The sequence below is a fragment of the Paenibacillus sp. E222 genome (assembly GCF_013401555.1).
Lineage (GTDB): Bacteria > Bacillota > Bacilli > Paenibacillales > Paenibacillaceae > Paenibacillus.
On the sequence record NZ_CP058552.1, the window covers coordinates 2595212 to 2652718 of the forward strand.

The following is a 57507-nucleotide window of genomic DNA, read 5'->3' on the forward strand; positions in this document are numbered from 1 at the left end:
GTTCCGGCGGCAAGCCGTGGCTGTTCTTTCCTTATATGCTTGTACTTGTACTTGCAGGCGCACTTCATACACGTCTGTGGAATCGAAATCGGCTGGATGACACGCTCCCGTTACATGCCAACCGTACATTTCTGCAAAAGCCATCATGGCACTCTGTAAGCTGGCGTGTTCGGTCTGTCATGAAACAGTTTCTCGTGCAGGCGATGCCTATTTTCATCGGTATTTGTGTGGTGGCCACACTGCTGGAGCAGACGGGGGTACTTTCTGCCCTGACTGGCGCGTTGACGCCGGCACTTGCGATCTTTCGTCTGCCGGGTGATACCGCGGGCGGTATGTTGTTTTCCATTTTGCGAAAAGACGGGTTGTTGGTGCTGAATCAGGATCAGGGCTCCTTCGTTGAAGACTTGAGCGGCGGACAGCTGTTTATTCTTGTGTACCTGGCTTCAACGTTAACGGCATGTCTGGTGACGATGTGGACCATTCGCAAGGAGTTGGGAACAGTCTTTGGCATGCAACTGGCAGGCAAACAGCTCGTAACATCACTGGGCAGTGCATTTATACTGGCATGGCTATGGAACTGGATTGCATAACGATGTTGATGAAAGGGTGTGATCTCCATGCTGGACTCGTTTACCATTCGGAGAATTCAATCGGTGATGAACGGTTATATCCATGAGAAGGTCCCGGCACCACTGCGCACCATGGTGAAATTAACGTATGAGATGAATGATAATGAACTGATTTTGACCGAGGAAAGACCCGCTGAAGAACGATATCAGTGGGACAAACTGCATATTGCCCGATTTTACTGGGAAGAGAATCAGTGGAAGGTATATGCCAAAGACGAACACAGCAGCTGGAATGTGGTAGACGTTATTGAGCCTTGTCCGGATTTTGAAGATCTGCTGGAGCAGGTTGAGCGGGACGAAGCGGGTCTGTTCTGGCGCTGAATGCGTGGTTTTTAACGCAAATATGTGCTGGAGGGAGGGTTTGCAATGCAAAAGGTACAACAGAATAGCAGGATTAGCCGAGTAGTGAACGATTCTTTTATCATGCCGGATAAAGCTGAGCGCTTGCGGTTATTCGGCTCCATTGATCCGATACAGGGAGATAAGCCTGTACGGAAAGAAGAGATGCAAGATTTGCAGAATAGCAAAAATGATTTTCTATTTGAGCTGCAGCAAGTCGGTATTGATCAGGTGAAGTATCCTTTGGATGTCATTTCGGCCAAAGATCCCGTTCGATTGTCCAGCATCGGAACGTTCCGGCTGACGACTTCGCTGGATCGCGAATCAAAAGGCATTAACATGAGCCGCTTGATGGAGCAGCTTCAGCACAGTCGCGGAGAAGGGTTAAGTGACCGGATTCCGGATCTGGTTGCGCTGACGCAGCGGATGGCCGAACAGATGAATCAGGCGAAGGCAGAGCTGAAAGTGACCTATCCCTGGTTCTACGAACGAACCGCGCCCGTAACCGGTTTGTCTGGACTCAATCATTCTTTGGCTACGGTTCATGTGATCTGGGAAACTGGAAAATCCCCTGTTCTGAGAACAGGTTTACATATACAGGTCACGACGTTATGCCCATGCTCGAAGGAGATCAGCGAATATAGCGCGCACAACCAGCGGGGGTTATTGCGTATCCAGGTGCAAGCCAACCCGGGAGAAGCGCTGCCGGGCTATTGGAAGGAAGAATTGCTGAATGTGGCCGAATCCAATGCAAGCAGCTGTCTTTACCCCATACTCAAAAGGCCTGATGAGAAACGGGTCACGGAACGTGCATATGAGAATCCGCGGTTTGTGGAAGACATCGTCCGGCTGGTGGCGGCAGATCTGTATGAGAAGCATTGGGTAAATAAATTTAAGGTAGATTGCAAAAATGAAGAGTCCATTCATCAGCATGATGCCGTAGCTCGTATCGTATATGACAAGTCGAGATAACGATAGTATGAGGGCTAAGGAATTCATTTCATTTTATATCACATTACAAAATGAAGAGTAAACAGAAGAACCACCGTCAGAGCTTCAGCGGCGGTTCTTCTGTTTTTTTGTGATTCTATGAGCGATTTAGGCACCATTGCGCTAGACTTCGTACAAAATTTCACCCGTTCGGGATACATCATACCCTTCAAATGATTGCAGTTCCTGCCTGAATTCCGGAGATTGCAGAATGCGCAGTACCGATTCGATCCACCCTTCGTTCCCTTGTTTCTTCAGCATTACCAGATCATAACGTTCCTGAACAAGTGGAATAAAATCAACCTGACCGACAAGTCGTGCAGCCTTCTCGCTGCCGATTCCTACATCGGCTTCACCGGAACTGACCTTGGCAGCTACACCCATATGACTGGTTTCTTCCACGTCATATCCAATCAGATGGGAAGCAGGGATACCATGCAGACGCAATTGTTCATCCAGCAATACACGTGCACCCGAACCTTTCTCCCGGTTAGCCAATCGCAGCTCAGGCTGCTTCAGATCTGTCCAGTTCTGCAAGCCGCGCGGATTACCACGTTGAACGTACAGCCCAGCAGGTCGTGTCAGCAGATTCACGACGACATACGACCAGCCAATCAGGATTTTGCGAATGTAGGGCAGATTATACTCCCCTGTATCTCCATCCAGCAGATGGGTGCTGACCAGATCGGACTCCCCACGGTACATGGAGATCAAGCCGTCGAGACTGCCCATGAACGAACGCAGCGGACGAATATCCCGAGTTTGCTTCTCCATATGTCGCATGAGAATATCGAGGCTGACATCTTGTCCCGTAATGACCAGATGACGTGCCGAATGCGCTGCCGAAGGGTTGCCCGCCATGGAGGTTGGAGCTGCGAATGTCTCTCTGGATAGAGGCGAAGTATTTGCAGCGGAATGAACGGCATGGGGAGTCGTCGGATCATTTTCCGTCCCGGAATAAGATTCAGCGGGGAGAACTGAATCCACAGCGGCCCGGTGCGCTGGCGATTGAAGCTGCTTGGAGCGCTGTTTATACGCTTCCAGATCGGTGGCGTCCACTCGCATTTGTTTACCGACGCGATACGCGACGAGGTCTCCCTTTTTGATTAGATCGTAGACCGTCAGTTTAGATATTTTGAGTAGCTTGGATATTTCTTCGGTGGTATAGGATTGCTCCTCCGTCATCAGTGAAGATCCTCCTTCAAGGTACAGATCATAACTATATAACCTCAACTAATGGATATTTACACTGGCACTCCAATGACAGAACAATCTTCCGATCGCTGTTATCCCCAGATTTCTTTGATCCCTTTATCAAAAGGGGAAATCCGGGGATAGCGTATGCTTCCGATGTAGCTTTCTTTCAGAAAGCTTGTAGGCGAAGTGTATGCTTTCGAAGTAGCTTTCTTTCAGAAAGCTTGTAGCTTCGCTTCTTCAGATTATTTCTGTCCTCTCCGTTATGGTGTAAATGTTAGTTGAACATATATATTCAGATTTTAAACTATATTCGTTCATCAACGCTCATCGTCCCAGATAAACGCTGGCGTCTCTTGTACTATACCATTAACAGCCAGAGGGGATAAACTCGACCAACATAATTCAGCTATAGATGGCTTGCCCTTCAACGAATGCTTCAAAGACTACCTTCCTATTTCAATGATCTTATGTATAATGAAATATAATTAATTATATCTAGTTATAACTAAACATAACATCGGGGGAGAAGTGGATGAAAAAGAGTATTGGATATGTGTTGGGGAGTATGTCACTTGGACTGGCTCTTGTATTAGCCGGTTGCGGTGCAAGTACGGACAGTAAAGATACATCCACAGCAATGGAACAAACCGGTTCAACACCAGCGACATCAGGTGAGAGTTCAACGTCCGGGGCAACAGATCCTCAGGAAAAGGTGGAGCTAACGATCTCAGCGGCAGCCAGTCTGACGGATGCCATGAAGGAAATTGAAACGAATTTTGAAGCTGCGAATCCCAATGTGGAGCTTAACTTCAACTTTGGTGCATCCGGTGCATTGCAACAGCAAATTGAACAAGGCGCGCCAGCAGATGTTTTTGTATCGGCTGCGACCAAAAATATGAACGCGCTCGTGGATGAGAAACTGATTGCCTCCGGTGATCAGAAGAATTTGCTGCAAAATTCATTGGTAGCCATAATTCCAGCGGACAGTTCAGATACCGTAACAAGCGAGAAGGATCTGACGGCGGATTCCATCCAAACCGTAGCGATTGGTATACCGGAAAGTGTGCCTGCGGGAACCTATGCTAAGGAAGCATTGACCAATGCCAAACTATGGGATCAGTTGGAAGGTAAGCTTGTACAAGGCAAGGATGTCAGACAGGTTCTGCAATATGTAGAAACAAGCAATGCGGATGCGGGATTTGTGTACAAAACGGATGCGCTCACTTCTGATCAGGTGAAAATTGCATTTGAAGTGGACAAGAAAAGCTATACACCTGCCAATTATCCAGTAGGGATTATTGAAGGTACGAAGTACCGGACAGAAGCAGAACAATTCTACACGTATTTGCAAACGCCTGAAGTGCTTGATGTATTTGCCAAGTACGGGTTCTCCATTCCGGAATGAATGTGAGCGCAATAGACTGGGCGGTATTCTGGCCACCGGTTCGTCTTTCCCTTCAAGTTGCGCTGTTGTCCAGTGTGATCGCAGCAGTGTTTGGCATCGCTGTGGCCTGGAAGATGTCGCGTACCTCGTTCCGTGGCAAAATTTTTCTGGAAACGGCATTTATGCTCCCACTGGTGCTTCCGCCGACTGTGGTCGGATTTATATTGCTCGTGTTACTGGGGCGTAAGAGCCTGCTCGGACGGTGGATTGAAGCCATCTTCTCCGCACCTGTCATTTTCTCTTGGTGGGCAGCTGTGATTGCCTCGGTGGTGGTTGCGTTCCCATTGGTATATCAGACGATGAAATCCGGTTTTAGCGGGATTGATAAGGATCTGGAAGATGCAGGCCGCTCCATCGGAGCGAATGAATGGCAGGTATTTCGTCATATCTCACTTCCGCTTGCAGGGAGAGCGTTGATGACGGCATTCATCCTGGGTTTCGCGCGTGCACTGGGGGAATTCGGGGCTACGCTCATGATCGCAGGTAATATTCCGGGCAAAACGCAAACCGTACCCACTGCAATCTATGTTGCTGTGGATTCGGGCAATCAGACGATGGCCTGGATGTGGACCGGCTCTATTATTATCATTTCGTTTATCATGCTGCTCTTAACCAGACAGCCCCGCGACGGAAAGGCATGATGTGGGCTATTTAAAGTGAAAGCGATAAGGATTAGCATTAGCATTAGCATTCAAAAAACCCGCTCAAGGAATCTTTCCTCGGAGCGGGTTTTCATTTGCGCAGGCCGCATATATGGGATATCATGTATGTTTACGTTCATCCAGCCGATTTTTGTTCAGCCTGTTTGAACAGAAGGTGTCTTATAACGGGCAGGGTCCAGCGTTTTGATCATAAATACAATCTCTTCCTGTCGTTCAGGTGTCTGTACCGTTTTATGATGAAAAGGTTCATATCCCCGCCGTTCATACATGGGAGCAAGCCAGGGATGGCGAGTCGCTGTTGCCAGAAATACGGCAGGAGCATCAAGCTTTTGCAGAATGATATGTTGCTCTACCCAATCCAGTAGTTTGGAGCCGTAACCCTGGCTTTTATGGGCCGGATTTACCGCGAACCAGCGGATGAAAGGATAGGGGCTGATGGCTTTCCGCTGTTCATCTTCGGCTCGATCAAGGGTAACCGTGGCAATGATTTCTCCCCCTTTTTCAAGAATATAGCATTCATGCTGTACAATATTATTCTGGATGACTTCCAGTGTAGCGTGTCCGGCTGGAAAAGGAATGTTCAGGGCTCGAATTGTCTCATAGGCATCAACGGTAACAGCCTGCAATTGTTCGGCATCTTCAAGTGTAGCCAATCGGTATTGTTCGGTCATGATCGATCAATCCCTTCTATGAAAATTAACTATTCCAACCTGTTAAGTTGGTTTAAATATTTTGGTGTTATTTTATCATGAAATTCAGGGTTGGAATATAATTCTCGAATCAGATCTGTCTATAAGTCCATCGAAAGCTTCTATATGTCAAAATGACAAAACTTTTTCCAATTTTACTCGTTTCAGGACTCGCCTAAACCATGCTCTATCCTGTAAAATAGAACTAACTGATTCCAGCCAAGAACTGAAATAAGGAGAGACGACTAATGAATACGAAATCTGATTTCGGTATATCGTTGCAAATCGACGACTATCTGGATCTTTTGCATTTTGCCATCCAAATCGAGGATCAGGAATGGCAGCAGTCCCTTATCCACCAGCTCAAAATATTTCAGCCGGAAGCGGAGCAGCGCACACCTGAAGAAGAATTATGGATGAGATTTGATTATATCAACAGCAAACTGACAGGTCTCTGCCACCAGATTCACGCGGCCCATTCAACGGATGAACGCAAGAAGTTTGAAGAACGAATCGGACTGTTGCAACTGCAGCGTATAGAAGTAGCTCGTAAAATTAAATGGGCTAGTCGCAGATAGATGCGTAATTGAATTTAATATGATCTATAATTGAAGAAGCGATCCCCAGCCCCGTCGGAGGATCGCTTCTTTTGGTTTACTTTTGGATCAGGGAACGGGTGAAGCATAGAGAAGTTCTATAACGTTATCAGGATGTCCTATTAGCATATATATTGCCTGGGCATGACATCCAGTGCTATTCTTTGTTCAACCTAATTCCGACTATACAAGTGTGAATGGTTAGTTAAATCAAAAATGAGGAATGGGAGTACACATCATATTGGCTGAAATGACAGCCTGTGGAGGAGATCGGGAATGGTTAATCACTGGGGGATTCAGAAATTTCGGACAGCATTGCTGTTCATTACTATGTTGGCGGTACTGGCGGGTTGCAGTTCAGGCAATGCATCGAATGAATCGAATTCCGCATCTGCGTCCGGTCAGGATAAAGTAAAGAAGATCATTGTGGGTACAGGCACTCAATTCCCTAATGTTTGCTTTATTGATGAGAATGGCAAGCTGACGGGCTACGATGTAGAGCTGATCCGCGAGATTGATAAACGATTGCCAGAATATGAATTTGAGTTCAGTACAATGGAATTCAAAAATCTGCTGCTCAGTCTTGAAACGAAGAAAATAGACCTGATCGCTCACCAGATGGAAGTGAATGAAGAGAGACAGGCCAAGTTCCTCTTTAATGACGAGGCATATAACATTTTTCCTAATAAAATCGTTGTAAGCGAGAAAAACCAGGATGTAAAATCCATCGAGGATCTGAAAGGTAAAAAACTGATTGTTGGCGCGACGAGTAATGCGGCTGTACTGGCTGAGAAATGGAATGCAGCGAACGGTAACGCCATTGACATTGTGTATTCCGGAGCAGGGGAAGATACGAATACCCAGATCAAAACAGGGCGGGTGGATGCAACCATCAGCACGCAGTTTGCCATCGATTATCAGAATAAAGTGGTGGATGCACAGTTGAAAACTGTCGGAGAAGCTCTCTCCAACTCCAAAGTGTATTTCATTCTGAACAAGGATGAGGAAGAGCTCAAAACTAAAGTGGATGAAGCGCTCAAATCAATCAAGGAAGATGGGACATTGAGCAAATTGAGCACAGAGTGGCTGGGAGCCGATTACACGGTTGAGGAATAGTTCGTTGAGAAAGGTGAGCGACAGTTATGGGTAAATCATTCGATCTGTCATTGGTTCTGGATTTCATCCCTGAACTGCTGCGATATTTGCATATTACACTGATTGTACTGGGTGGTTCCATTGTGCTCGGTCTGGTGGGCGGTGTGCTTCTGGCGGTTCCGAGGTTATACCGGATTCCGGTGCTGAGCCAGCTCGCTACCCTGTATGTCTCTTTCATGCGGGGCACACCGATTCTCATCAAGTTGTTTCTGGTCTATTACGGATTACCCGAACTGCTCAAGCCAATAGGAGTCGATCTATCCAGGACCGATCCGCTGGTATTCGTCATCGTGACTTATGCGCTAAGTGATGCAGCGTCCTTTGCCGAAATCTTTCGCGGAGCTGTGCGCAGTGTGGACAAGGGCCAGACGGAAGCAGCTTATGCTGCGGGCTTGACCACGTTTCAGTCTTTTCGGCGCATTGTGGTCCCGCAGGCACTCATTGTTGCTTTTCCGAATATGGCGAATACGTTGATTGGCTCGTTAAAGGATACGTCACTTGCTTTTTCGATTGGGGTCATGGACATGGTGGGCAGGGGCCAAACCCTGATCTCGGCTACATCGCATGCTCTTGAAGTGTATATCAGTCTGTCGGTTGTCTACTATGTTATCGTGCTTGTACTTGAAAAAGGGTTTGCTCTCGCAGAACGCAGACTCCAGCGTCACGAACGTAAGAAGGAAGTCCGCGGGCCAGCGGTAAGAGCTGAACGCCTGAAACGAATAGCGGGGTGAGCGCATGTCTATTGATTTCAACTTTATCTACACCTCTTTCTTCCAGATTCTAAAGGCATTGCCACTGACACTCGTCATTACGATTGTACCGTTGATCGCAGGCTTCGGCATTGGTCTGGCTACTGCTTTAATCCGAATCTATAAGGTTCCCTGGGTCTACCGGATCGCTGATTTCTATGTTTCGTTTTTTCGGGGGACACCGATGCTGATGCACTTGTTTCTAATCTATTACGGGATTCCGTTGATCATCGACAAGCTGGCTGCCAGGTACGGCTGGGCCTTTCAGTCTTCTTCCATCCCGATTCTGGTGTTCGTGCTCATTGCCTTCTCGTTGACTGCGGGATCTTATATGTCGGAGATTATTCGTTCCGGTATTCTTGCAGTGGATACCGGGCAGATGGAAGCTGCACATGCCGTGGGCATGAGTACCTCCCAGGCAATGAGACGCATTATTTTACCGCAGGCGGTGGGTGCGGTTCTGCCGAATCTGTGCAGCATGTTTGTTGGTTTCCTGCATGGATCAACACTTGCATTTACCGTATCACAGATGGATATTCTCGGGAAAGCGGACGTGGTGGCTTCGGTTAGTCTGAAATTTCTGGAGGCTTTCATTGCTGCCGCATTGATCTATTGGGGTCTGACGGTGATTGTCGAACGGATTACAGCTTTGCTGGAACGCAGAGTTGCCGTGTACAGCAAAGGAGGAGTGTCATGATATCACTGACGAATATACACAAATCTTTTGGTCAGCAGGAAGTGTTGAAAGGTATTGATCTGACTGTGGAGCAGGGGGATGTTGTTGCTATTCTTGGACCGAGCGGGTCCGGCAAAACGACATTGCTGCGCTGTGTGAATTTTCTTGAACGTGCCGATGAGGGCAAGGTACAGATCAGCGGATTAACCGTAGACTGTAAGTATGCCCGTAAACATGACATTGTGCAGTTGCGGCGAAAAACGGCGATGGTGTTCCAGCATTATAACCTGTTCAAACATAAAACAGTGCTGGATAACGTAACGGAAGGGTTAATCATCGCCCAGAAAATGTCCAAAGCCGATGCTCGTGAACGAGCCTTGCGTGTACTTGAACAAGTAGGTCTGTCCGCCAAAATCAATGAGTATCCCAGCATGCTGTCAGGTGGACAGCAGCAGCGGGTAGGCATTGCTCGGGCGCTGGCACTGAATCCAGAGGTCATTCTGTTCGATGAACCAACCTCGGCGCTTGATCCAGAACTTGTAGGTGAGGTGCTGTCGGTCATTCGATCGATTGCCCAGGAAGGCATCACCATGATTGTTGTCACCCATGAAATGGGTTTTGCCCGCGAGGTGGCGAATCGAGTTGTATTCATGGATGGGGGTTCCGTAGTGGAAGAAGGGACACCGGAGGACGTATTTGTGCGGCCCAAACAGGAACGTACTCGCCAATTCCTCAGCCGTTACTCATCCGATTGGAGTTACGTCATCTGACGATATAGGCGCAAGCTGGAGTAACTGACGATCCCGGCCCGGCATATGCTGTAGCAGGCAAATGCTGATAGGCCGGGTTTTTCTATGGGTGAAGCAGGCCGTGACGGTAAGGAGGAGGACCATGCAGAGCAAAATCGATGAAATACTCACACATATTGCACATTCTCACCAGCAGGTTGCGCGTGTACTGGATGCCAAACGTCAAGTCGCTGTGCGCATGTCTGAAATCATCAATCATTTGCCGGATATTGAACCGGAGCTGGATGGCGTTGACGGTCTGCTGGATAGCTCGGGACAAATCAACAAAAGCATCATCTCCTATTTGGGAGGCCTGGCAGACCTGGAAGAAGCCGTAGCCGAAACGCTGACCCAGGTGATGCGGGAGATGGCGAGTCAAGAGGAAGAATAAGCCCGGAAGGCGGGTGAATGGACATGAGCAGAGAACAAAGTCTCATACTGATGCTGGATGCAGCCGCCAAGATGCAGTGGAATATTGCCCTCATTTTGGAGGCCAAGGCGATTGAAGCCGAGAAGGTAAGGAACTGGGCGTTAAATCATTTGAATGGTGAGGCTTTTCTGACGCATAGCGATCAGGTGGCAGAGCCTCTCAAAATGCATGATCAGCTGGTGGAAATACTGGAAGGATTGACCCGAATGGAAACCGGATTATGCAACAACCTGAAGGCTATCATGGTGCAGAACGATGGTGAAGAAGGCGGCATGGATGGTGGCATGTTTGGCGGTATGGATATGGGGGATCTCGGAAAATGAGTCTGTTGCGGCGTGAGCAGGAAGCGAAACTGTCCCTCATTGAGTCCATTGCACACAGTCAGCAGGCGCTCGCCCGCATTCTGGACAGTGTGGCCAGCGTGTCTGCCCACTCGGAAGTATCCGCCCGCAGTCTGGCTGAGAACATTCGTTTGCTGAGCCGTTATCAAGAAGAGATGTCACGGATGGTTACGGGGATTCCATTGGCCCGAATCCAGCATGGGGAGCCTGGTGTGCCATGGCTCAAAGATCCTGGATATGCAATACGCATAGTCCGGAATATACAGGAGGAATGTTGACATGTTAAAGAAGAAAAAAATACGTCTGAGAACCAAAAGAGCGCTGCTTGCTCGCGGGGCCCGTCTGCGTAAACTCCGTAAACTGCGTGCGCTCAAAGGCAAACGTGTACTGCACAAACGTACCCTCAAAGGACGCAGTGCGTGGCTTAAAAAAAAGAAACGTGCGGTACGACGGCACCGGAGTCTGAAGCCTGCACAACCGTTCGTCCCGGCTACCCCTACCGATCCGAACCCGGACAGCGCCTACAGCCAGGGGTACAACGAGGCGTACAACGAGGGATTCAACGCGGGTTTCGCCAAGGGATTCGAGGACGGACATCAATTGGCTTACAAAGCGCAATAGCAGAATAGGTGTACATTTTCGGATGACTATAGATGCATGTCCAGTGTACAACGATAACCCGGGGGGAAAGATCCCTCCGGGTTATTTGTATCACCGCAAAAGCGGACATGCCCGTGCAGGCGGATGTGGAGGGCAGACGCCAATTTTGCGCCTTGCAGGACACCCGTCCATGATGCATCTGACCCCGGGGCATATCCTTTAGAGGGAACACCAATCACGGGGAGAATCTGAAAGTGATATCTCCTGAAGGAAGACAGGGTGAAGGATGTGGCAAAACGACGACACCGACCGCCTACAGAAGCGGAGACGGCTTACCGTGGCGGGTATGCAGAAGGCCGCAGATTTGGCGGCTGTCAGGCAATGATGGAGCGAGTGCAGCTGTTTGAGCCGACCGTGCGGAATATGAAGGTGCTGTACATTCCGCAGGGATTCGATGCCATCGATGAAGGCGTCATTGGAGCCTTGCAGCAATCTGTTCGTGAATGTGTTGTCGGATCGCCGGCAAACATGCTGCAGGAAGCCAGCCAGCATAGGCCCGATCTGGTGCTGGTTATGAATGGACTACACGTATTTCCTCCCGATCATCTGGAACAGGTGAATGGCATAAAAGGGCTGGGAATTCGAACAGCAGTATGGTTTGTGGATGACCCGTATTTTACCGAAGATACGACAAGCATTTGCCAGCATTATGATGTTGTGTTCACACATGAGGAAGCGGCCGTGCCGTTCTATACTGCACATGGTGCGGGTCGGGTGATCTATATGCCGCTGGCAGTGAACCCGGGGATGTTTCAACCAAGGCGTACGGCACCGCAGCATCAGTATGACATTTGTTTTATCGGCACCGGATTCTGGAACCGAATTGCACTGTTCGACGAGCTGGCTCCTTTTCTGGCGGACAAAAAGGTATTCATTGCTGGCAGCCAGTGGAACCGTCTGAAACGCTATGACATTCTGGGCCGATTCATCCACGATGGCTGGATTGATCCGGGAGCGACAGTCGATTATTACAATGGCGCCAAAATCGTGATTAACGTTCACCGGACTTGCGAGAACGGGGAAGACAATCGCAATACGCATCACCTCCAAGGTCATTCCATTAATCCGCGGACGTATGAGATCAGCGCCTGTGGCACGATGCAGATTACGGATGCACGGCATGATCTGCCACGCTACTACCGGCCTGGATATGACATCGAGACCTTTACAACCGCGGCTGAACTTCAGCACAAAATCAAATATTATCTGCAACATGAAGAGGAGCGGCGAGCCCTAGCCTGGCGCGGGCTGCTCACCACGTTGAACCAGCATACATTCACCCGTCGTATCGCTCAGCTGCTGGAGCACGTGTAAGTCTCTTTCTGCAGGACAGCACCGTTTAGGCAGAGTTAGAGAACCCTATCCCAAAAATAAAAGGAGTGGCGGTATGTCTCTCAAACACCGTAAAACGAGAAAGACTCATGTACCAGTGCTCAGTCTGGCTGACCAAGCACGCAAAAACGGGCAGCATGCCGGATATGATGCGGGCAAGGAAGAAGGGTATTTGCGCGGCCGTGCCAACTATATCGTCAATTGTGCACAGGAACCCTTGCCTTTCCGGCAGCTTCACGTACTTTATGTATCTTCGGGTAAAGGATTCCCATATTCCCCACTGGACGAAGCCGTCATGGCAACATTGCAGGGCATGGTTGCCCAGGTAACTCTTTCCGATCCGCGTCAGCCTGTATCCGAAATTGCACTGCAAACCCGCCCGGACCTGGTGCTTGTGCTGGATGGCATGGATATTCCGCTGGAACATCTGGATGCGATCCGCCAAGCAGGCATTCAGACGGCAATTTGGCTCACGGATGATCCGTACTATACGGATATGACACTGGAAAGAGTACACCATTTCGATCATGTATTTACATTGGAACTGAACTGTGTTGAATTGTATCGACAAAACGGCTGCCCTTCTGTTCACTACCTGCCCTTTGCTGCATTCACTAACCATTACTTCCCGATCACCACACCTTCTCCATTACACCGGGACGTCAGCTTTATCGGTTCGGCCTACTGGAACCGGGTGTACTTCTTCAATCCGATCATGGCACAGCTGATGTCACACAATACCGTATTTAATGGTATCTGGTGGGATCGCCTGCCCGACTATGCTGCTTACGGTGAGAAGATCGAATTGGGTCGCTGGATGAGTCCGCAGGAAACGAACGATGTCTATAACGGCACCAAAATTGTCATCAACCTGCACCGCTCCCACGAAGATGATTCCGTTAACAACAACCATGTCAAAATTCTACCAGCCTCCCCGAATCCAAGAACATTTGAAATTGCCGCTTCTACAACCCTTCAATTGACCGATGCACGGGATGACTTGGCACGTTTCTATAAACCAGGTGTAGAAATCGAGACCTACTCTTCCCCTCAGGAGCTGCTGGATAAGGTTGAATACTATCTCACTCATGAGAAAGAGCGCCGCGAGATTGCACTTCGAGGGCTGGAACGGACATTAAAGGATCACACGTATGGCAAAAGAATCAACGAAATGTTAAGCATTATATTCCCTTAATCCTGACCGGAAGGAGGTGTGCACAGAACCCTGCATATTCGTATTCAGGGTCCGTGCAGCCATGGCGACTAAACCCAAGCTCATGTTGTTTTCCCATGTGTGCAACACCCGCAGCATTACGGGAGCGGAGAAGCTGTTGCTTCATTTTATGAGAGAGATGGGTTCCATCTTCGATTGTGTACTCGTGGTTCCTCAGGAAGGAAAGCTTGCCGGACTTGCACGGAGGTTCGATATTCAGGTCAAAGTATGCTTCCTGCCGATGCTTCACGGTGTGTACACACCTTACCGGGGGATTGCAACAGATGCAGAACAGCTTCGCCATAATCCGGCATATCAGGACGTGGTCTCCCTCATCCGGGAGACTGCACCTGATCTGGTGTTGACGAATACCTGTGTTAATGTAATGCCTGCCGTAGCAGCGAAGTCATTGCAAATTCCGGTGATCTGGAAGATTACCGAAATTATTCAGTTGAATGAACATACCAACGAAGCTGTGCAGATGATTGGACGTTACTCCGACTGGATCATAGGCATATCCGAAAGTGCAGCAGCACCCTTCAAGCAAGCCGGCATGAGTGCCAAGTTGACCGTGATCTCCCCAACCTGGGACCCGGCCTTGCCGGACCCCGAACGATGGGTGCACTTGAGGGAACGCAAACGCAAAGAGATTGGTTTCAAGCCATCGCAGATCTGTATCGGTTACATCTCTTCCTTCATATATGATGCCAAAGGTCTAAAACCTTTTGTAGATATGGCTCTGCAATTGTGTGAAACCCATCCGCGCTGTCGCTTCTGGATTATTGGTACATCAGCGGACAAAAAGTACTATGACGAATGTGTATCCCGGGTGAAAAAATCCGGTTATTATCGAAGATTTACCTTTACGCCGTTTGAGGAAAACGTATCTCCGGCCTATACGGCCATGGATATGGTGATCATTCCGAGCATGGTCAAAGAAGGATTCGGCATGACTGCGCTGGAGGGGCTTTATTTCGCCAAACCGGTTATCGCTTTTGCCCAGGGCGGACTCGAGGAATTGCTGGAATCGGTAGGCAGTGGTGCTTTTTTGGCCCCGGCCGGGGATTCCCAGGCACTTGCTACTCTGGCAACAACCCTGCTGAATGATCCTGAACTGGCCTCAGACACCGGTTGGCGTAATCGGACAGAAGCGGAAAAGCTGTACGGCATTGAAACCTACAGGGCAAAGCTGCATACGATGGTGACACAGTGGTTGATGCGTTTTCCTGGATGGTTTCCGTACATTCAGCCTCCTAATGGTCCTGTGTACGCATGGGGTGAGGGCCGTTTGCGAACCGTGCTGATTCTGGAACCGGCTTCGGTTCGGGCACGATTGTTCCCATTGACTGTGATTCAGGCGCTGCCAATCTCGCCCTTGCCTCCGCTTGCCATAGGTCAGCCTGTTCATGAAGGAACAGAACATCGCTCAGGCCACAGAACGGGACGAAGTCGTTCCCCGCATTCAACCCACCGCAGCAGGGTTCGTAACCGAATGAAACAACGAGGAACGGGAATAGGCGGAAGGAAGCTGAAGGCAAGCAAAAAGAAGAAACAACGTGTGCGCGTGGGGCAACCAATTGTTCGCAAACGTACGCCTGGCAAAACCAAACGAAGCCGGGCACGCCGGAGATTATCCAATAGACGATGAAGGCAGGGATTACGATGAAGATCATGACGGTGCTGGGTACGCGACCTGAAATTATACGGCTCAGTCTGATCATTTCCAAGCTGGACCAGTACGCGTCCAAACATATTCTGGTACACACGGGACAGAACTTCACGGAAAGTCTCAGCGGTCTTTTCTTCAAGGAAATGGGCTTGCGGGCGCCGGACTACGTCCTTCAGGATGAAGCGGCCTCGTTAGGTCGACAGTTATCCTCGATGTTTACGCAAATGGAGGATTTATTAAATCAGGAGAAACCGGATAAAGTGCTGCTGCTCGGTGATACGAACAGTGCATTATGTGCTGTTCTGGCTGAACGGATGGGCATACCCGTCATTCATATGGAAGCAGGCAATCGATGCTTTGACCTGGATGTGCCCGAAGAGAAAAATCGCAGGGTTATCGACGCCATTTCCACGATTAACATGCCGTACACCGAACAGAGTAAGAAACATCTGGTTAATGAAGGGGTGCCCAGTCGCCGAATTGTGCTGACAGGCAACCCGATCTATGAAGTAATGCGTCACTACGACGCACAGGTGAATTCCAGCAAAATACTGAAGAAATTGAAGCTGAAGTCCGGGCAATATTTTTTGGTAACGGCCCATCGGGCGGAGAATGTGGATCATCCTCCTCATTTGCTGGAAATCATGAAAGGCTTGAACCAGGTTGCTGAAGAACATGCCATGCGAGTCATATGCAGCATTCACCCTCGAACGGCTATTCGAATCGCCGAGCATCTGCAACTGGAGATGCACCCGCTGGTGGAATTTCACGAACCATTCGGTTTTTTCGACTTCGTGATGCTGGAACGACATGCACGCTGTGCACTTACGGACAGTGGTACCGTACAGGAGGAGTGCTGCATCATGGGGGTGCCTACGGTAACCATGCGTCGCACGACAGAGCGACCGGAGACGGTGGATTGCGGCAGCAACGTGGTCTCAGGTTTGGATGCGGAGCGTATTGCGGGCTGTGTGAAAGTCATGATCGAAATGTCAAACGACTGGGATTGTCCACAAGGCTACAAAGCAACCGATGTATCCAGTAAAGTGGTCAAATTTCTGCTTGGAGGGAAATTGCATGTTTGAAAATAAGCGTATACTCGTGACTGGCGGTACGGGATCATGGGGTTATGAACTTGTGGCTCAACTGCTGCCCCAGCAGCCTAAGGAGATTATTGTTTACTCCCGGAATGAGTCCAGCCAGGTGGCAATGAGTCGTGAATTCGAGGACCCGCGTCTTCATTTTCGCATTGGTGATATTCGAGACAAGGATGCCTTAACCGTTGCATGTCAGCATGTGGATTATGTATTTCATCTCGCAGCGCTCAAGCATGTGCCGGTGTGTGAAGATCAACCGTATGAAGCTCTCAAAACCAATGTGATCGGCACACAGAATGTCATCGAGGCTGCGATTGAAAATCAGGTGGAAAAGGTCATATATATCTCAACCGACAAGGCTGCCAATCCATCCAACTTCTATGGCATGACGAAAGCGATTGGTGAGAAGTTGATCGTATATGCCAATTTGCTTCATAGCAATACGCGGTTTGTAACCGTACGTGGTGGGAATGTACTTGGAACAAACGGCAGTGTTGTACACTTATTCAAAAATCAGATTCGATCCAAAGGTCAAGTGTCCATCACGGATATGAAAATGACTCGATTCTTTCTCACGCTGAAAGATGCGATCACATTGCTGTTCAAAGCTTCGGTGGAAAGTGTCGGTGGTGAGATTTTTGTCATGACGATGCCAACGTGCAAAATCGTAGACCTGGCAGAAGTACTGATTGAGGATTCGGGTGTAGAGAATGTCTCCATTGTGGAGCGTGGCACTCGGCCTGGCGAGAAGATTCACGAGATTCTGATGAGTGAATTCGAGAGTATGACCACAGTGGTATACGATGAGCAATACTTGGTGATTTTGCCTACACTCGGCATACCGGGGTTGAAGGAGCATTATACGAACTGTCCTCCAGTATCCTTCAGCAGCTTCAGTTCCGAGCATCAGCTAATGAACAAACAGGAGATTCGTGACATTCTGAAACGTGGAGGATTTCTGTCATGAAGTTGATGATACTTGGGGGAAACGGAATGGCCGGCCATATTTTGGTCGACTATTTCCGCCGTCAAGGCGTTCACAGCGTCTTCTATACTACCCGGGATGTGTCTGATCCTAACGGTCTATTGCTGGATGTAAATGATTGCTTTATGGTCGACCGTCTGGTGGAGGCGGTGCACCCGGATGTCATCGTTAACGCGGTGGGTGTTTTGAACAGCTTTGCAGATGAAGACAAAATTACCGCTTATCATATTAATGGATTTCTGCCGCATCGTTTGCGGCGGGTCGCTGACACGATCGGTGCACGTTTGATTCACATCAGTACAGATTGTGTGTTTAGTGGGGACCGGGGGGCGTACCGGGAGGATGATGTTACCGATGGAACATCGGCCTATGCAATCACGAAAGCACTCGGTGAAGTCCATGATGCCGGGCATCTGACGATCCGTACGTCCATTATAGGACCCGAAATTCGGAAAGGCGGCATTGGTCTGATGCATTGGTTCATGTCCTGCACAGGTGAGGTTGGCGGGTATACACGCGTCTTCTGGAATGGAGTAACTACCCTTGAACTGGCCAAATGGGTAGATCATTATCTGGCATCGCCAGTCAGTGGTCTAATCCATCTGGCTCATCCGGTGCCTGTAAGCAAGCATGATCTGCTTGTGCTGTTCAAACAGACATGGAATAAACAGGATGTTGTTGTTGTACCTGATGATAGCGTTGTGCAGGATCGCACGTTAGTTTCCACACGTGAGGATGTGAAGACAGACCTTCCGGATTATTCTACGATGCTGAAGGAGCTGGCATTATGGATGGAGCAGAGCTAACAGGCAAAAAAGTACTGATCACAGGTGCTTCTGGCTTCACTGGACGGCATGCGGTTGCTTATTTCAAGACAGTCGGTGCGGCGGTTGCAGCAGTGGTCAGGCGGGCAGGTATACATTCGTTTGGCGATGGCGTGGCTGTACATGTCTGTGATCTTAATGATAAACAGCAAGTCCGTCATCTGATTGAAGAGGTGAAACCGGATTATGTGCTGCATCTTGCAGGCAAAAATTCCGTGCCTGATTCGTGGTCCGATCCGCTGCTGGTGCTTGAAACCAATGTGATGGCTGTTCTGTATTTGCTGGATGCATTAAGAAGCTGTCCGGCGGCACGGACCGTTATTGTGGGTTCCCGATTAAAGTATACTCCCGAACCCGGTCGGCCACCGCAGCCTCCGCACCCCTATAGTCTCAGCAAAGCATTAGAGGAAATGGTATCTCTATCGTGGATGTCTCTGTTTGGACAGCAGATTATGCTGGCCGAGCCGGGAAATCTGATCGGGGCTGGCCCTTCAACGGGCATATGTTCGCTGCTGGCACGTCATATTGTTGCTTGTGAACATCAGGGGAAGACGGAGGCCTTTCGTCTATCCGGCCGGGATAATACCCGTGATTTTCTAGATGTGCGGGACGCAGTCCGGGCCTATGCAACCTTGCTTGTTCAAGGCACAACGGGAAACGTATATCCGGTTGTATCGGGCACGGAGCGCAGTCTCGGAGAAATTGCGGATACGCTGCTAACCATGACCGAAGCGGAGGTGCCGGTACGCTGGGACGGAGCTTCTTCCGGTCCGGACGGGGCTAGAAATCAGGAGGAGTTATCGGCACTGCGCAAGTTGGGCTGGCAGCCGCTGATTCCATTTACCCAATCTCTTCGAGATATTCTGAGCGATGTTCGTACTCAGCAGGGGAGGGCGACTACATGAATCCGAGCGTGTCCATTGTCATTCCGTTTTACAATGATCCCTATGTACCTCAAGCGATCCAGAGTGCACTGAACCAGACATATACCGATGTGGAGATCATTATCGTCAATGATGGATCTACCCGGTATGAAGAGCTGCTTAAGCCTTATCGTCCCTACATTTATGTTCTTGGCAAAAGTAATGGCGGCACAGCTTCGGCTCTGAATCATGGCATCCGTCATGCCTCCGGGGACTACATCGCCTGGCTGAGTTCAGATGACCTCTTATATCCGGATAAGATTCGTCATCAGGTTGAATTTATGCAACGGGAGAATGTGCTTATCTCACATACCAACTTTAATTACATTAATGAGCACTCAGCGGTGACCAAGTTAAACGGGGGAGCAGAACCGATGGCCGAACCGGATTGGCTGCGCCTCTTCGTATACGGCAATCCGGTGAACGGCTGTACTGTGATGATTCGCAAGGATCTCTTTAGTGGAGTGGGCTTGTTTAATGAACTGTTGCCTTATACGCATGATTTGGATCTATGGATGCGTATTCTGCTGAACGGTCACCGTTTTCCATATCTGAACGAATCGCTTACGGCATATCGACGGCATGGGGGAATGGGCACGTTACGCCATTCGGATGCCATCGGCCGGGAGGCCTCCATGGTATGGTCCAGATATCGGGAGCCCTTGTTGCAGCGGATCGCTGCCATGGGAGGGTAAAGAACTTTGGTGGGGGTTATGGAGGCCGCGAGCTGGCCGAATAACGCCCTCTTTATTTATAAGCATTTCGATCTAGATCTTACTGATTGAAAGCCGCTTTTTGGATTGATGCAAAATACTCCATGTGCGTAATTTATACGTCGCTATGCAGCAGATGCCTGATACCTCAAGAAGCAATCCTCATATAATAGGGAGAATGGTATTATTCACGCGGAGAAAGGGGAGGACCGGATGGAGCCGAAAGTATCAATTGTCATTCCTTTTTATAATTGCGCGTACATTGATCAGGCTGTGCACAGCGCCATTCACCAGACGTATCCGCATATTGAGGTCATTGTGGTGGATGATGGCTCTAAGAAGCATGTGGAGCGGCTTCAACCATTCATGGATCGCATTCGCTATATTCGAAAAAAGAATGGTGGAACGGCAACCGCGTTAAACGAGGGAATCAAGCGAGCGACAGGTGATTACTTTGTCTGGCTCAGCTCCGATGATGTGATGTTGCTGGACCGGGTAGAGAAACAACTGAAGTTCATGCTTGACGTTAAGGCTTCGTTCTGTCACGGGGCTTATCATTATGTAGATGCGAACAGCGAATGGATGGACACGGTGAGACCAGAAGTAGGGAGTCGTCTGGAGATGCTTCAGGTGCTGACCGAAGGCTGCCCAATAAATGGTTGCACCGTGATGCTTGAGATGGATGCATTTCGAAAGTTCGGCATGTTTGACACCGAATTTCGCTACACGCATGACTATGAGATGTGGCTTCGTCTTTTTCCACTCTATGAGTTGTTCTATTACGATGAGCCTCTGATGTGTTATCGGGTTCATGAATCGATGGGAACCAAGAAACACTTCAAAGCTTTGAAAGCTGAGATGGAACTTGTCCAGGCTAAGCATCGGCCCATATTGCTCAATCTGCTGCAGGTTGGTGGTTACTGGAAGTAGAGGCTAGAAGTCTTGGAAGCGCGAATGATAGACAATGAACCGCCGCAAAAAAGAGGGTATTCGGTTGCCGTTAAGGGAGTGCGGCACGAACGAATATCCTCTTGTTTATTTTGTTTGTTAAGTTAATTGACTCTAATTTTTCTCAGATGTGAGAACGTGCATGGTTGCCGGATCAGGGAAAACATACCCTTTGGGCAGCTTCCTCATTAATTCGTTCATTACAGCGTAATCCACCTCGATATGCGTTGTAGACACAGGGGTGGAGAACCAACGATTATACAAATCACTGGGGACAAGTAATGTCATATTCTCTGACCTCCCAACTGAATGGCTTCCTGGTAGACATGCAGTGTACGCAATCCCATCTCTTCCAGCGAACGATGTTGCTCAGCCCAAGCTTTGGCTGCTGCGCCTACCTTTGTACGGGTGGCTTTATCTTGCAAAAGAGCATTTAACAATGCGCCAAGTGATTCTGCATCCTGTGGTGGCACGACCCAGCCGGTATGTTCAGGCTGGACCATCTCGGGCATACCTGCCGTACCGCTTACAATGACAGGCAGTCCGGCAAGTTGCGCCTCTGTGACGGAGAAGGGCTGCGTATCCTGTAAGCTGGGCTGTACATAAATGTCGGCATGGCGCAGGAACGAAGGTATGTTCGCCAGTTTGCCCCAGAATACGATATCAGAATCTATACCTGCCTTCATGGCCTGCACATACAATTCATTTTTTAGATTCCCTTCACCAGCAATCCAACAGACCCAATCCGAACGGATTTTCTTCAGACTGGAGAGCGCGTTAATCAATACGTGTACTCCCTTGATATACTCTAGCCTTCCTGTATAAGCAATTACTTTTTTGCCTGCTGGCTTACGCTGACGAAACTTGACCGCTGCTTGAGCGCGGTAGGCTGGCAGATCAATAGCATACGGAATCAAGCGGAATTTCCACTCAGGAACATGGAGTTCGGTCAGTGTGCTTTTAATCCAATGGCTGGAAACCAAGATGAGCTCCGATTGTGCAGCGCTACGCTCTTCCAAAGAGGTGAAGTAACGACCGCGTGTGGATTGTAAATAAGCAGTTAGAGTAAGTTGCGGGTCAGTGTTTTGAGCATCATAGAAAGTTTCGCGCGCAAGTGCTCCGTGGTAACTGGTTACCATTGGTGTGTTGCGGTTTAAAATACGTCTCATCGCGACGGCTGCTACCGGATCTTGCGCATGGATGACATCGTAATGGTCAACGCCCAGATAGGCGGCTCCCATTTCAAAGGCATACCTGTTCAATTCATAATAAGCCACGAGAGAATCGGCAGTGAACTGGGGCAAATCTGTCGGATTAAGTTTGGCTTGAAGCATGGGCCATACCTTATCTTTGGAGAAAGAACGATTGAGATTGCGAATGTACACTTCATTTTTGGCTCCGTTGGTGCCCATAATATCCACCTCTACGCCAAGAGCCATTAGCCTGTCAGCCAGCTGTTTCACATATGTCCATATTCCACCCATCTGTGTAAGCTCCCAATAGGTCACGAGCAGAACTCTCATAGTTACCTCCTTGTCACGGCCTGCACAGGCCGATCTTCTATCCTGTTAGTCTATGAAAAAAGGCAGACGAAAGGGTGGGCATTTCCGTGGAATTGATTAAAATGGGTGATTGCAAATAGCAATGGACGAGAGCAGGCATACCATATCTAGAGTAAGGTTCAACACTGCTCTACAGGAGGGATATACCGTGGCCGCATATGTGCTGGAGATTCACGAAAAGCTGCTGCAAACCGTTGTTCCGGTGAGATATATGGACATTGAATTGGCATTTGTGGGGAATGACGATGTGGATATATTTGTCGGGGGAATCAGTCACACGCGAGGGGAGCTGTATCGCTATTTTTGTCGGATTGGGGCGGATACGGGAAATCACATTATTCATAATCTCACGGTCTCATCCGATCCGTGCGAACTGCGCATCATTAGCAACAGTTCTGCACCCAATCATCTGATTATTCGCATGTACTGCAGAAGTGACCAAGGCCAGACTCTGGGTATACTTTCGGAGCATCAGATGATCAAATTGGCAGATTAAAAAGGATCACCATAATGAGGAGCGATTAACCAAAAAGTGGAGCAGGAGAAGACCTGGTCCATTTTTTGTCTTACATACGTGATCTGTTTTCCAACAAAAAAATAGCTTGACAGCAAAGGTATTTTCATTAGAATTAACCTATGCTCAAACAAGAGTTTAAAACGACGGTTTAAAACAAAAGTTTGAAACGTCGTGAATATAAGGCCGCTGGAGAGGCGGATATATAGATAGTGCCTCCAGGCCGGAAAAGAGAGTGGAGAGAGTGAAACAACAAACAGCAGTGCCTCAGAACCCGGCGGAGTTTTCGATTAAAACGATTATTCTGCCGCTACTGGCTATTATCGTCGGGATGATTATGGTCATCTTGGACAGCACGGTGGTCAACGTGGCGATTCCGAATCTGGTTCAATATTTTGAGACCGATCTGAAGACCATTCAATGGACGGTTACAGGATACACGTTGGCTTTGTCAGCCGTTATTCCGCTGGCGGGATGGTTGACCGACCGATTCGGTGCCAAAAGAGTATTTCTGTTCACGATCGCGATGTTTACTCTGGGTTCAGTATTATGTTCGATCGCGCAATCTCCTGAACAATTGATTATTTACCGTATCATCCAGGGACTTGGCGGAGGCATGGTTGCTCCGATTGGTATGGCGATGGTATTCCGTCTGGCTCCTCCTGAAAGAAGAGGTTCTATCATGGGTATGCTCGGGATTCCCATGCTGTTGGCCCCTGCGCTGGGTCCGGTATTATCGGGTTGGTTCATTGAATCACTCAGCTGGCACTGGATCTTCCTGATCAATCTGCCGATTGGTATTGCCGCGTTTATTCTATGTATCAAATTCCTGCCGGATACGGATCGTGGACGCACGCCTGCACTTGATCTGCTCGGTATGATTCTGGCACCAATCGCATTCTCGATGCTCGCATACGGTGTAAGTGAAGGCGGAACAAGCTGGACGTCTGCAACAACACTGACAGGTGTGATTGTCGGAGGCGTGGCGCTGATCCTGTTCATTATCGTTGAGCTTCGTCACAAGAATCCGCTGTTGGAACTTCGGGTGTTCAAATCCTCTGATTTCACACGGGGTATTATTCTGGCATGGGTATCACAAGTCGCTTTGTTCGGGGCGATGATTTTGATCCCACTTTATCTGCAACAAATTAAAGGCTACACTGCACTGGAAACAGGACTCATTTTGCTCCCGCAGGCGCTGGCTTCGGGTGTGGGTATGCCACTTGGTGGACGATTATTTGATAAAATCGGTGCAAGACCGCTGGCTTTCGTGGGTCTGGGTATCATCTCGGGTGCCTTGTTTATTCTGTCTTCGATTACCGCGGAAACGGGTCTTGGTCTGATCATTCTCAGTCTGGTCATGATGGGATTGGGTATGGGCTTTTCCATGATGCCACTCAATACGCATGTACTGAATGCTGCTCCACGTAAGCTGGTAGGTCGGGTTACCCCGCTTACTGCTGCTGCACAGCAAGTGGTTGTATCCTTTGCAGTTGCCGGCTTGACCGGATTCCTGACCTCCCATATTGCAAGCAATACAGCTGGAGCAACTGATGCAGCAGGTATGGTGAATGGATTAGTGGCTGGTTTTAACGACACCTTCTTCCTGGCAGCGTGCATTGCCTTGTTTGGATGTCTGCTCAGTCTGATCCTGCGTAAACCCAAACGGATGGAGGAAGAGTCCCTTCAAACAGGGGATCAGCCTGATCCTGCAATGATGATGGGACACTGATTCTAATAAGCTGATTTAATTTTTAGGCAGTTCAGAGCATCTTTCTGAACTGCCTTTTTGTTTTATTTAAAAGAAAATGCTCAAGGCTGTCATCATTTCCCGAAATGAAGCAGCGTATCGGTCAGGGGAGAAGGAGATGGCCATATGCTGTCTGCCCTGAATGCGAATATATTCCCGCAGCTTTTTGTTGCGCATAAGGTCTACTGCTTCTGATACAGCGGTATTCACATTGCCAATCGGATAGAATTTTCCCGTTTGGTTATGTGTAATAAAGGACCTTACGCCATCCGAATCGGTACTGAGTACCGGGCAGCCGCAGCTGATGGCTTCAGCAACGGCGTATCCAAACCCTTCAAGCAGCGAAGTCGACAGCATGATTCCTCCGGAAGCAGCCACCATGGAGTAGAATGTAGGCATCTGGGAATGGGGAACATTGATAAAGATGCCAATCCGATCTTCAAGCCCGTACTCCGCAAGCATGTGTCGAAACATGACCTCGTCCTCTGGATTGGCCAAGGTGGGATCGTGGAACAACCATAGTCTGGCTTTCGGAATTTTTTTAATGATTTTCCTGGATATCGTCAAATATTCCCGCCAGTTTTTGTTGTGTTCGAGCCTCCCGACCCATGCAAGTACCGGATAGGGAGGGGTATCCACCGAAACTGGGGCAAAGGTATTGGTATCCAGCATATTGGGAATGACAAACCGGTGAAGCCATGGACACATATGGATGAACAGCTCCAGTAAATGATCCGTTGGAGGGATGACCGCTGCATCACAGTGGGCTTGCAGATAAGGTACTCCCATCTGGATGGTTTCCAGAGCCTGTTCACGCGTCCCAAGCCCCTGTGCTTCATAGATAATGCGTCCTTTATACCCGAGGGCTCTTAATCTGCCCGGCATGGCAATATCGGAGGTAACAATAATGGCATCATAACGATGATGATGAATCAAACTGTGAATTTCCTCATCACTGGAAGTGGTGAAGACCGGCGTGCTGGTATTGTTCTGCATTCCCGAGCCAGGGTTCAGATACAATACATGCGCTTCGATGCCATGGCGTTGCAGAACGGCTGTACGCAATCGGTTTAACGTATCTACACCGCCGCTTGGAACAAAAAATGTGAATAGTACTTTCACACGGTTCACCCTCTGACTTTTGTGCAGGTGCTTATGCTCCTGTATTCTAAGGTACGTTGCCCCAGAGTCCAGGGTGTGGGTGAATGAAGTGTTGTTCACATTTTAGACACATATTTTTAAGCTTTCTTTTAAGTGACCTTAAGCTGCATTTAGGCTACAGCACGTAAGATACAAGGAACTTCCCGTGTTGACCATCAGAAGAAAGCGATGATGGCACACGGGTATTTTAACGGGAAAGGATGAATGATGTGCTCGAAGTGAAACAGGTAAGCAAGGTATTTGATGGACGGCGCGGCGTGCATCAACTGGATTTCACAATGGAGCGCGGTGAGATTGTTGGATTTTTGGGACCGAATGGTGCCGGGAAAACCACAACGATGCGAATGATTACGGGCTATTTGCATCCAACAGCAGGCTCCATTTCAGTGGATGGCATATCGGTGCACGATCAGGGCAGGAGCGTCCGTTCCAAGATCGGTTATCTGCCAGAGACACCGCCGCTTTATCCAGATATGACGGTACAGTCGTATCTGAAATTCGTCGCTAATCTCAGGGATGTTCCGACACGTGAAGTGAAACTGCGGATCAGTGAGATGGTGAGCAGGCTGGGTCTTCAAGGCCGTGAAAAGCAACTGGTGCGCGGGCTGTCCAAAGGGTACAAGCAGCGTCTGGGTCTGGCTGGAGCCATTATTCACAAACCGGATTTGCTCGTGTTGGATGAGCCGACTTCAGGTCTTGATCCGAATCAGATTATGGAGATACGGGATTTGATCCGTGAACTGGGTGAGAATCATACAGTGCTGCTCAGTACACATATTTTGCCGGAAGTGAGCGCGCTGTGTAATCGCATGTTAATTATTAACCAGGGACAGCTCGTATTGGACGGTTCACCGCAGCATTTTGGTTCCGCGATGGGGGACCGGTTCAAGGTATCCATTGAAGTGAAGGCAACAGAGCAGCAATTACATAATGTGCTGACACCTTGGGAGAAGGTACGGAGCGAAGTTATTCCAGCAGCGGATGGACAGGTATCCACCGGTTCTGCTCATACGGTTAAAATGCTGCTTACCGGCGAATCTTCCGATGATTTCCGGGAAGAATTGTTCTACCTTTTGTCTGGTGCAGGCTTGCCGATCCTGGAAATGAAGAAAGAAAATCTCAGTCTGGAACAGATTTTCCTGAAGCTGACCACAACGGAAACGGAATCCGAAGCGGAACTGGCAACGCTGGAGACTGAAACTGATAAAGTGCAGATCGCCAATCAGGCGACAGGTGAAGAGGCCAATTTGGGAACCACTTCAGATCTGAAGCAATCAACTAAGTCCGAGAGCGCTTCAGCTGATTCCCACACAGGGGAGGGTTCCAAATGAGACGAATGATGGCGGTTTGCAATAAAGAACTGCAGGCATACTTCCTGTCACCGACGTCGTATTTCGCTTTTGCCGTATATGTACTGATGACAAGTTTGCTGTTCTACTCCAGCTTTGTCTATTACCAGCCAAGCATTGTGGATTATCGCCTGGTGCTGGGAGACACGTTATCCATGCTGCTGTTTGTGGTGCCGTTGCTGACGATGCGACTGGTGGCAGAGGAATTCCGGCAGGGAACGGACGAACTTTTGTTGACTTCACCTGCACGGGTGACCGAGATTATTTTTGGTAAATATTTGGCGTCCCTCGCCATTCTTGTTGTACTTATTCTGTGCAGTCTAGTGTACCCGTTTATTATGTCCTTCTTTGGTGAACTGGATCTGACATCCGTCTGGTTGTCTGCACTGGGTCTCTTTTTCCTGGGCGGCAGTATGATGGCGATTGGACTGTTTGCTTCCACGTTATCTCAGCACCAAATGGTGTCTGCGGTAGCCGGTTTTATTATTTTGCTCGTATTGTGGATGCTTGATTCATTTGCAGGCAATTCTGGATCTGCGTTACAGCAATGGCTGGACCCGTTTGCGCTGACGAACCGGTTTGACAGCTTCACGAAGGGTGTACTTAGTGGCCCAGATATATTGTATTACGTGACGCTCTCAGGTGTGTTTCTGCTGTTAAGCATTCAAATTGTGGAACGGAAGCGGTGGAGGTGAGAAGATGAAAAAATGGTTGAGTCATACCAACAGTACCGTGCTGTCTGTAGCGGTGGTTGGCATCTTTATTTTGCTGACCCTGTTTCTGAATTCGCTTGGCGGCTTCCAACTGGATCTGACCTCGAATAAACAATACACCTTGTCAGATCAGTCTCTTACCGCGATCAAAAACGTAAAAGAAGACGTCAACATTCTGGTGTTAACCGTTGAAAATGCGAATAATACGGTCTTGAACCGCGAAGTATCGGATATGGTTCAGGAATATACGAAACGCAACAGCAAACTGAAGATGAAGCAATACAATCTGACGCAGGAGCCTGCGCTGGCCTCCAAATATGGCATCACAGGCAGCTCCATTGTATTGGAACAGGGAGATCAGCATAAAGTCATTGATATCGCCAGTCTATTCACGGCTGTCGGGGATGGAAGCGATGGATCGTACCAGTTCACGGGTGAGGAAAAGTTGACACAAGCGCTAATGAACCTGTCTTCCACGGAGATGCACAAGATGGTCTTTCTGACAGGACATGAGGAGCTTGGCCTGGATCAACTGACTACGCTGCGCTCATCTTTGGAACAGAATAATATCACGACAGAAGAACTTCAGCTGAATCAGGCAGGTCAGGTTCCAGAAGATGCGGACGTACTCGCGATTATTGGGCCACAGCGGGATATTAGTGATACTGAACTTAAGGCCATTCGGACATATCTGAGTAACGGAGGTAAATTGCTGTTATCTCTCGGTTTTCACGAGGACATGAAATTGACTTGGAAAAATATCGATGCACTCATGACAGATTATGGCGTGGTTGATGAGCATGCTGTCATGGTGGATAATCAGCAAGCCAGCACAATGGGCCCACTGTGGGTCGTGCCAGAGTATGGTTCCCATGCCATCACAGATAAACTGTCAGAAAGCAAACTGTATCCGATGTTATCCCTGTCCATTGCTTTGACAAGCAAAGAGCAGGATAAATACACCTTGTCGCCGCTCATTCATTCATCCAATGACAGTTATGGCGAGACAAACATTGCAGGTTTATTGCAGAACGAAACATCCAACGATCCGGATCAGGACGTTCAAGGCCCGGTTGAGCTTGGATATGCGGCGGATACAACGGATGGCAAACCGAAGGCAGTTATTCTGGGCTCATCCATTTTCATGCAGGACTCGGAAATAGCGAACGGCGGAAATCGGGATTTTATTCTGAATACCGTCAATTATTTAAGTGAAAAAGAAGATGGGGTAACGATCCGGCCACGGGTACAATCCGGTTATCAAACGGCGTATTTGGATGGTGAACAAGCCAGAACCATTTTCTTCGTGGCTATTGTCGCATTCCCGTTCATCTTTGTTATGATAGGTGTACTCTTATGGTGGAGGCGCAGACGCGTATGAAAAAATGGGTCCCAACGATTCTAGTCTTATTGGTCTTGATTATCGGGTGGGTCTATGCGGCCAGTCAAAATTATTTTCGTGAAGAGGAAGCGGAGAAGGTCAAGTTACTTGGGATTAAGTCTGCCGATATTCAGTCCATCACGATTCATGATAACCATACAGACACATCAGGTGCTTCAACATCCTCATCTTCACAATTGGAATTAAAGAATGGCGTATGGCGTATGGTGGAACCCAAGGCTTATCCTCTGAATGGGTATACGGTTAGCAGCTGGCTTGATGCCTTAAGTGGTGCAGATCAGGAGCTGGTTGTAAAAGAAGAGCCGAAGGATCTCGACAAGTATGGATTGGGTTCAGATGCAACGCTGCTGGATATTCAATTAAAGGATAACCGTGAGATCAAATTGAGCATCGGTGGCCAGCTGCCAGCAGATGACGCTCGTTATGTGCGGGTAGACTCCGGGCCTGTCGTTGCAGTACAGACGGAATCCATCAGCAATATAGAAAAATCACGGCTGGATCTGCTGGATACCACTCCGTTTAATCTGGATGAATCCAATGTCACTACGCTGGAATGGGAAGGTGAAGCAGCCACCTGGATGCTCAAATCTTCCTCCGCGGAGGGTGCGGCAGAGCAGACGTGGACGCTTAACGGTGAAGCGGTTGAAGCTACCGATGCTGTATCGCTGATTGGCAAAATTAAAAACCTGTCCACAGCTGAGGATGTGCGCAAAGCCTCTGAACTGAAAGGCACTGTGCCACGCTTTACTTTATCCGTTGAGCAGATCGTTAATGGAGAGGCTGTTACAGATGTGTACAGGGGGCTTACTATTCCATCGAAACCGGATCAGATCTGGGTAGTCACACCAGACGGTCAGTGGGCTTATCCGATGGATGCAGCTAGTCTGAAGGAAGCTGAACAATTTCCGAATTCCATCCAAAAATCAGAATCAGACGCAACCTCTTCTATGAGTGAAGATGATGCTGATGCGAATTCCTCATCCAAGTAAGTGAGTGGCCCTTCAACATGATAATGAAGGTTCACACTTGAACAGGATATACGCGGTTATACAGAGCGGTGCTGCACGTTGTGCAAGCATCGCTTTTTTTACGTGGAAGAGAACCCATGGAGTCCAGATAAAGGAGGCTGTTGTTCCATATCCTTTCAGCATATCAGTCCATGCAGAAGAGCATCCTATCCTTGTGACCAAAACCAACATAATTGGAGGATGAGACATGCCAGCAGCCAAAAAGGCGACAGCAATCAGCTTATCTTTGTCTACTGCAATCTTCGTAATGGCCGGATTGACGGGTTGTGGAACAAGCACCAAAGATAACAATCTGCACACCAAAAGTGTTCGTCATGAAGTGAAAGGCATTAACCGTTATGGTGTTGAGTCCAATGGGATGGATGGTATTCGTGCGAAAAGCTATCGGACGCATAACGTCACTAACCTGAAATCCAGTGACGAGCTGGCTAAACGCATTGCGGAAATGAAGGAAGTGAAGTCAGCAAGTGTCATGCTGACCGATCGTAACGCATATGTAGCAGTCCGTTTGACAGATGGTCACACTGGCAAATTGGAAAGCAAATCGATGCGTAACCGTGCGAACGGCACGATGCGTACAGAAAGCTACAATCAAGATATGGGCGGGTTGCGTGTACACGGTGGTAATGGAACCATGTCTCCATACAGCACCAGTGGCATAGCACCGGGATTGAACACGAATGCAGCTACGGATCGCAGCCATATGGGCAATGACCGCAGCATCTATGGAACCATGGGAACCGGATCTTATGGCATGATGCGTGGTCTGACGAACAGTGGCAATGCACGTACAATGACCGATGGTCACTACGGGATGAAGAGTGAAACATCGCGTATTGACAGCACGGATGACAACACACCCGAAGAGATTAAATCCAAAATCTCGGCGAAAATCAAACAATTTGCACCTCACGTGGAGAACGTATACGTGTCAGCTAACCCGGACTTTGTACAACATGTAGAAACGTATTCCAAAGATATTCGTAATGGCAAACCGGTTAGCGGCATGATTAACACGTTCCAATCGATGGTTGAACGTATTTTTCCAACGAATGCGTTGAACACAAATCACCGTGACGGCGTGCTTGATGATGGCATCATGCATCGTAATAACTACGATGGCTTGAATCGCATGAATCATCGGTAACTCATAATTGTAAGAACAAGTTGCCTTTGCGCAGATGTTTACATCAGCAGCAAAGGCACACTTGTTTTAATGGACATCATCATGCATCGTCATTGGATCTCATATAAGACTGCCCATTTTTTTGATAAAACTGAACCAACGCCCTTGACCTTACATAAGATGAGTTGACTGTATCCCCTTAACCTTGTTACACCAACACAACCCGAGCAAGGAGGGGTGAACATTGAAGGGTATCGATCATAAAAGCAAATTTCTGTTGACCCACCGTGAACGCGAAGTATTCGAATTACTGGTTCAGGACAAAACGACGCGTGACATCGCAGGGCAGTTATTCATCAGCGAGAAAACGGTGCGTAACCATATTTCGAATGTGATGCAGTTTGAAATTACCCCCATAATAGATACTACTCAGGGTAGTGACGAGCGGAGTAGAAAGTATGTTCTTGCTCATGGTATAATATTCCTATAAAAAGGGAGGTTGTACATGAGATCATTATCGTTAAAGGACAAGCTTATACTTGTTGGTGGCTCTGCATTTCTCATCTTGTTGTACGTTGCTTACAAGACAGACTATAGCTATCAAGGTGTGGGTGATTTTATTGGATACTCATTTGAACATTTATCAGGTTTTATAACATCAGTTATTGCACCGCTTAAACCAGAGATACCTCAAATAAACTTCTAACAGCCCTCACACGGCTGTTTTTATTTTACCCTTACAAAATGTGTTCTACATTTAAAATAGGTCATAGCTAATCCTAAATCTTCATAATCGTGTCACCCAGTGACACTGTGGTTCCGAATTTCGGAAGTGCAAAATTTTACTACCGTGGTGTCATTTGGTGACACCCTATGGCTGGCTGACATCACGTCAACTCTTACCGACCATTTGATTTACAACTAATATGTATTTTTACGTTTAAAATCACTTTGGCGGGTGCTATACTGTATTTAAGGAGTGAAGATACATATGAAGATAGATAGAATAGAAGTTGAGCAAATCCTTTTGACTCATCTTGAAGTAGTTCTTAAAACTAAAAAAGTAAAGCACCAATTACAGGTTCAATTAATCGAATTAAATGTTCCAGTTGAAGAGATTAATTCAATAATATCTAATGTGGAGTCTGTTTCCAATTTAGATGTTCCCATGCTTTATGGCCTGACCAAAGCTTTATATGAAGTAACTGAGGATAAACTATTCGACCCAGATAGGTATTTCGGTAAGCGAGAAATTATAGAAGCCGAGAATGTTCTTAGCCAATCAGTTCAAGAAAGAATCACTTTACCTATCCATTTTGAGGAATGTACAAAGATTAAATTTGATAGCTACATCACTAAGATTTCAATTCAAAACTTAGTCAAGTTGTACGACAGCCAGTTAATTATTTATGACGATGAAACACAACGTGGAGTCAACTATAAGACAAACATATCAGGGGGGATAGTTAGGACTCCTATTGTAAACAAAGCCAGTGTTAAAAGGATTGCTGATAAAATGGCTTCCAACAGTTATTTTGAAGATATGATCACTCTTAATGCATTCTCAAGTGAAGTTGACCCTGTTACGTACAATGAGGAGTCCAACACACTGACAATTAACGAGGGGGCTGTTGTATCCATCCTTGATGGTTTCCATCGCTTACAAGGTGGCGTGGTTGCGCTACAAGTCAATCCATACTTAGACTTGGAGTTGATCCTATCTATACGATCGTATGACCATGAAACAGCGCAGAGATACTTTGGTCAGATTAATACAGTTAACGTGTTGAAGAAGGAAAGAAGAGAAGAGTTAGCTCAAGAAAGGTTGTCTGATAAAGTAGTGGCAAATCTGCAACGTAAGTCTGAAATCGGGAAACAGATTGCATCATCTAACAAAGTAAGTGATTTAGTTGGCGAACTTACAACTTTTGATATCCTTTCTTATGCTGTAGATAAAGTGTTCAAATTGGAAAGGCAATTTGATGTGCTTCAAGTATCGGATTACTTGATAGAATTCGTTGCTTATTTAGTAGGAAGCTATCCAGATGAGTTTTCAATCAATGTAAAACTACGAGGAAGTCACATGATGAGTCACCCCCTTATGTTCATAGGATATATCGTTTTATCCCATTACATGTATGAGAACAAGATTCCTCTACAGAAATTATCTCATTACATTAATAGCATTAATCTAAAAGATGAAAAACTATTGAATCTACTTAACAAGAAGAATGTATTAACCGGAAACAAGCGTATACGTGAAGATATTATCAAGTATTTCGACTCCATATTTAGAGGTGCACAGTGTGAATAAAATCTATGATGAATCCTTCTACAATTCATCCGTGAAAGAACGATACTTGAAAAATCAGAGTCAAGCAGCGAGAATCTCATATGGGCGTGTACTGAAGAGAGCTTCGAGTATTGAGAGCAAATTAGGTCGTGATCTATATGATTTTAACTTGGGCGAGATTAAACAGGTACTCCTTCTATTAAAGTCCACAAAGATGACTACAATCACTGCTACAGGAATCATAATACAAAATTATATAAGATGGGCTATAGAGCAAGATTTACGTACAGACAATATAAATCCACTTGATGCTGTTAGTTCTGATGAATTTTATAGGCAATTTCTAGATACAAGTGAGCCTACATTATTCTCTCACGATGACATCATGGATTGGGTGGATGAGTGCATAAATCATCAAGATAAACTTGCCATACTCGGAATATTTGAAGGGATATATGGCAGACAATACAGTGAACTTTTGACCCTTAAAATGGACAGAGTAAGAGAAGTTAGTAGCGATACGTTGAGTTATGAAGTTGAATTATTCAATGAAACATCAGATGGCAGTAAAGAATCAAGAGTAATACCCATCTCAAACAAACTTTATAACATTATGAGAATTGCCAACAATGAAGAGATAAATTTCAAGAATAATGGATTAGAGTTTGAAGGCATGAGAAACAACAAAAACTATCTTACTAAAACGGACTACATAGTTCGTGGCGCGGCTGATGCACGTACAGGTGTTGAGGGTAACGTACCAGCAGCTTCCGCATTGATCAATAGAAGAATAAAGAAGATATCAGAGCTGTACCAAGTTCCAACATTAACGCCTACAAATATCAGAAACAGTGGAATGTTATATATGGCATACAAGCTGTATAAAGAAAGTGGTAAGCTTGGCAAAAAGGAGTATTTTGCTATATGTGAAGGTTATAATGTTGGACGTACACGTGAGGGTGGTTTTGTTTATGCTAGATTAAAAAAGGATTTCTTGAACATGGAAAACCTTGAATCAGTCTATGGATTGGAGTAATTTGATCACATGAGGTGGCACTTGGTGTCACCTTTTTGTTTGATACAATAAGCAACTCTAAGCAGTCAGATTTCACTCCCTTGCCCACATCACCTATATGTCATAGTATTTCGGGGAACCCCGATGCAAGTCATTATGTATCAGCTACTTACAGTCCACCCATATGACCAAAATGATAATTTTAACTGTGTACTCGATGTACACATATCTGATCGCGAAATTTGAGGTTGTCGTCAATTTGACGGGAAGCTTTCACGAAAATTTCGGGGAACCGTGTACTAAGTTTCTTCAAAATGTGCAGACACCCAAATCCACTCTAAATAGTGGAAGACAAAAGCACCCCAACCAAATGGAGTGCTTGTATATTACTTATATAGTTCAAGGATCTTCTCTGAATAATATATGATCTGTTCAGTGTATTTCTTTGTCTGCTTGAGGTTTGCTATATGTTCTTTTGAACCTTTAACCATTATACTACGTTCAATTTCTAATTTAGCAATCAAATGTTTAAGTTTCTTGATTTGCTTTTGGAAATACGCCACTTTTTCTGCTACAGTACTCTCCTTTTTAGCAGCAGCTTCTACTTTAGGCTGAAGGGAAGGAACTGTAATTACAGTAGAAACCACAGAAAAGCAGATTAAGGCGCTGAAAATTTTAGTTAGTTTATTTCTTCTCACAAGCTACACCATCCCCGTCTCTATCCAATGCTTTACGGTATCCTGGCTCACCTTTGTATAGTGGAGCTTTGCCAGCCTTCCTTACAGCAGTACAGTTCTTGTAATACACTTTTTTTGCTTCAGCTTTAGGTACAGCTATTACTGATACGTTTGCAACCAAAATCGTGGCTAACACAGTAAAAACTAATTTCTTTTTCATACTTTGATACTCCTTCAATGTTTATGTAAGTTGCAAAGATAGTTTACCAAAAATATATGAGTAGTACTACATATTTCCTTTGGATAAAAAGTAAAAAAGAACCCTTATTCAGAGTTCTTAATTCGATGTATGCTCATCGTTTTCCGTATCTGCTACTTCTTCAAACTGAATCAGTTCAGATATGTCTGTGATATCTAGGGCAGCGGCTATTTTCTCAAGGATACCTAAGTTAATCTCTTGTCTACCCGGCTTGCAGAGTTGCGATATTCTAGCTTGATTGACTCCAGACGTGCTCTCTAATTGTCTTTGAGTGATATTTCTCTGTTTTAGTACATCTTTAAGTTTAATTCTCAGAACGCGCAACTAGAAATTCCCCCTAAAAAACAGTTGACATGATTCGTTTGAGCGAATATTATGTAGAGGTAATTATTATTCGTTTATGCGAATCAAATTATGAGTATCAAACGTTAACACCTGTGTACACATTGTACATCAAATAAGCGCAACATTGTACTGTAACTTACATTCATAAGAATAGTATCTTAGTAACAACGTATTTCATGTAACAACTGTAAAATATGCTGTTGGAAAATTTCCCACAAGCAAACTCATCAGAAGGGAGCGAGACAGGTGTACAAACATGGCAAATTAATCAACCGACAATTATGTATTCGTACACGTAACGGTACGTGGATAGCACTGAAATCTGTTGCATACGTTTAGTCATCAAAACTAACTTCAAAGGAGACGAATATATAATGACACTCATGAATAAACCATCCACTACTTCACAAACAGAGGAGCAAACTACAATAACAACAACTTTAAATCAACCAGCTTGGACGTTTGATGAAATCATGACTGAGTGTGAAATCAAAAAAAATGCGCTTATGTTGATTGCTGATATGAAAGCAGTTCTTACAACTGGCGAACTCTGCAACGAATTTATGATGCGTATTCCTCACAAACCATCTGGTTCAAATATTCACGCTTTACTTGATGAGATGCGTGATGAGCAACTCAAAACAAACTCAATGGAACATGATGTATTTTTGGACATATATTTACTAAATCCGATTGCTGCACTCATCCAATATTTTAAGCATAGCGTATCAACGGCTCATCTTGAACGTATCAGGCTGTGGGGAATCAACATCAAAGATGTAGTTAGACTGAAGCAATTGGATAATAACATTCATCTTAATGATGTGTTAGAAAAGTTGTATGGTAATTAAAAATTTAAAACAAATGTGACAGGAACTAGATCGGCTCTCTGTCGGGAGACTGTGCCACCGATGATTTTATAGATTATAGATGCAACACTGTACCGTAACATATCTTAAAAATTCATATAACAACTCTAATTATAGAGTGATTGACTTGATAAAATTACAATTTCAACTTGATTTAAATGGTTATAGATGAGTTGAATAGGAGGACATGCATGAACGAATTATACAAGCAGGACTATGAGAACTTACCGCCAGATGAAAAGGCAGCTTGGAATTATGATCACTATTTACGTACTCGCATAGCAATTGATAAATACTTCGTCTCTTACGGTTTAGATGTAGCTATGGTCACAGGGATGATGGAAAGGGCTAAAGAGCTAGATGTAAGATATCAGACCATGATTGACTTGATTGATAAAAAATTGTTACCACCTCTTAGCCAAGAGTTGAATGGGCTGGAGTCATTGTTTGCAGATTTATTTCGTGAGGTGCTTAGACCACTACCAAACGAAATCAAATATTGATAGAGGAGAACGAAATCCAATGCACAGTAACGTGACACTGTTCGAAATGATAATGAGCCTGAATTATACGGAAATTCCGTATCAGTCGCCTAGTAGTAAACTCAGAGCCAATCGTATTAAGCCAAAGAAACAATGTAAGCCTATAACAATTGATTCACGATATAGCCATTTGGTTGCTGAAGGATCGAGATTAGACTTAAAAGTTGAACGTAGGATGGCAATACGTAAGGAGTTAACATTAATCAGGAAGCAGAAACGAATGATGGAACAGGAGATAACAAGACAAGTTGAATATGATAGATGAGGATGACACAAATGGATGTTGTCCTTTTTTACATTATATATTCGTGGTCACAATAAGGACAAAATGCCCACATTGATTCATGACTATATTACTCGTAAGTTTAACCTGAAGCCCCAAACTGAGGGTAACTGTTTAAGGTGAGTTGAAATTCCATCCTTCTTGATTTGGGCGTTATGTCCAACTTGAATACAAGTCTCTAATAATGACCGAAAATTGGCGTGAGTCACAGATCCTATAACAATTGTTTAACATTTCGTAAAACATAACGAGATATTCCTCGGAATGGTCTCTAGGACAGTCTGTCCTAGAGTCAACGATCTCCTCTGAAGGGCTACGGTACTATTTCATTTGAAACGAATAACTTACCTTCACTGAGAGAAGAACATTTTTCTCGCGCGAAAATTTTGTCCAACGAGGATTGTATAAGACGTTTGGGTTGAAACCACATCGTTACTCTGAGACAGTAACAATTGCTTTATAACTTCAAAGTTAAAAAGAGGTTGGGTTCAGGTTGAACTTGAGTTTACACGGCTACCTTGGCAGTCGATGTGGTCGACAGCGATCATATGTACCACTTCGGGCATTTGATCATTTGATCATATGCTTATTGAATTATTCTAATTTGGTAAAATCCCAAAATATAAACTCAAACCAATTAAGATTCCTTAGTGGTAATACAGCTACATTCAGAAAACATAGGTAGACGGACACTTGTTGTTGTATAATTGTGGTAGCAAAGTAAGTCTATTGATAGGGACCAGCGTATTATGTGCTGATATTTCAATTTAAATTTCGAGGTTATCTTAGTGAAATAATACTTTCATAAAAAGGATAAATGATTATGCTGTATGACATTAATTCGTATTCAGAGGTTGTAGGTAAGCCAATTAAATGTACTGTGAAGGCTCTACATAAGGGTGAATTAGTTCGTAAGGTTACCCTGGAGTACGGGGAAATCTACAAAGTTATAGTTATTCCTGATAAATTCAACAAACTCAAACATCGAGACAAAGTGGGTACGTTAGTGGGATTTAAAGTAGATAAGTTAAATAACCCGTGAGGGCTAGAATAAAGTTCGATGAAACTGAAGGATAGGCTATGTTGTACTTGAAGAGTTACTTCATTTGAAAAATGAATAGATAAAACAATTCTTTTATATTGATTGCAACATTTTTTAGAGACAATGGATTTTTGATGGTTTTTCATCTTACTATTGGAAGGAAGTAATGATAATGAAAGTTAAATTAACATTCAGCGAACTCTCGGAACTTGGAGTATGGCATAAATACTGTGCTATGACAGATCTGGATTTTAATTTAGTACGTGATAATCGTTCACACACAGACCAAGAATTCATCTTGACAGAAGAACTGTTAATTTCACTTGGTCTTCATGTTTCCATCACAAGATCCGAATAATTTCATGAAAAATCGTTACATAGTAAACATAAGACTAGTAATTATATGAATGAGAGGGGATATAACATGAATGATTTGGAAAGAGCAGTTATCGATCTTTTAGGAAGGCTAAATGAGGTGAAAGAATACACTGACGATAATGGTGAAGCGAGAGTAATGGATAACGATGATTTAATGAATGCCATCAAAAAAGTAATAGAGAATCTAAGTGATGAGGGCAAATTAGCTACAGATCTTATTAAAGATGAGATTGTGCAAGAAAGTCAGAAGATTTAGTCGAATAACTAAGGGAGGGAGATGAATGTCAGAGGTTAACTACGATATTAATGATATGCTTTTAAAAATGAGCAAATTAGGGAATGATTTCGAACAGGCATTTTATAGATATTTCAGTAGTCTTCGTGATATTAAATATGGTTACAATGACAAACTAGCTAAAATAGTTAAGGTTAATGAGTTCAAGGATATTGGAAATTTAAACGGAGGATTGTTGGGGAATTAATCCTGAGTATGATCAATGAATAATTAGAAGAGGACTCATTTCGAGTCCTTTTTTTGTTCATTTGATTTCTTCAATTCCGAAAGTATATCTTTGCTAACTTTCACCTGTTCTTGGTCAATTTCTATTTGTTTCTGTTTCAGCACAAGATCATCTCGCTGATACTTTTCTTCAACTATATTGTGTCGCTTAGTTTCCTCGACTAAGTCATCAGTTGGATCTGGAAGTAAAATTTGAGGACCATATATACCAACTAACGTAATGATGAGATGGATTAGTATTTTTAAGCCATTAATAGTGAGTTTACTTTTACTTAGATCAATTTTTGCACCAACATGAGATGATAATACCTCTTCAATGCTTTCCATATAAGGTTGGAAGTTAGCTTTGGTCTCAGGATCATTCTCTATTTCCTGTTCGATATCATTAATGTTAGAAGAAATATCTTCAGGTACAGTATCAACAAATGATTGCCAAGAATGAGTGTCCATATTTGAAATCGCATCAAGCATAGATACAAAAGAAGGAGATTTATAAAAGGTTTGAAGATTAGCTATGCCTATACTGTTTGCAGCATTTATTCCCTTAATTGCACTTGAAAAAGATGGAGAAGCAGTTATTTTAGCAATTTCTACTAGAGGTTCTTTCCAAGCCAATGATACTTGTCGAATAGAGCTTGTCAATCCTTGATGTGCTTTCCATGCTTGAGTATATTGAGAGTTAATCTTAGAAGATAAACTTATTTGCTCAACCATTCTGGAGATTGATGATTGATTGATCATGTTACTCATTTTTGTGATTGCATTAACGTGTTGTTCTTGCAACATATATAATTTTTTTGCCAACTTTTCTTGTTCACTTTCCTTATTCGTCATATAACACCTTCCTTAGAGTATTCGTACATTACAGTATACCATATACATCCCTAATGAAATAAGCTTAACCGATACAAAATTGGACATACATAAGGGGGGACATTTACACCCAGAAAGTAATAATTTATGGAAAATTATCCTCTAACACTTATCAATTGTTCACTAAGTTATTTCATTGACGATGCATATGACACATGGGGGATATTTTAAATTTAAAATAGTGTCCATTTTACAGAATATGCCCCTAGCACATCTGCTTCGACACGAGAGTTGAATTTTAACGAGTGAAATTCTATTGGATAAAACCGGCACCATAATGCCATTCTATATACACAAAATAGCCCTCCATAGAGGAGGGGGAGTACACTATTCGTTCCAGAGGACTAAGAGGGGGGCTTTTTCATTTTTTCAACTTGTATGTTTTCTTGGAGTACCTGTTTACAGTAAGTTGGACTTAATCCATGTTCTTTGTAAATCTTAGTAAAAGCTAATCCGTCAATATAATGCAAGTCATATATCTTCTCAAAATCAAGAGAGCGTCGTTTAATTCCTCTTTCTTTAGAATTCAAATTGGGATATGCTTCTTTTATGAATTCCTCATCGTTCAGCAACTCTAGATTCTGCTGGATTAAGTTCTCCATTTCAACATGCCACTCTGATTTCTGAATTGTGATGTTAAAGCATTCCATCAGGTATCGGAGTGATTTAGGCTTGTTTAGTTTGGTCAATCTTTCTGTTACTTCAATAATAGTACCTGTGAATGGATGACTGCTACTCCAACACTTATACCACCAGTAACCTGATTTGGGATCTTGATATATATTAGCTGATGGTGATGATTCATTGTGGAATATATCATGAAACTGTTTGCTTGCTATTCCTATATACTCATGTAGATTAATCTTCTTTAGGTAATCATATACTTCCTTACGTGATGATGCAGTTATAGGCTTGTATGTAGTTTTCATTCTATTTATTATATTTACACTTATACTCTGAATCATATCTATATTACTTATGTAAGTATTTACTGCATCTGATGAAGTAGAGGGGGATACTGTAACCTGAATTATATCTATATTATTACTATAGTAATTAAGGTCATAATATCCCCCTTTTACAACTAAGTCATGGTTAATCTGAAGCCTATTTTCATAATCAAACACGTGAAGGTCATTTCCACCAAAGAAGAATCGTTCAGCTTGAAAGGTGGATTCATCAGCAAATGGATAATTTTTAAATAGTTGATCAGTATGGGCATTCAACAAGTTGATATCTGTGAATGGTTCATTGTAAGCAAAGACTACTCTAAACTTAGGCCAATCAACTGTGTGACTGAACGTTTTGTACATGAACATTGCTGATGCTTTGAACTCTTCCTGTGCAGCTTCCCATGTGATACGTACATCCATAACCTTTTGCTTGAGTGTCCTATCGTAATATCCATTGTCAAAATCCATACAGATAACTTGCTGAGAAGTCCAACAATCTTTGGTACGCCTTAATGACCCATTTACCTTTGTTGTAATGAAAGCAGGAGTAAAAGTCTTACCTTGTAACAGTTCATGTGCAAGTTGATCAGGCTCAATGTCTACAGGATTTCGAAGCAGTCCATTGCTTATTCGTTGCATCTGAGTTGTTGGCTTAGAATTGTATTTCGTTTGATCAAGTAACAGTTGGATACTGATATCCTCCTTTTTATTTTAAGAATTAATATATGTAATTAATTTAAAATGTATCATGATTATATTACCTTGGCAAGAATATTTTGAAAAACAAGGGGGGCGAAATTTGCATACACCCTAGATGTAGACGAATGGCAAGCCTAATACATGCTCATTGCAGAGAACGCGGAGTGTAGGAGAGAAGCTGAAAACGATCCAGTTAAGAAATGGAGACAGACGGCGTTCTTAAAGGAATATTGGAAAGCCGGACATGGGGGGAATAGGGCAACGGGACAATACGGCCTGTTGAAAAATGTTGCCGAAGCAATAGGGGAAACAGAGAGAACTGTGAAGCGTCTGTAAATAATAATGAAATAAAACGGAGCTCATGAAGGAGGACATCTTATACCTCCTAGGTTAGTTGTTTCCAAATTCCTATTGATTAATCAAGGATATGAGGAAGAGAATCGATTCTGAGATGACACTATAGTAGAAGAGAAAATTTTTAAAAATAAATATACGTATTTATATTTAAAAAAAACCAGCCTGCATATAATGGATACATGAGGTTAACGAATTCCAAGGTAGACTCTTGGAGCCTATGAATACATATGAACGGGAGGGATGAGATACGTGGAAGGTTAGATATGTATGGTACAGGTTGATGCAGCGGATAGGCTGGAAGTAATCAAAGGAGAGCATTAGGTAGCAGGGACGAAGAAGAATAGGAAATAAGTTCGTATATAGAGTTGTAAGAGATAAATTACATAATGAATTGGAGATATTTCAATATGAACAAGTTTGATGTTGTAGCTAAGCTAAAAGATGGTTTTGAGATTCGAGTAGATGGAATTGATGGAAACATTCTTAAGATTGAGGGAGCAGAACCTATCCTGAACCAAATTTGCGCTAATTTCATCACTGGACTAACAAACAATAATACGATTGCTGTGAGTGATGAACATGGTAATACACGTCAATACAAGTTTGAAGATTTGGCTTCCATCACAATTAACTTTGTAGAGGAGGGTGAGTAAATGAGTGTTTGTAATATCGTGTTCCTCAATAGTGGAGAAAAAGCATATATCTCTGCCGGTTCTAGGGTATGTGTTATACGTGATTCAGACCCGGAGCGCTATCAATTACATGATGACGCTCAAAAATTACAGTTTTAATCTGGCGGCTTTGTTGCTTACATTAGTGGGAGCATGGATATCGCTGACACTGTAAGTAGTATTCTCCAAGAAACAGGAGAAAATGATATCAACAAGATTGTAAACTTAACGAAAGATGTCTACTATGCATATCTACAAAAGAGGCCTTACCTCAAAGATTCTAAGTACAACATTCAGGTTGTAATTCCGGGGATTAGCGAAGATGGAAAGTGGGGGATTGTTTACTTCGATGAAGTTGATAATTTTGATCCTGTAGAAATTAGTGCTCATCCTGGTGAAGATTTGGTAATTGGTTACGGTAAGGGGCATTGGACGAATGACTCTGTAATTGAACGTTATCTGGGGAAAGACGACATTGGAAAAGTATTGCTAAAAGCATATGCTACTGCGGCAAATGAGCAATGTGGAGGTACTCTTACATATTTCGAGTTAGATAGAGAAAATACACAAATGTATACTGCAAAGATTTCAGATACAAAAAAATTGAAACGTTATAAAGATTACTTTCCCGATGCTATCAAACATGGTGAAGGAGATGGTATGACTCCGACGAGCGGCAAATATCAGGAAAAGAAATATAACGGTGGCCTATCTCAAACGTACTATCAAAGTAATACAGGTCGAGAGAGAAGTGTGCTTCTTGATGATTCAGGAATTATAACAACAGCGGATCAAGGGAAATATACTGTTAGAAGCAAAGAATTTCAATTCATTGCCACTGAGAACGGTACATATAGATTGAGTCTTTCTAATGGTTCAACTTTTGAATTAACAACTTCAGGTCTTGGGATCGATATTCAAGGTGACATCAATATTAAGGCAACTGGCAACATTAAAATGAATGGTGCACGTATCGATTTAAACTAATCAAACAAACATATAGAGGAGAATATACATATGAATAAACGATTTGAGCTAGAGAAGAAACTGATGGAGGAATTGATTGAAACGAGAGACTTGTACGAAACGACCATGGATGAAAGCGATATTCTTATGAATTTTATCATGGATCACAATCTAACAAAGATGTTGGACTCATACATTTATCAACAATTAAAAGACTGTAAAAATGAATACCTTATTAATCGCTATCTACAGTTGGTTACTACTCCCCTAGAGGAGAATATCGATGAAGAAACAAGTGTGAGTGTGGAAACGTCAGGCACTCAGCCATTCTTTTTTGTAAATGGGCAACCTGTAGATTTCACAAAAATCTCTGTTAGTAGTTCTAAGTAAAACTAGAATTTTAACCGATAACTCTATGGCATAGTCTTCCATATAGGCATACCACACTTAAATCGGAGGTACATACAATGAAAAAATTAGTAACAAAGATACCCACATTTCTACTTGGAGCCGTAGTAGGAATTACTCTTACAGGAGGGACAGCGGTAGGGGCAGCTACATACCTAAAAGCAACTCAATCAAATGTAAAGATTGTTGTAGATGGATCTCAAGCAAAACTGTCTGATTCACCACTTAACGTGAACGGAAGGCTCTATCTTCCAGTACGAGACACGGCAAATGCCATGGGCTACACGGTTGAATCCGTTACTAGCTCTCAAGTATCACTAAAAGAAGGATTTTCAACAAGTAATGCGACATCATACAATGGCTCAACTGTAACTAGCGTTACAAATAGCAATTCAAACAAAAGTTCAACATCCAAAAACACAGGAGGGCAATACGTGCAAGGATTACACGAGAAGTATTCCACTAACGGAAAACTTGACGCAGTAAAAGTTAAAGAAGCAATTACAGCTAAAGAAATCATAGTGAATACACAAGATAAAGAAACAGGGAATAGTCTAATGCACTACTCAGTTTTGGAAAATAATTATTCTCTATATTTAACAATCAAAAGTAATGCATTAGACGTTAACTTGCAGAATAAACAAAAACAGACCCCTTTACACCTAGCTGTCATAAACAAAAACTCCTTTTATTACGGGGAACTTGAACAATTAAATGCAAATCCCAAAATTGAGGATATAAACGGTTTGTTGCCCATTGATTATGCAGAAAAGAATTCAGTGTTCGATATTGGCCTAGATGCTTACATGCGTTTTTATAAGTAATGATTAAGCTACCATCAATAAGCATTCAAACTTAAACAGAAAAAGGACAAAATAAAAGCTAACAACATCCCGCTAATACGCATTCCCTACTGGGAATTCAAAAATATCGATACCATCTTAACTATTGAACTAACCAAACTAGGAATATTATCTCTTACTTTGGTTAAGGTTTAGTATCAATCGCTTATATTGTTATTTGTAGCTCAATTTTATTACAATAATGTTACCAACGATCGACAAACTTTAATATCTTACCATATGCTTGCATCAATAACAACAGAAAATTCGCAAAAGGGTATCATTTTGACTTAATCTGTGGCATAATAAGTAGTATAAGGTATAGGAACATCCGTTCGTTTCTTGAACTTATTCTACATAAAGGACTGATCTTATGACTCAAGAAAGACAATTTCATTTTGATGTTGACACTGTAGCCAGTTATCTCTACCATTTAAATCCAAGTATTTCACCGTTAAAGTTACAAAAAGGGCTTTACTTCTTGTTTGCTTACCACGGAGCATTATATGGAGAGCAAGTTGAAGAAGGAGTTTTTGAAGGTACAATTGGTAAACCAAAGTATCTTTTTGATGCTGAGTTTGAAGCTTGGCAGTATGGCCCTGTAATTCGTTATGTTTACTTTAGTGATCGTGATGGCGATTATGTTGCCGATAATAAACCTGAAAAGGCCAAATTTGAAATCGAAAAAGAACCCGAAGTCAAAAAATTTATTGATGAACTATTTGAACAAATCGATTCGGTAAGTGATTTCAAATTAGTTGACCGTAGCCATCAGGATGAAGCGTGGAAAAGTGCTTATAAAATAGGTCAATCAACACCTATGGACAATGAATTAATAATCCAAGAGTATCGAGAACAGTATGTTTAAGGTTGATTTTGGAGCATCAATTCGCCCAAAGGGTTGTTTTGATGTTCTCACCAAGAACAAATTCGAGAGTGATGGATTTTTACAGTCAGGCAAGAAAAACTCCAAATTAAAGAAACAACTAGATAAAATTACACCAACTTTTGAATTTTTGAATTCTGATGCTAAGAAATCAAAGTCACTGCCAGAGCATATGTTTACTAATTTTCTGACAGATTTAACGCCAGGAACAATTAAGACAAGCATCTTTGATATTTTTGATAATCCTTCGATAGTTGACACTCCCAATGCTGGAGTAGTTCGTTTAACTAAACCAAAAATTGAGGCTTGTCTTAACTTGTATTTAGATCCCCTTCCAGAGAATGCTTACATTGTTAAAAGTAATTTAATTGATGCTCTTGGGCAGCCCAAACATATACGTGTATTCACTATTATGGAATTTGTAACTGAGCCTGACCTCAAAGCAATCTATAAAATAATTCTTATTGATCCCTTCCACTTGGTCATTCCGAGTAAACATGGGGAAAAGTCTAAAGAAGAAATGGAACACGATACCTATAATCACAATAGGGATAATGTGCTCTGTATGAATGACTACTATAGACAGGCTATTGGTTTTTAATTATGAACAATGGAGTAAACCCATTGTAGTCGTGTGCAAATATTGAGCATATAAATCAGATGTGTTCTGATCGCTGCAATGGTTTTCATCTAAATGAAGTCACCTTCTTATGAGGGTGGCTTTTTATTATATCCTCCTTTCTTCTTAACCATCTAATTCTATAGACCCACTACTTTTAGCATGGTATAATCAATCCATAATTAGGAAGTGAGGTCTACATATGAAGAAATTAGTTTTATCATTTCTAGTAATACTATTACTCGTTACTTCGACTCAATTGGCTCCAGCAACAGCAGCTACTAAGTATGATTTTAAAAATGTAAATTGGGGCATGACAGTGAATCAGGTTAAAAAGAAAGAGAAATCGAAATTCTTGAAAACAGTGAAGGATAAAGATTTCACCATTTTAGTGTATAAAACAAAAGGATTTAGAAAAAACGCTGATTTAAATTACATGTTTTACAAAAACAAATTAGTGCGCGCAGTCTACGTGCTTGATCCAAACAATACAAACGGAACTACAAATGGCCTAATTGATGAATATTTTAGTATCAAGCGAGACCTACTTGATACATATGATAAATCTATTAACAACAGAGATATTATTGATAGAAACGGCAAGCGTCTTACTATGTATGTTGGAGAAGAAAAAGATCTAGCTGCTGGAAAGATTAGTTATCAATGCTATTGGATAGTAGATAAGAAAAAAACACATATTAGTCTTTCCCTCTCTATCTTTGGAAAGTTTTTAATTAATCGAGTAATCTACAGCGATAACTCTCTAGATTTTGACATCGATGAAGTAATGAATTAAAACTTAGTTTAAGTCAATGAAAAAGCTGCCTCATTTCCGAGGCGGCTTTTTATATTCCCCTGAAAGCATACTTTTATCACATAAAAATCACATTTTATAAGATGTAAAAAACAATTATTTTTTACAAGCAATTTAACGCATATTTTATGAGAAAAAACTGCGTATTAAATGCGAAAAAAATTGCGTCATTTCATGTGTAAAATAGTATGCATTTTATGCCACAAATAGTGTGAATATTTATTGTGATGTGGTATATTATTCCTAGGAGGCTACCAATTTATCTAGCTTTCTAAATTTCTAACATATTACTAGTGATTCAATCATATTCATAACTGTCTAATCTAATTTAGATGGGAGATGATTGACTTGGCTAGTAAAAAAGGAGGAAAACGCATGGCTGTTAGTCTTCGTGAAAGACCAACTCTTCAAGGTAAAGATGCTGAACGTTTTATTAGCAAAATGAAAAGAAATGAAGAGTCTATGAAAAAGCATGCTGCTCGAAAAGTGAAGGAGTATTATGAAAGACTTTCTAAAGGAGAATGAGAATTGTGCAATCATACACAATATTATATCCATAGAGGATTTACCTCATTTGAAGAATTTTAAGTGTGGTAATGGCTCTATGGATCTTTTTCTTGAGGTTGAGGCATACCCCTCACATATAGAAAGAGAGTCTAGCACTACTTTGGTGTATTATGACAATACACTAGTTGGGTATTATACATTGAGGCATATAAAACTATCATCGCTTCTTAAAAGTATCTCTCCAGAAGAAGATCGAGATGTTCTAGATATCGCAAGACTTGCAGTTGATACTCGTATTCAGGGGCAGTCAGTTGGAACAAAAATTATGGAGAATATTATTAAAATGGCTATCCAACTGAATGAGCGTTTTATAGTTTTGGATGCACTCAAGGAAAAATGGAGATGGTATGCATCTAAATTTAACTTTGAACCGTTATTTGAGGATGATCTAAACGATGATGGAGAGTTGGTCACCATGCTTATAGACTTATATGACGAAGAATTAATAGAACGTTACTATGAAGAGTAACTTCAAATGAAATACCAAATTTACATAGAAATTAGCTATGGAAAAGCCTTATAAATAGGCTTTTTTATTTTAATTTTATAGAGTATGGATTAAGTAGATAGGAATGCTCCTTTTTTTATCTTTTTAAGTATAAATATATGTACATTTTATATTTTGTTTGTTATACTTCTGGTATAAACAATAGAAAAACGGAGTGATACGAAATGTTGACTGCTCAAAAGACTGAATATAAGAGATATGAGCTATGGTTTGCAGAATTGATCAATACTAGCAGCGGCAGTGTTCAGAGAGGCAAGCGCCCAGTTCTCATAATACAAAATGACATGGGTAACAGATATAGCCCAACGGTACAGGTAGCTTCAGTTACCACCGCCAAGAAGAAAGCGATGCCTACACATGTTAATTTGGACGCTATGGAATGTGGATTGCGTGATGACAGCATAGTTATGATGGAGCAAATTTCAACTATATCAAAAGAACAGTTAATGTGGAGAATCGGCTCTGTACCGGAAGAATACGCTCCTATGCTGGATAGAGCTGGTCAGGTGCAAATGGGATACATCAGTGCATGGGATTAACTACATACGATTTAACAAGTGTTATATATAAATAGACACCTTTGACGCTTATTAAAGGTGGTGGTGCAAATTGATTTGATTTGGTGGTACTGTCAATTGTGTCTATTAAAATATTTAAACACGGAGGAAAGAACATGCATAATGGCTTGAGCGAGATTACCAATATTAACGATGCGGATTATATTGAATTGGTAAGTGGGGAAACGAGTGATTTTACAGTAGGACAGATTTATGAGGTTAAGGTGGATGATGGTTTTATATACACTGAGGGGGAGCGCTACAGTATGGATAATACATATACCGCAAACACTGAGATGTTCTACAACCCAAAATTGCAATAAAAATTTTACAAGAGGGATTCTGCTTATGCCAATATACGCTGAGGTTGTTGATAACAAATACAAATTAGATTCCTTAACCATGGGAAGTAGATATGAAATTAAAAGAACTGAACCAAATTATTTTCATCATAAAGGTGAACCTTATGTTATTAATGACTATGGGGTGATGGACTTTATTTTTAAGATGTTGTGCAAGTTAAGATACCACAGAGTTAGATAAGATAAAGCAAAAAGTATGGGGTCGGGCTTAGGTGTCCGACTTCTAAAATGAACAAGAATAAACTAAAGAGGTAGAATTCACATTTAAGAAAGGTAGATTATAAAATGACAGATAAAAAATGGGAAGACCATACAAATTACATCCATCGGAGATTGAGAAATGGATTGAAAAATACGGAGAGAATACATATTTACCAAGAGGAATTTTGTGTGTACAGAGTTTGATTGAGGACGGAGTTATTGAGGAAGAACACTCCATGGCAGCATATCTCTTGTTTAAATCAGTGGAGTCGAGAATTCATAGTTGTCGCTATTCACAAGGGATATATAAAGGAATTTACTGCGATTGGAGTGAACCCATTAGCGGAGTGAGCGAAATTATTAAATTGAAGCCAGATATGTGGAAGGAATGGATTGCGCAGACAAAATGCTTTCTAGAAAATGACCAATTTCAATCTTACCGTCCCACAATTGACCGTATTAATACTGACCCAAGCATCGGTTACAGGTTATCTAATATTGCCATGCTACCATTTGGCCAAAACTCTTATAAGGCACAGGCCAAGCCAGTTTATGCATTTGAGATGGGGAACAATCAATCCAATGTAATCCCCACATTTAGAAGATATGATTCGATAACAGATGCAAAGAAAGACTTGGGTTTACCTAAGCTAGAAAACGATACTGGAGTTTTTACAAACACTCAAGATGGAAAAACGTTTATTTTGCAGTCGAGCGCTACAACAGTAGGAGAGCAATCAGTTGAATTAGACAGTAATGAGAGTGAACAGAAAGTATATACGGGTTACATACCGATAGGCCAAGTAGAGATTGATGGACAACTATATACCATTAATCAACCATTCACCTTTGAACAGATGCAAATAAAACTGAAAAATCAAGCATGAATACATAACAGAAGAACAATTAGGCTGTCTAGAATGCGATTCTGATCCCACTAGCCATTTTTAGGAGTGTTTATATACGAAATGATGCTTAGAATTGATTCTGGGCAGTGTAGAGTGGGGTGTCATGGGGTGACACCTACTTTCACCTCGGATTTACAGGTAGGGAGGTGAGTAATTATCCAAAGTACAGCGAAAACATTGTCTGTCATTCGTCCAAGCAGTATCCGCATAAAGTATCCGTATGACACTAATACGGGTGGTGTGCAACGAATGAAGGAGACAAGTAAGAGAAAACAATCCAATTCATTCAACTTTATATTTATAGATGACAACCGTAGCGAAGAAGAAGCAAGAGAAGCAATTCAATTTGTAGTTGACACCATAGTACATAAAGCAATCAAAAATTTCCCTGCTTCAGAATATGATATCCAGATTAAATCGGCAGACTAAAGGGGAAAGTTACATGAGATATGATGATGCAGCGATATATGTTAGGGTATCCACAACGAAGGAATCCCAAAAATTCAGTCCAGAACACCAACGGATGGATTGTGAAGAGAAAGCAAGGCAGTTAAGTTTAAAGGTTCGTGAAGAGTACATATATGTGGACAGGGATAGTGGTACATCAATTATAGGTAGACCAGCTATACAAACTCTCATTGAAGACGCAAAAAGAGGTTACTTTAAAACTATTCTCTTTTCTTCTTTATCCAGATTTTCTCGTGATACTTATGACTCGTTAGGTTTAAAACGCGCGCTTGTAGATACCCTTGGTTTGAGAGTAATTTCACTGGACGAGAACTATGATTCACAAGTCGATCATGACGAGTTTAAATTTCAAATATTCTCAGCAGTTAACCAAAAGTTGAGTGAGCAAATTAGTATATCATCACGAAGAGGTATACGTCAGTCTGGAATGAAAGGTAATTATTTGGGTACTATTGCACCATTGGGCTATAACAAAATAAAAGTTGATGATAGGAAAACCATTGTACCTAACGAACGTGCAAGCCTTGTGCAACTTATTTTCGACATGTACGTCAATCAAAAAATGGGCGAGAAAGCTATAACAAAGTATCTAAATAAAGAGAACATTCCCTCTTACAGAGGAGGGAAATGGGGAGTAACGTCTGTAGAGCGGATACTAACGAATGAGATATATACAGGTAAAAACATATTCAATAAGTTTACAGTGGTGAAGGTGTACAACGATATCAACAATATGTCTGACCGATCTAAGAAATTAGTTAAACGTGATAAAGAATTATGGGAAGAGAGCGATAAGCAGACTCATGAAGCAATTATTAGTGAGGAGCTATTTAGAAAGGCACAGGAGATACGGTTAGAGCGTGGCGGTGGAAAGCGTGGAGGGGTAAGAAACAAGATTAATGTATTTGCTGGCATAATCAAGTGTAAGCATTGTGGATCATCATTGAACATTGTGACCTCTAACGGCAAGAAGAACAGCTATCGTTACTTAGTTTGTTCTAAGAGAAGAAGACAGGGCGAAACTGGATGTGACAATCACAACAGGATTCCATACGATGATTTCAAAGATGCTCTTATTGAAAGATTGAGCGAGAAACTGAGAAGTAAAACAAAGTCAGGGAAGACAGTAACCTTCACTAAAAAGGCGAGAGAAGATACCGGAAAGTTAGTCGTTAGATATGAGAAGCAGATACAGAATGCACGTAAATTGCTTTTTGAGATTCGAAAGCAAAAGTTAAATGATGAGATTGATGATGAGCAATATGAGTTTGAGAAGGAACAGTATGAACAAGAGATTAAACAGAAACAAGAGCAGTTGTCCAAAATGAAATCTGATTTAGAACGAGCTTTAAATGACAGTGAACAGTTTAAGGAGATAAACATTTCGCTTGATGAATTATCAGATCTGGGACAATTTACTGAAGTAGACCAAGTAAACCTGATCCTGAAAAAATTAGTTTCAAACATTACAGTTGATAAAGCAAACAATGTTGAGATCCATTCCGTATTGGGTAGGCTATAGTTTTTTGTGTGTTTCAAACCATATTTCGAATGTGATGCAGAAACTCAATGTTAAGGGTCGTTCGCAAGCAGTTGTAGAGCTGATTAAGCTCGGAGAACTGAAGATTTAGTTGCGATACTGCACAGTTGATTGAAGCAGCATGAAAGTCTTTCTCTATTCTTCATGATGAAGAATGGGGAAAGACTTTTTTGTTTAAAGTTTGAAAGCGAAAACAAGCGAATCTTCAAAGTGAAGAAATCGCTTGTTTTGAATAGATATTCTCAGAAATCTAAATTCAGAAGTTGCTCATCGCAGTCCGCTATTCGGGTTAGCTCAGATTTTGGATATCCTAGCCGCTTTGTCTTTTCACAGCACCAACTACAGGAACAATGGATTTTGCCTTTGGCAAAAATTCCTTCGAACTTGTAGGACCAACCGTACCGATTAGCAAGCTGTTTTTTACGTTGAATAACACGCTTTCTGTGGTGCCTGTAATAGGCTTGATTTCTTTGCTGAGATTTCATGGATCATCACGCTCCCTTGGGAAAAGGCTCAGCCCGCAGAAATTCCAAGGGTAACAGATTGCTACGGGCAGAGCGTGATGCGAATCACAACCATAATCGTAATCGTATATGGCATAAGGGTTCACCTACATATCGTTATTGGAATGCTCCTCAATAAAGAACCTCCATTTTTTCTTTGAAAAAGGCTGATAGAAGAGCTGCTCCAATTCCCCGTATTGTGTCTCATCTAGGTGCAAATAGATTGCTTTTTTCGCGATTTTGGCAGCTGGTTGGGAGGAAGATTTTGTACCGCCAGTTTTACGTTTGATTGGAATATGAAACTGCAGCAAGTCTGCGAGGTTATTCCAACCTTCCCAGCTCAATCGTGCTCCGCGTTTCCAGTCGATGGCATAGAGGACATAGTATTTACGAGCTTCGGTCTGTTTTATGGCAATAATCCAGGTGGAAGGAATCATTTTTTGACGTTGTCGTCGATTCATCGAGTGTACTCCTTCCTTAAAAAATGAAATATCCACATTCGCTTCAAGTTCATCTCCAATATAATCGGAATCCCAATTCTTAATCAAGAAGATGACTTCTCAAAATTTCATCATACATACCGTGAATACATGGTTAAAATCCTCTTGATTTGCAACAACGTATTGATTAAAATGAAAATATAAAAATAATTTTCTTTATTTATAATAAATTAATAAAAATAATTTTCATTAAAGGAGAACTCATGGCAGCCATACTACATGCGTTGCAGCAAGAGCTGAATGAACTTCCGTCTCAGGAACGACGAATTGCAGAGGTGATTTTACAGTCCCCATCTGATATTCCTGGCTGGACCATTAACCATCTTGCGCAGCAAAGCGGAACAAGTGCGGCTACGGTAACCCGCTTTTGCAAATCATTCCATTTCAAAGGTTTTCCTGATTTCAAAATGAAGCTGGCCGCAGAATTGTCTCATTCCACCAATGAAACAGCATATCAGGATATCGTGGCGGGCAATCCTTTGTCCAAAATTGTGGAAGCTATCGAAGCCAATCATCTTGCATCCATTGCGGATACCACTCGTTTGCTGGATTTAGGAAGGCTGGAGCATGCAGTTCAGTTATTATGTCAAGCCCGTCGTATTGACCTTTACGGTGTTGCCACCTCTTCCATTGTTACGCAGGATTTCTATCAGAAACTTGTACGGATCGGCAAAAGCTGTACCGCCTTCTCAGATTCACATATGCAAATTACGTCGGCTTCTTCACTGGGGGAGGGAGATGTGGCGATGGCGGTATCCTATTCGGGGGAAACGCCGGAGACGATCGATGCCTTGCATTGTGCCAAACAGGCGGGAGCTTCCACCATTTCACTGACATCCTATGGCAATAACAAACTTGCGGCGGTGTCGGATATTCCGCTCTTTACGTCTTCATTGGAAGAAGGCATGAGGCGGGGGGATATGGCTTCACGTATAGCACTGCTGCATGTCGTCGATATTCTGTTCACGGGCATGGTTAGTGCCGACTTTGACCGTTTTATCCCCAAATTGGAACAATCGTATCACAATGTACAGTCTTATCGAGTCCAACATAACGGAGGTGCCTAAGAAGATGAATATACGTATTTTTGAAAATGAAGAAGATTTGAACGCAACGGGTGCAGGTGTGATTGCCAGTTTGCTACAGACGAAACCCCGGGCTGTACTGGGACTCGCGACGGGAAGTTCTCCTGTGGGTATCTATAAACAGCTTATTGCTTTGTATCAGAAAGGTCTGGTCAGCTTTGCGCAGGCATCTTCCTTCAATCTGGATGAATATGTCGGTCTTCCTGTAGAGCATCGCGAAAGCTACCGCAGCTTTATGAATGAACAATTGTTTTCCCATATTGATATCGATCTCGCCAGAACCCAAGTGCCGGACGGGCAGGCTTCGGATTTGGGTGAGGAATGTGTTTCCTATGAACAACGGATTGATGATCGGGGGCCTGTAGATCTGCAGCTATTGGGTATCGGACATAATGGTCACATTGGCTTCAATGAACCCGGAACCGAACTCACAGGACGGACACATGTGGTGAATCTCAAAGAAGAGACAAGAAAAGCAAACGCCCGCTTTTTTAATCGTATTGATGAAGTTCCAACTCAGGCCATCACCATGGGTGTAGGTACGATTCTAAAAGCCAAACAAATTTTGCTGATCGCCCGTGGTGAGGAGAAAGCCGAAATTATTCGTGAAGCCTTTATGGGGCCGATTACAACACAATGTCCAGCATCGCTGCTTCAGTGTCATCCCAATGTGGTGGTATTGCTGGATCGTGCTGCCGGGAGGTTGGTGAAATGAACGTAGAACCTATGGAAAACCAGGAGCAAGAGAGTGAAAAAACCATTTTCCTGCTTCGAGGTAAAATCGTACTGCCTGATGGTGTAATGGAGGACGGTGTACTTGTATGGACGGAGGGGAAAATCCTTTATGCTGGCGCACCTGAGGGACTATCTGAACAGATTCGCCGTGAAGCCTTATCTGTGCCTGTTTCCAAGCACGGTGTCATTGTCCCTGGGTTTATAGATATCCACGTACATGGTGGTAATGGAGAAGATTTTATGGACGCGAGTAAGGAAGTGTTGGATAAAATTACTTCATTCCACAGCACACAAGGGACCACTGCAATGCTGGCAACGTCCATGACAGCGCCCAAAGACAGTCTGGATCGGGTATTGGCTGAAGTGGACAGCTACCGTTCCGGTGACATGCCTTTTGCACAGTTGGAAGGCGTACATCTGGAAGGCCCGTTTTTCAGTCCTAAGTGGCCTGGCGCACAAAATCCGGATCATATCGTATTGCCTAATGTCTCCTGGCTCGAGGCGTGGGAAAAACAATATCCTGGCCTGATCCGTCAAGTTACCCTTGCGCCGGAACGTGAGGGAGCGCTGGAAGTCATTTCGTGGCTGCGCGATCAGCGAATTACAGCGGCATTAGGGCATACGGATGCGACCTATGAAGAGGTACAGCTTGCAGTCGAAGCCGGGCTGCACCATGCAGTGCATACGTTCAATGCGATGACACCGCTGCATCACCGGAATCCCGGAGCTGCCGGAGCGGTACTCAGTGATTCCCGCATCAGTGCAGAAGTCATTGCAGACGGTATCCATGTGCATCCAGCGGCGATCTCCCTCATCGCACAATTGAAGCAATCTACCGATCAAATCGTACTGATCACGGATGCCATGTCTGCTGCCGGGCTGGATGATGGTGAATACAAAATTGGCGATCTGCCTGTGATTGTTACGGAAGGTGTGGCACGTTTGAAAGACGGAGGCGCCCTGGCCGGAAGTACGCTTACGATGATTCGCGGTTTCCGCTACCTGGTACAGGAAGTAGGCCTGAGTCTGAATGCAGCTTCACGCGCAGCCAGCCTGACGCCGGCACGTCTGCTCGGCATTGATCATCGGACCGGTTCCTTTGCGAAAGGAAAACAGGCGGACGTCGTTTTGCTGAATGGTGATTTGGAAATTGAGGAAGTGTGGGTGAAAGGAAAGAACTTAAAATTTATGTAGAATGATTCGATAAATAAAGGTACACCGGACGATTGGGTTCGTCTGTAACATGAAAAGAAGCACCTTCTTGTATAGTAAGAAGGTGCTTCTTTTGAGATGAATGAAAGACCGCTCGTGTTATTTTATATCTGGATAAGAATCCGCTTCCGGTTCTGGTCGCGCTTGTTCACAGGGACGATAATTCTTCGTCTTCTTCAAGCAAATTATCGGCAAACGGATAGCCGGGATATTCATTGAATCGGAGTCACTCATAGAGTGGCTCTTTTCGCGATGTCTGCCGTATATTTCACGGGGCGGAAGCAAATGATATCTTTTACTGAGAATAAATGGACGAGATTAGAGCAGGCCAAGGAGGAAAATACGATGGACGCTACAACCAAACAGCAGGAATTGCCTTTGAGCGGCCGTCTTGTG

At 43.7% G+C, this 57507-nt stretch carries 67 protein-coding genes and 2 pseudogenes (2 of these 69 only partly in view); 58 read left to right on the forward strand and 11 right to left on the reverse strand.

Annotation, left to right across the window (positions count from 1 at the left end):
• The 3 genes in view from HW560_RS11510 to folE2 are tightly spaced (at most 45 nt apart) and all read left to right on the forward strand, a layout consistent with a single transcriptional unit that may run on beyond the window.
• On the forward strand, positions 1 to 590 hold the 3' end of the coding sequence (locus tag HW560_RS11510) for a nucleoside recognition domain-containing protein (protein ID WP_179263144.1). The gene continues 1081 nt to the left of window position 1, outside the view; the window shows 590 of its 1671 coding nt (coding positions 1082-1671); its start codon lies beyond the left edge, outside the window; the stop codon is at positions 588 to 590.
• A gap of 27 nt (positions 591 to 617) precedes the next feature.
• Positions 618 to 950, forward strand: a complete 333-nt coding sequence (locus HW560_RS11515) for a DUF3024 domain-containing protein (RefSeq protein ID WP_090904456.1) — start codon at positions 618 to 620, stop codon at positions 948 to 950.
• A 45-nt stretch (positions 951 to 995) separates the two neighbouring features.
• Positions 996 to 1940, forward strand: coding sequence for a GTP cyclohydrolase FolE2 (folE2, locus tag HW560_RS11520; protein ID WP_257031851.1), 945 nt, complete (start codon positions 996 to 998; stop codon positions 1938 to 1940).
• Positions 1941 to 2081: 141 nt separating this feature from the next.
• On the opposite strand, the gene HW560_RS11525 is transcribed toward folE2, so the two are convergent.
• Positions 2082 to 3143, reverse strand: coding sequence for a substrate-binding domain-containing protein (locus HW560_RS11525; protein ID WP_090904455.1), 1062 nt, complete (start codon positions 3141 to 3143; stop codon positions 2082 to 2084).
• Between the two features lie 544 nt (positions 3144 to 3687).
• On the opposite strand from HW560_RS11525, the gene modA reads away from it, so the two are divergent.
• The gene (gene modA, locus HW560_RS11530; RefSeq protein WP_179263146.1) at positions 3688 to 4560 is read left to right on the forward strand and encodes a molybdate ABC transporter substrate-binding protein; all 873 of its coding nucleotides are present in this window, start codon (positions 3688 to 3690) and stop codon (positions 4558 to 4560) included.
• Positions 4557 to 5240 carry a molybdate ABC transporter permease subunit gene (gene modB / locus HW560_RS11535; protein WP_090904453.1) on the forward strand — a complete coding sequence of 228 codons (684 nt, stop codon included), beginning with the start codon at positions 4557 to 4559 and terminating at the stop codon, positions 5238 to 5240. The genes modA and modB overlap by 4 nt, the downstream gene beginning before the upstream one ends.
• A gap of 155 nt (positions 5241 to 5395) precedes the next feature.
• On the opposite strand, the gene HW560_RS11540 is transcribed toward modB, so the two are convergent.
• The gene (locus HW560_RS11540; protein WP_179263148.1) at positions 5396 to 5932 is read right to left on the reverse strand and encodes a GNAT family N-acetyltransferase; all 537 of its coding nucleotides are present in this window, start codon (positions 5930 to 5932) and stop codon (positions 5396 to 5398) included.
• Between the two features lie 266 nt (positions 5933 to 6198).
• On the opposite strand from HW560_RS11540, the gene HW560_RS11545 reads away from it, so the two are divergent.
• From HW560_RS11545 to HW560_RS11635, 19 genes are all read left to right on the forward strand, one after another.
• On the forward strand, positions 6199 to 6528 hold the full coding sequence (locus HW560_RS11545) for a hypothetical protein (protein WP_090904451.1): 330 nt from the start codon (positions 6199 to 6201) through the stop codon (positions 6526 to 6528).
• Positions 6529 to 6822: 294 nt separating this feature from the next.
• Positions 6823 to 7662 (forward strand): transporter substrate-binding domain-containing protein, encoded by an 840-nt coding sequence (locus tag HW560_RS11550; protein WP_090904450.1) that lies wholly within the window; start codon positions 6823 to 6825, stop codon positions 7660 to 7662.
• 26 nt (positions 7663 to 7688) lie between these two features.
• Positions 7689 to 8432, forward strand: coding sequence for an amino acid ABC transporter permease (locus HW560_RS11555; protein ID WP_090904449.1), 744 nt, complete (start codon positions 7689 to 7691; stop codon positions 8430 to 8432).
• Positions 8433 to 8436: 4 nt separating this feature from the next.
• Positions 8437 to 9147, forward strand: a complete 711-nt coding sequence (locus HW560_RS11560) for an amino acid ABC transporter permease (RefSeq protein ID WP_090904448.1) — start codon at positions 8437 to 8439, stop codon at positions 9145 to 9147.
• The gene (locus HW560_RS11565; RefSeq protein WP_090904447.1) at positions 9144 to 9896 is read left to right on the forward strand and encodes an amino acid ABC transporter ATP-binding protein; all 753 of its coding nucleotides are present in this window, start codon (positions 9144 to 9146) and stop codon (positions 9894 to 9896) included. The genes HW560_RS11560 and HW560_RS11565 overlap by 4 nt, the downstream gene beginning before the upstream one ends.
• Positions 9897 to 10017: 121 nt before the next feature.
• Positions 10018 to 10305, forward strand: coding sequence for a nucleoside-diphosphate sugar epimerase (locus tag HW560_RS11570; RefSeq protein WP_090904446.1), 288 nt, complete (start codon positions 10018 to 10020; stop codon positions 10303 to 10305).
• 23 nt (positions 10306 to 10328) lie between these two features.
• Entirely contained in the window at positions 10329 to 10667 is a 339-nt protein-coding gene (locus HW560_RS11575; protein ID WP_090904578.1) for an alpha-helical endospore appendage domain-containing protein, read from the forward strand.
• Entirely contained in the window at positions 10664 to 10963 is a 300-nt protein-coding gene (locus tag HW560_RS11580; protein WP_090904445.1) for a hypothetical protein, read from the forward strand. The genes HW560_RS11575 and HW560_RS11580 overlap by 4 nt, the downstream gene beginning before the upstream one ends.
• Before the next feature lies 1 nt (position 10964).
• Positions 10965 to 11306, forward strand: coding sequence for a hypothetical protein (locus tag HW560_RS11585; RefSeq protein WP_090904444.1), 342 nt, complete (start codon positions 10965 to 10967; stop codon positions 11304 to 11306).
• Between the two features lie 22 nt (positions 11307 to 11328).
• On the forward strand, positions 11329 to 11508 hold the full coding sequence (locus tag HW560_RS11590) for a hypothetical protein (protein WP_143067090.1): 180 nt from the start codon (positions 11329 to 11331) through the stop codon (positions 11506 to 11508).
• A 56-nt stretch (positions 11509 to 11564) separates the two neighbouring features.
• Positions 11565 to 12659, forward strand: coding sequence for a CgeB family protein (locus tag HW560_RS11595; protein ID WP_256222475.1), 1095 nt, complete (start codon positions 11565 to 11567; stop codon positions 12657 to 12659).
• A 73-nt stretch (positions 12660 to 12732) separates the two neighbouring features.
• Entirely contained in the window at positions 12733 to 13872 is a 1140-nt protein-coding gene (locus HW560_RS11600; protein ID WP_256222474.1) for a CgeB family protein, read from the forward strand.
• 61 nt (positions 13873 to 13933) lie between these two features.
• The gene (locus HW560_RS11605; protein WP_090904443.1) at positions 13934 to 15538 is read left to right on the forward strand and encodes a glycosyltransferase family 4 protein; all 1605 of its coding nucleotides are present in this window, start codon (positions 13934 to 13936) and stop codon (positions 15536 to 15538) included.
• Positions 15539 to 15552: 14 nt separating this feature from the next.
• Positions 15553 to 16644, forward strand: coding sequence for a non-hydrolyzing UDP-N-acetylglucosamine 2-epimerase (gene wecB / locus HW560_RS11610; protein WP_090904575.1), 1092 nt, complete (start codon positions 15553 to 15555; stop codon positions 16642 to 16644).
• Positions 16637 to 17623 (forward strand): polysaccharide biosynthesis protein, encoded by a 987-nt coding sequence (locus HW560_RS11615; RefSeq protein ID WP_090904442.1) that lies wholly within the window; start codon positions 16637 to 16639, stop codon positions 17621 to 17623. Before wecB ends, HW560_RS11615 begins: the two co-directional genes overlap by 8 nt.
• Positions 17620 to 18447, forward strand: coding sequence for a dTDP-4-dehydrorhamnose reductase family protein (locus HW560_RS11620; protein ID WP_090904441.1), 828 nt, complete (start codon positions 17620 to 17622; stop codon positions 18445 to 18447). The genes HW560_RS11615 and HW560_RS11620 overlap by 4 nt, the downstream gene beginning before the upstream one ends.
• Positions 18429 to 19370, forward strand: coding sequence for an NAD-dependent epimerase/dehydratase family protein (locus tag HW560_RS11625; RefSeq protein WP_090904440.1), 942 nt, complete (start codon positions 18429 to 18431; stop codon positions 19368 to 19370). Before HW560_RS11620 ends, HW560_RS11625 begins: the two co-directional genes overlap by 19 nt.
• Positions 19367 to 20083: a glycosyltransferase gene (locus tag HW560_RS11630; RefSeq protein ID WP_090904439.1), complete on the forward strand. Its 717-nt coding sequence runs from the start codon at positions 19367 to 19369 to the stop codon at positions 20081 to 20083. The genes HW560_RS11625 and HW560_RS11630 overlap by 4 nt, the downstream gene beginning before the upstream one ends.
• A gap of 231 nt (positions 20084 to 20314) precedes the next feature.
• On the forward strand, positions 20315 to 21031 hold the full coding sequence (locus tag HW560_RS11635) for a glycosyltransferase (RefSeq protein ID WP_090904438.1): 717 nt from the start codon (positions 20315 to 20317) through the stop codon (positions 21029 to 21031).
• 132 nt (positions 21032 to 21163) lie between these two features.
• Here HW560_RS11635 and HW560_RS11640 read toward each other — a convergent pair whose 3' ends face one another.
• On the reverse strand, positions 21164 to 21337 hold the full coding sequence (locus HW560_RS11640) for a hypothetical protein (protein WP_177185891.1): 174 nt from the start codon (positions 21335 to 21337) through the stop codon (positions 21164 to 21166).
• Positions 21334 to 22572 (reverse strand): glycosyltransferase family 4 protein, encoded by a 1239-nt coding sequence (locus HW560_RS11645; RefSeq protein ID WP_090904437.1) that lies wholly within the window; start codon positions 22570 to 22572, stop codon positions 21334 to 21336. The genes HW560_RS11640 and HW560_RS11645 overlap by 4 nt, the downstream gene beginning before the upstream one ends.
• A gap of 187 nt (positions 22573 to 22759) precedes the next feature.
• On the opposite strand from HW560_RS11645, the gene HW560_RS11650 reads away from it, so the two are divergent.
• Positions 22760 to 23107, forward strand: coding sequence for a hypothetical protein (locus HW560_RS11650; protein ID WP_090904436.1), 348 nt, complete (start codon positions 22760 to 22762; stop codon positions 23105 to 23107).
• A 262-nt stretch (positions 23108 to 23369) separates the two neighbouring features.
• Entirely contained in the window at positions 23370 to 24857 is a 1488-nt protein-coding gene (locus HW560_RS11655) for a DHA2 family efflux MFS transporter permease subunit (RefSeq protein WP_090904435.1), read from the forward strand.
• Positions 24858 to 24923: 66 nt separating this feature from the next.
• On the opposite strand, the gene HW560_RS11660 is transcribed toward HW560_RS11655, so the two are convergent.
• Complete coding sequence (locus HW560_RS11660) at positions 24924 to 25997, reverse strand: glycosyltransferase family 4 protein (RefSeq protein ID WP_177185890.1); 1074 nt, start codon at positions 25995 to 25997, stop codon at positions 24924 to 24926.
• A gap of 248 nt (positions 25998 to 26245) precedes the next feature.
• Between HW560_RS11660 and HW560_RS11665 the strand changes: the two genes are divergently transcribed.
• From HW560_RS11665 to HW560_RS11705, 9 genes are all read left to right on the forward strand, one after another.
• On the forward strand, positions 26246 to 27367 hold the full coding sequence (locus HW560_RS11665) for an ABC transporter ATP-binding protein (RefSeq protein ID WP_090904434.1): 1122 nt from the start codon (positions 26246 to 26248) through the stop codon (positions 27365 to 27367).
• Positions 27364 to 28080, forward strand: coding sequence for an ABC transporter permease subunit (locus tag HW560_RS11670; RefSeq protein ID WP_076290830.1), 717 nt, complete (start codon positions 27364 to 27366; stop codon positions 28078 to 28080). Before HW560_RS11665 ends, HW560_RS11670 begins: the two co-directional genes overlap by 4 nt.
• A 4-nt stretch (positions 28081 to 28084) precedes the next feature.
• Entirely contained in the window at positions 28085 to 29479 is a 1395-nt protein-coding gene (locus HW560_RS11675; protein WP_179263150.1) for a GldG family protein, read from the forward strand.
• Positions 29476 to 30489 carry a DUF4340 domain-containing protein gene (locus tag HW560_RS11680; protein ID WP_179263152.1) on the forward strand — a complete coding sequence of 338 codons (1014 nt, stop codon included), beginning with the start codon at positions 29476 to 29478 and terminating at the stop codon, positions 30487 to 30489. The genes HW560_RS11675 and HW560_RS11680 overlap by 4 nt, the downstream gene beginning before the upstream one ends.
• Before the next feature lie 226 nt (positions 30490 to 30715).
• Positions 30716 to 31675, forward strand: coding sequence for a YhcN/YlaJ family sporulation lipoprotein (locus HW560_RS11685; RefSeq protein ID WP_090904431.1), 960 nt, complete (start codon positions 30716 to 30718; stop codon positions 31673 to 31675).
• Positions 31676 to 31898: 223 nt separating this feature from the next.
• A complete protein-coding gene (locus HW560_RS34230) occupies positions 31899 to 32144 on the forward strand; it encodes a helix-turn-helix domain-containing protein (protein WP_306459236.1) in 246 nt (81 codons plus the stop codon).
• A gap of 15 nt (positions 32145 to 32159) precedes the next feature.
• Positions 32160 to 32360, forward strand: coding sequence for a hypothetical protein (locus tag HW560_RS11695; protein WP_179263154.1), 201 nt, complete (start codon positions 32160 to 32162; stop codon positions 32358 to 32360).
• 285 nt (positions 32361 to 32645) lie between these two features.
• Complete coding sequence (locus HW560_RS11700; RefSeq protein WP_179263156.1) at positions 32646 to 33968, forward strand: ParB N-terminal domain-containing protein; 1323 nt, start codon at positions 32646 to 32648, stop codon at positions 33966 to 33968.
• Positions 33961 to 34983 carry a phage lytic cycle repressor MrpR family protein gene (locus HW560_RS11705; protein ID WP_179263158.1) on the forward strand — a complete coding sequence of 341 codons (1023 nt, stop codon included), beginning with the start codon at positions 33961 to 33963 and terminating at the stop codon, positions 34981 to 34983. The genes HW560_RS11700 and HW560_RS11705 overlap by 8 nt, the downstream gene beginning before the upstream one ends.
• Positions 34984 to 35348: 365 nt before the next feature.
• On the opposite strand, the gene HW560_RS11710 is transcribed toward HW560_RS11705, so the two are convergent.
• From HW560_RS11710 to HW560_RS11720, 3 genes and pseudogenes are all read right to left on the reverse strand, one after another.
• Positions 35349 to 35660, reverse strand: coding sequence for a hypothetical protein (locus tag HW560_RS11710; protein WP_179263160.1), 312 nt, complete (start codon positions 35658 to 35660; stop codon positions 35349 to 35351).
• Positions 35647 to 35766: pseudogene (locus tag HW560_RS33490) on the reverse strand (excalibur calcium-binding domain-containing protein); the annotation flags it as partial. The pseudogene HW560_RS33490 and the gene HW560_RS11710, both read right to left, overlap by 14 nt.
• 210 nt (positions 35767 to 35976) lie before the next feature.
• Positions 35977 to 36222 (reverse strand): helix-turn-helix domain-containing protein, encoded by a 246-nt coding sequence (locus tag HW560_RS11720; protein WP_179263164.1) that lies wholly within the window; start codon positions 36220 to 36222, stop codon positions 35977 to 35979.
• 395 nt (positions 36223 to 36617) lie between these two features.
• On the opposite strand from HW560_RS11720, the gene HW560_RS11725 reads away from it, so the two are divergent.
• From HW560_RS11725 to HW560_RS11740, 4 genes are all read left to right on the forward strand, one after another.
• Complete coding sequence (locus tag HW560_RS11725; protein ID WP_179263166.1) at positions 36618 to 37094, forward strand: hypothetical protein; 477 nt, start codon at positions 36618 to 36620, stop codon at positions 37092 to 37094.
• 209 nt (positions 37095 to 37303) lie between these two features.
• Positions 37304 to 37615 (forward strand): hypothetical protein, encoded by a 312-nt coding sequence (locus tag HW560_RS11730; RefSeq protein ID WP_179263168.1) that lies wholly within the window; start codon positions 37304 to 37306, stop codon positions 37613 to 37615.
• A 1788-nt stretch (positions 37616 to 39403) separates the two neighbouring features.
• Positions 39404 to 39613, forward strand: a complete 210-nt coding sequence (locus tag HW560_RS11735) for a hypothetical protein (protein ID WP_179263170.1) — start codon at positions 39404 to 39406, stop codon at positions 39611 to 39613.
• A gap of 25 nt (positions 39614 to 39638) precedes the next feature.
• Positions 39639 to 39839, forward strand: coding sequence for a hypothetical protein (locus HW560_RS11740; protein ID WP_179263172.1), 201 nt, complete (start codon positions 39639 to 39641; stop codon positions 39837 to 39839).
• 35 nt (positions 39840 to 39874) lie between these two features.
• Here the strand turns inward: HW560_RS11740 and HW560_RS11745 are convergent, their stop codons facing one another.
• Positions 39875 to 40711, reverse strand: coding sequence for a hypothetical protein (locus tag HW560_RS11745; protein ID WP_179263174.1), 837 nt, complete (start codon positions 40709 to 40711; stop codon positions 39875 to 39877).
• Positions 40712 to 41094: 383 nt separating this feature from the next.
• Positions 41095 to 42171 (reverse strand): hypothetical protein, encoded by a 1077-nt coding sequence (locus HW560_RS11750; protein WP_179263176.1) that lies wholly within the window; start codon positions 42169 to 42171, stop codon positions 41095 to 41097.
• A gap of 995 nt (positions 42172 to 43166) precedes the next feature.
• Here HW560_RS11750 and HW560_RS11755 point away from each other — a divergent pair.
• The 15 genes and pseudogenes from HW560_RS11755 to HW560_RS11825 all read left to right on the forward strand — a co-directional run.
• The gene (locus tag HW560_RS11755) at positions 43167 to 43412 is read left to right on the forward strand and encodes a hypothetical protein (RefSeq protein ID WP_179263178.1); all 246 of its coding nucleotides are present in this window, start codon (positions 43167 to 43169) and stop codon (positions 43410 to 43412) included.
• 171 nt (positions 43413 to 43583) lie between these two features.
• A complete protein-coding gene (locus HW560_RS11760; protein ID WP_179263180.1) occupies positions 43584 to 44417 on the forward strand; it encodes a hypothetical protein in 834 nt (277 codons plus the stop codon).
• Positions 44418 to 44447: 30 nt separating this feature from the next.
• Positions 44448 to 44786: a hypothetical protein gene (locus HW560_RS11765; protein WP_179263182.1), complete on the forward strand. Its 339-nt coding sequence runs from the start codon at positions 44448 to 44450 to the stop codon at positions 44784 to 44786.
• A gap of 77 nt (positions 44787 to 44863) precedes the next feature.
• Positions 44864 to 45628: a stalk domain-containing protein gene (locus tag HW560_RS11770; RefSeq protein WP_179263184.1), complete on the forward strand. Its 765-nt coding sequence runs from the start codon at positions 44864 to 44866 to the stop codon at positions 45626 to 45628.
• A gap of 391 nt (positions 45629 to 46019) precedes the next feature.
• Entirely contained in the window at positions 46020 to 46514 is a 495-nt protein-coding gene (locus HW560_RS11775; protein WP_179263186.1) for a Panacea domain-containing protein, read from the forward strand.
• Positions 46507 to 47133: a hypothetical protein gene (locus HW560_RS11780; protein ID WP_179263188.1), complete on the forward strand. Its 627-nt coding sequence runs from the start codon at positions 46507 to 46509 to the stop codon at positions 47131 to 47133. Before HW560_RS11775 ends, HW560_RS11780 begins: the two co-directional genes overlap by 8 nt.
• A gap of 220 nt (positions 47134 to 47353) precedes the next feature.
• Positions 47354 to 47947, forward strand: coding sequence for a hypothetical protein (locus HW560_RS11785; protein WP_179263190.1), 594 nt, complete (start codon positions 47354 to 47356; stop codon positions 47945 to 47947).
• Positions 47948 to 48313: 366 nt separating this feature from the next.
• Positions 48314 to 48490 (forward strand): hypothetical protein, encoded by a 177-nt coding sequence (locus tag HW560_RS11790; protein WP_179263192.1) that lies wholly within the window; start codon positions 48314 to 48316, stop codon positions 48488 to 48490.
• A 49-nt stretch (positions 48491 to 48539) separates the two neighbouring features.
• Positions 48540 to 49001 carry a GNAT family N-acetyltransferase gene (locus HW560_RS11795; protein ID WP_179263194.1) on the forward strand — a complete coding sequence of 154 codons (462 nt, stop codon included), beginning with the start codon at positions 48540 to 48542 and terminating at the stop codon, positions 48999 to 49001.
• A 203-nt stretch (positions 49002 to 49204) separates the two neighbouring features.
• On the forward strand, positions 49205 to 49579 hold the full coding sequence (locus HW560_RS11800; protein WP_179263196.1) for a type II toxin-antitoxin system PemK/MazF family toxin: 375 nt from the start codon (positions 49205 to 49207) through the stop codon (positions 49577 to 49579).
• A 134-nt stretch (positions 49580 to 49713) separates the two neighbouring features.
• A complete protein-coding gene (locus tag HW560_RS11805; protein ID WP_179263198.1) occupies positions 49714 to 49920 on the forward strand; it encodes a hypothetical protein in 207 nt (68 codons plus the stop codon).
• A gap of 476 nt (positions 49921 to 50396) precedes the next feature.
• A complete protein-coding gene (locus tag HW560_RS11810; RefSeq protein WP_179263200.1) occupies positions 50397 to 51047 on the forward strand; it encodes a hypothetical protein in 651 nt (216 codons plus the stop codon).
• A gap of 270 nt (positions 51048 to 51317) precedes the next feature.
• Entirely contained in the window at positions 51318 to 51497 is a 180-nt protein-coding gene (locus HW560_RS11815) for a hypothetical protein (protein ID WP_179263202.1), read from the forward strand.
• Positions 51498 to 51510: 13 nt separating this feature from the next.
• Positions 51511 to 53058, forward strand: coding sequence for a recombinase family protein (locus HW560_RS11820; RefSeq protein WP_179263204.1), 1548 nt, complete (start codon positions 51511 to 51513; stop codon positions 53056 to 53058).
• Between the two features lie 7 nt (positions 53059 to 53065).
• A pseudogene (locus HW560_RS11825) lies at positions 53066 to 53167 on the forward strand (LuxR C-terminal-related transcriptional regulator); the annotation flags it as partial.
• Positions 53168 to 53686: 519 nt separating this feature from the next.
• On the opposite strand, the gene HW560_RS11830 reads toward HW560_RS11825, so the two are convergent.
• A complete protein-coding gene (locus HW560_RS11830) occupies positions 53687 to 54040 on the reverse strand; it encodes a hypothetical protein (protein ID WP_179263206.1) in 354 nt (117 codons plus the stop codon).
• 242 nt (positions 54041 to 54282) lie between these two features.
• Between HW560_RS11830 and HW560_RS11835 the strand changes: the two genes are divergently transcribed.
• The 4 genes from HW560_RS11835 to HW560_RS11850 form a co-directional block, all read left to right on the forward strand.
• On the forward strand, positions 54283 to 55146 hold the full coding sequence (locus tag HW560_RS11835) for a MurR/RpiR family transcriptional regulator (RefSeq protein ID WP_090904427.1): 864 nt from the start codon (positions 54283 to 54285) through the stop codon (positions 55144 to 55146).
• A gap of 4 nt (positions 55147 to 55150) precedes the next feature.
• Positions 55151 to 55879, forward strand: a complete 729-nt coding sequence (gene nagB, locus HW560_RS11840; RefSeq protein WP_179263208.1) for a glucosamine-6-phosphate deaminase — start codon at positions 55151 to 55153, stop codon at positions 55877 to 55879.
• Positions 55876 to 57093 carry an N-acetylglucosamine-6-phosphate deacetylase gene (nagA, locus tag HW560_RS11845; RefSeq protein ID WP_257031859.1) on the forward strand — a complete coding sequence of 406 codons (1218 nt, stop codon included), beginning with the start codon at positions 55876 to 55878 and terminating at the stop codon, positions 57091 to 57093. Before nagB ends, nagA begins: the two co-directional genes overlap by 4 nt.
• A gap of 363 nt (positions 57094 to 57456) precedes the next feature.
• Positions 57457 to 57507: the start of a spore germination protein gene (locus HW560_RS11850; protein ID WP_179263210.1), read on the forward strand. Its footprint extends 1356 nt past the window's final position; the window shows 51 of its 1407 coding nt (coding positions 1-51); its start codon is at positions 57457 to 57459; its stop codon lies off the right edge, out of view.

Coding starts and splice junctions, on each gene's coding strand:
- HW560_RS11515 (WP_090904456.1), top strand. CDS start 618: ATGCTGGACTCGTTTACCATTCGGAGAATTCAATCGGTGATGAACGGT.
- folE2 (WP_257031851.1), top strand. CDS start 996: ATGCAAAAGGTACAACAGAATAGCAGGATTAGCCGAGTAGTGAACGAT.
- HW560_RS11525 (WP_090904455.1), bottom strand. CDS start 3,143: ATGACGGAGGAGCAATCCTATACCACCGAAGAAATATCCAAGCTACTC.
- modA (WP_179263146.1), top strand. CDS start 3,688: ATGAAAAAGAGTATTGGATATGTGTTGGGGAGTATGTCACTTGGACTG.
- modB (WP_090904453.1), top strand. CDS start 4,557: ATGAATGTGAGCGCAATAGACTGGGCGGTATTCTGGCCACCGGTTCGT.
- HW560_RS11540 (WP_179263148.1), bottom strand. CDS start 5,932: ATGACCGAACAATACCGATTGGCTACACTTGAAGATGCCGAACAATTG.
- HW560_RS11545 (WP_090904451.1), top strand. CDS start 6,199: ATGAATACGAAATCTGATTTCGGTATATCGTTGCAAATCGACGACTAT.
- HW560_RS11550 (WP_090904450.1), top strand. CDS start 6,823: ATGGTTAATCACTGGGGGATTCAGAAATTTCGGACAGCATTGCTGTTC.
- HW560_RS11555 (WP_090904449.1), top strand. CDS start 7,689: ATGGGTAAATCATTCGATCTGTCATTGGTTCTGGATTTCATCCCTGAA.
- HW560_RS11560 (WP_090904448.1), top strand. CDS start 8,437: ATGTCTATTGATTTCAACTTTATCTACACCTCTTTCTTCCAGATTCTA.
- HW560_RS11565 (WP_090904447.1), top strand. CDS start 9,144: ATGATATCACTGACGAATATACACAAATCTTTTGGTCAGCAGGAAGTG.
- HW560_RS11570 (WP_090904446.1), top strand. CDS start 10,018: ATGCAGAGCAAAATCGATGAAATACTCACACATATTGCACATTCTCAC.
- HW560_RS11575 (WP_090904578.1), top strand. CDS start 10,329: ATGAGCAGAGAACAAAGTCTCATACTGATGCTGGATGCAGCCGCCAAG.
- HW560_RS11580 (WP_090904445.1), top strand. CDS start 10,664: ATGAGTCTGTTGCGGCGTGAGCAGGAAGCGAAACTGTCCCTCATTGAG.
- HW560_RS11585 (WP_090904444.1), top strand. CDS start 10,965: ATGTTAAAGAAGAAAAAAATACGTCTGAGAACCAAAAGAGCGCTGCTT.
- HW560_RS11590 (WP_143067090.1), top strand. CDS start 11,329: ATGACTATAGATGCATGTCCAGTGTACAACGATAACCCGGGGGGAAAG.
- HW560_RS11600 (WP_256222474.1), top strand. CDS start 12,733: ATGTCTCTCAAACACCGTAAAACGAGAAAGACTCATGTACCAGTGCTC.
- HW560_RS11605 (WP_090904443.1), top strand. CDS start 13,934: ATGGCGACTAAACCCAAGCTCATGTTGTTTTCCCATGTGTGCAACACC.
- wecB (WP_090904575.1), top strand. CDS start 15,553: ATGAAGATCATGACGGTGCTGGGTACGCGACCTGAAATTATACGGCTC.
- HW560_RS11615 (WP_090904442.1), top strand. CDS start 16,637: ATGTTTGAAAATAAGCGTATACTCGTGACTGGCGGTACGGGATCATGG.
- HW560_RS11620 (WP_090904441.1), top strand. CDS start 17,620: ATGAAGTTGATGATACTTGGGGGAAACGGAATGGCCGGCCATATTTTG.
- HW560_RS11625 (WP_090904440.1), top strand. CDS start 18,429: ATGGATGGAGCAGAGCTAACAGGCAAAAAAGTACTGATCACAGGTGCT.
- HW560_RS11630 (WP_090904439.1), top strand. CDS start 19,367: ATGAATCCGAGCGTGTCCATTGTCATTCCGTTTTACAATGATCCCTAT.
- HW560_RS11635 (WP_090904438.1), top strand. CDS start 20,315: ATGGAGCCGAAAGTATCAATTGTCATTCCTTTTTATAATTGCGCGTAC.
- HW560_RS11640 (WP_177185891.1), bottom strand. CDS start 21,337: ATGACATTACTTGTCCCCAGTGATTTGTATAATCGTTGGTTCTCCACC.
- HW560_RS11645 (WP_090904437.1), bottom strand. CDS start 22,572: ATGAGAGTTCTGCTCGTGACCTATTGGGAGCTTACACAGATGGGTGGA.
- HW560_RS11670 (WP_076290830.1), top strand. CDS start 27,364: ATGAGACGAATGATGGCGGTTTGCAATAAAGAACTGCAGGCATACTTC.
- HW560_RS11675 (WP_179263150.1), top strand. CDS start 28,085: ATGAAAAAATGGTTGAGTCATACCAACAGTACCGTGCTGTCTGTAGCG.
- HW560_RS11680 (WP_179263152.1), top strand. CDS start 29,476: ATGAAAAAATGGGTCCCAACGATTCTAGTCTTATTGGTCTTGATTATC.
- HW560_RS11685 (WP_090904431.1), top strand. CDS start 30,716: ATGCCAGCAGCCAAAAAGGCGACAGCAATCAGCTTATCTTTGTCTACT.
- HW560_RS11695 (WP_179263154.1), top strand. CDS start 32,160: ATGAGATCATTATCGTTAAAGGACAAGCTTATACTTGTTGGTGGCTCT.
- HW560_RS11700 (WP_179263156.1), top strand. CDS start 32,646: ATGAAGATAGATAGAATAGAAGTTGAGCAAATCCTTTTGACTCATCTT.
- HW560_RS11725 (WP_179263166.1), top strand. CDS start 36,618: ATGACACTCATGAATAAACCATCCACTACTTCACAAACAGAGGAGCAA.
- HW560_RS11730 (WP_179263168.1), top strand. CDS start 37,304: ATGAACGAATTATACAAGCAGGACTATGAGAACTTACCGCCAGATGAA.
- HW560_RS11735 (WP_179263170.1), top strand. CDS start 39,404: ATGAATGATTTGGAAAGAGCAGTTATCGATCTTTTAGGAAGGCTAAAT.
- HW560_RS11740 (WP_179263172.1), top strand. CDS start 39,639: ATGTCAGAGGTTAACTACGATATTAATGATATGCTTTTAAAAATGAGC.
- HW560_RS11745 (WP_179263174.1), bottom strand. CDS start 40,711: ATGACGAATAAGGAAAGTGAACAAGAAAAGTTGGCAAAAAAATTATAT.
- HW560_RS11750 (WP_179263176.1), bottom strand. CDS start 42,171: ATGGATTTTGACAATGGATATTACGATAGGACACTCAAGCAAAAGGTT.
- HW560_RS11755 (WP_179263178.1), top strand. CDS start 43,167: ATGAACAAGTTTGATGTTGTAGCTAAGCTAAAAGATGGTTTTGAGATT.
- HW560_RS11760 (WP_179263180.1), top strand. CDS start 43,584: ATGGATATCGCTGACACTGTAAGTAGTATTCTCCAAGAAACAGGAGAA.
- HW560_RS11765 (WP_179263182.1), top strand. CDS start 44,448: ATGAATAAACGATTTGAGCTAGAGAAGAAACTGATGGAGGAATTGATT.
- HW560_RS11770 (WP_179263184.1), top strand. CDS start 44,864: ATGAAAAAATTAGTAACAAAGATACCCACATTTCTACTTGGAGCCGTA.
- HW560_RS11775 (WP_179263186.1), top strand. CDS start 46,020: ATGACTCAAGAAAGACAATTTCATTTTGATGTTGACACTGTAGCCAGT.
- HW560_RS11780 (WP_179263188.1), top strand. CDS start 46,507: ATGTTTAAGGTTGATTTTGGAGCATCAATTCGCCCAAAGGGTTGTTTT.
- HW560_RS11785 (WP_179263190.1), top strand. CDS start 47,354: ATGAAGAAATTAGTTTTATCATTTCTAGTAATACTATTACTCGTTACT.
- HW560_RS11800 (WP_179263196.1), top strand. CDS start 49,205: ATGTTGACTGCTCAAAAGACTGAATATAAGAGATATGAGCTATGGTTT.
- HW560_RS11805 (WP_179263198.1), top strand. CDS start 49,714: ATGCATAATGGCTTGAGCGAGATTACCAATATTAACGATGCGGATTAT.
- HW560_RS11810 (WP_179263200.1), top strand. CDS start 50,397: ATGGCAGCATATCTCTTGTTTAAATCAGTGGAGTCGAGAATTCATAGT.
- HW560_RS11815 (WP_179263202.1), top strand. CDS start 51,318: ATGAAGGAGACAAGTAAGAGAAAACAATCCAATTCATTCAACTTTATA.
- HW560_RS11820 (WP_179263204.1), top strand. CDS start 51,511: ATGAGATATGATGATGCAGCGATATATGTTAGGGTATCCACAACGAAG.
- HW560_RS11830 (WP_179263206.1), bottom strand. CDS start 54,040: ATGAATCGACGACAACGTCAAAAAATGATTCCTTCCACCTGGATTATT.
- HW560_RS11835 (WP_090904427.1), top strand. CDS start 54,283: ATGGCAGCCATACTACATGCGTTGCAGCAAGAGCTGAATGAACTTCCG.
- nagB (WP_179263208.1), top strand. CDS start 55,151: ATGAATATACGTATTTTTGAAAATGAAGAAGATTTGAACGCAACGGGT.
- nagA (WP_257031859.1), top strand. CDS start 55,876: ATGAACGTAGAACCTATGGAAAACCAGGAGCAAGAGAGTGAAAAAACC.